Below are 45,096 nucleotides of genomic sequence, written 5' to 3'. Positions count from 1 at the left end.
TTTCATACCAGGTGTTTTACTCGCAAAGTGTGGAAATCAAAGAAGGAATAATATCACTCTTGGAACCGCCATACTAAGCAGCATGAATATATCCCGCTTACTGAAAGGATGGGTAAAGCATGTCGCATCAACAAGGACAACCCCATATGGAAGAATCGCCGGCAATGCCGGACGAACAGCAGCCTGAAAACCAAACGAAGGCGGCACTGGATGCGATTCAGCAGCTGGGCCAAATGAATGTGCCCGCAGCGAATGAATCCAACATTTTTTGTATGACGATTGTGGGACAAATCGAGGGACATATGGTCCTTCCTCCGCAAAATAAAACGACAAAGTATGAGCATCTCATTCCGACCCTGGTGGCGGCGGAGCAAAATAAAAATATTGACGGAATCCTCATTATTTTGAATACGGTTGGCGGGGATGTGGAGGCGGGACTGGCCATTGCCGAAATGATCGCTTCCTTGACGAAGCCGACCGTAACCGTGGTCGTTGGCGGCGGACATAGCATCGGCGTCCCCATCGCGGTGTCCTCTACCTACTCGATTATCGCGGAAAGCGCGACGATGACCATACATCCGATCCGGCTGAACGGCCTCGTCATCGGGGTGCCGCAAACCTTTGAGTATATGGAGAAAATGCAGGAGCGCGTTGTGCGGTTCGTGACTTCTCATTCACGCATCACGGAAAGCAAGTTTAAAGAATTGATGTTCCGGACAGGGGAGCTGAATCGCGATGTGGGCACACCCGTGGGTGGGCTGGATGCCGTCAAATACGGGCTGATGGACGAAGTGGGAGGCATCGGACAGGCACTGGCGAAGCTGAACCGGCTGATCGACGACGGCAAGAGATCGCTGGAAGCGGAGGGGATCAAACAATGACCCTGCATACGATCATGCCGCTTGAAGACGTGTGGGAGCACCGGGGGGAAGAGGATCCATCGGCCGAGGTGCGGGTAAAAGGCGTTTTGATGGAGGTTCGTCCTTTGGATTTCAATCGGGCGCAGATCATACGGCTGCTGGACGGTCCGCTAGACAATTACCTCAATCCGGCCTTTGCCCCGGGTCAGATTATACAGTACGTTCCCTCCAGTTAAAAACTAGCTCGTTTCGAAAAACAGAACATAGGTGCCCACGGTATTATATGGTATAATGGGATTCCGGGGGTGACAAGTTTTGGCCAAACGCAAAAAAAGGAAAAAGGCTTTGCTGACCAATGTTCTGAAATACGAAATCTACGGTATTATTCTGATCACCCTTTCTGTCATCGCCTTATCCGGCGAAGCGGCGGTAGGGTGGTCTTTATCCAAAATGTTCGGACTTCTCCTTGGCCGATTCTATTTTGTAATTCCTCTTATAGGCATTTATCTGGGACTCGCCGTGATGATTCAACGGAAGTGGCCCAGTCGCTGGAGCACGCGAAAAAGCGGGATCGTGCTGTTGATCCTGGCTTTGACGCTCATGAGCAGCGTTTCATCTTTGGAAAAGAAGCTATCTTCTGTCCCCGGCTTAAGCGCAGGACATATTATATCTCAAGTACATAATGATTTGGATGGCGCTTTAATATCGTCTACGGCTTCCAAAGATCATTCCATGATGAATAAGGATATCAGCGGCGGTTATGCCGGGGCGATTCAGTATGCCATGCTGTTCTGGCTGTTCGGGAACCCGGGAACCAAGCTGCTAATGATCGTCATGTTTATCATCAGTTTTATGCTGATAACGAATCTGTCTTACGTGGACCTGATGCGAATTATACGCAAGCGCGTGGTTCAGGCGGGCAGCAATATGCAAAAGAGAATGGTGGATCAAAAGCGCCATGCGGTCGCTACCGCTCCAAAAACAGCGACCCGCAAACGGCAGCTGCAGCTTCCGGACGAGGATGAAGAGGACGAGCTGGAAGACTTTGTGCCGCCAAAAGCCAAACGTTCGACGCCGGTGTTTTTTCAACTCTTCGGCAGCAAATTCGTGAAGCCAGAGCACGCGCCCCTGCAAGGTGAGGAAGATGAGCTGGATGGCAACGATATCTTGGAGCCGATCGGCAAACATTCCGGAAATGCCGGGGGACATGCTCCCGTGTACAAATACGAGGAAGAACCGGAGGACGACTCGCCGCCCGTGGAGCATTGGCCAAGGGAGGAGGAGGATCATTCGCCATCTCCGATCATCCGGGATTTCTTCGAACAGGTGAAATCAGAAGGGAATGCAGAGGATGAGGATTGGGATGACAATGAACCGATGCTAGATCCCATCCCGTCATCGCATGAGCATGACGGATTTCAGGACGCGATGGAACCCGAATCCGCTTTGGTTGGTACCCATAACGCATCCACAGGGGAAGCGGCTCCCGCGGAAGGGGAAGGCGAGGCGGAATTTATGGCGACCACGCCGCCCGCTCCACCGCCGAAGCCTTACAAGCTTCCTCCGTTCAAGCTTTTGGCTAAACCGCAAAATAGCGGAAAGGCCGGTGATCAGAATGATTACATGCAGACCGCCCGCAAACTTGAGGCGACGCTGGAGAGCTTCGGCGTGCGCGCCAAAGTACTGGAAGTGGTCCGCGGACCAGCCGTAACCAGGTATGAAATTCAACCGGATATCGGGGTTAAGGTAAGCCGGATCGTCAACCTGACGGATGACATTGCGCTTGCGCTTGCAGCCAAGGATATCCGTATGGAAGCGCCGATTCCGGGGAAATCCGCCATCGGGATCGAAGTTCCGAATAACGAAGTATCCCTGGTTACGATGCGCGAAGTCATGGAAACGCCGATTTTCCAGGATGCCCAGTCGAAGCTGTCCATTGCTTTCGGCAGGGACATATCGGGCCAGACCATCGTCGGCAACCTGGCCAAAATGCCCCACTTGCTTGTGGCCGGGGCTACAGGTTCGGGTAAATCGGTGTGCATCAACGGCATTATTACCAGCATTTTGTACAAAGCCAAGCCGGATGAAGTCAAGTTTTTGATGGTCGATCCCAAGATGGTCGAACTGAACGTATACAACGGTATCCCGCATCTGATGGCGCCGGTGGTGACGGATCCCAAGCGCGCTTCTCTGGCGCTCAAAAAGATCGTCGTCGAGATGGAGAAGCGCTATGAGCTGTTCTCCAAATCAGGCACGCGCAACATCGAAGGCTATAACAATCTGATGAAGGACAACCTGCCGGCCGTACTGCCTTACATCGTCGTAATCGTGGACGAGCTGGCGGATTTGATGATGGTCGCCGCCCATGACGTGGAGGAGGCGATTACACGCCTGGCCCAGATGGCGCGTGCCGCAGGCATTCACTTGATCATCGCTACGCAGCGGCCATCGGTTGACGTTATTACCGGCGTCATCAAAGCCAATATTCCATCCCGAATCGCGTTCGGCGTCTCCTCGCAGGTCGATTCCAGAACGATACTGGATATGGCAGGGGCGGAGAAGCTGCTTGGCCGAGGCGATATGCTCTTTATGCCGATGGGATCATCAAAGCCGATACGCGTTCAGGGGGCTTTCATGACCGACCAGGAAGTGGAAACCATCGTGAATTATGTACGCGAGCAAGGCGAAGCGAAATACGATGAATCGCTGGTTCCCGAAGTGGATGAGAGCCAGTCTGGTGGTGACGAGGAACTGGATGAGCTCTACGATCAGGCCGTGCAGATCGTCCTGGAAGCGAAGCAGGCCTCGGTATCACTGCTGCAGAGAAGAATGAGAGTAGGCTATACGCGTGCAGCCAGATTGATTGACTCCATGGAGGCCAGAGGTATCATCGGGCCGTATGAGGGCAGCAAACCGCGTGAAGTACTGGTTTCGCTGGAGCAGTATCAGCAGCAGAACCGGATCAGCTCATAAAGCAAAAAAGCAGCCAAGGATCGTCCTTGGCTGCTTTTTCGTCTTGTTCGCTCTGTTTAGAGACGCAATTAGAAGTCAAAATGGTCAGGGTCTGGACCGACGCGACGATCCTGGTTTAAGGCATGGATCTGCTCCATTTCAGCGCTTGTCAGTTCAAAATCGAACAGAGACGCGTTTTCCATGATCCGATGCGCTTTGGTTGATTTCGGAATCGTGACGACTCCCTTCTGAAGGTCCCAGCGCAGGATCACCTGAGCGACTGATTTTCCATGGTTATCCGCAATGGCCTGAAGAACGGGCTGGTTCAACAGCTCGCCCTGCATGAGGGGAGACCAGGCTTCCATTTGAATCCCTTGCTCTCGGGTATACGAATATAATTCGTTCTGAGTCAGATAGGGATGAAATTCAACTTGATTGACCATCGGTTTGATGCGGGCTTCCAGCAGCAAATCCTTCAAATGATGAACGTGAAAATTGCTTACCCCGATCGCTTTAACACGTCCTTCCTCATAAAGCTTTTCCATAGCTCTCCAGGTGTCTTTGTATTTTCCGGCCACAGGCCAGTGGATCAGGTACAGATCCAGATAATCCAGGCCCAGCTTGGCGAGGCTGGCTTCATAGGCGGCTAAGGTTCCCTCGTAGCCTTGATCGCTGTTCCATACTTTTGACGTAATGAAAAGATCTTCTCTCCGCAGGTTATTTTCGGCCAACGCCTCATGGATGCCTTTGCCAACGCTGTTCTCATTAGCATAGATGGCTGCCGTATCGATACTGCGGTATCCATGTTGAATGGCGGCTTTTACAGCATCAACGAGCTCCGATCCTTCTTCGACCTTAAAAACACCAAGACCTAACCAGGGCATGTCCACTCCGTTGTAAAGTTTGGTCGTGCTTTGCAGATGCAGCTTCATGATGACTTCCTCCTTATGATGAACTTATGTTAATTTGTACAACTTATAAAGCTTCTTTTCTTTGCAATAATTTACTCCAAAGGGTAAGCAAGACAGCGGCAGCCACCATCGCAGCACCGACAGAGCCGGTGTGGATAAGGCCGATCTTATCCGAAACGATCCCGCCTAAATAAGCTCCAAGCGCAATTCCCGCGTTGAACGCGGCAATGTTTACAGCCGAGGCTACATCCACGGCCTGGGGAGCATAACGCGCAGCAAGCATTACGACATACGACTGCAGTCCGGGGACATTCATAAAGGCCAGCAGGCCCATCATGAATATGGTGATCAAAGCCGCCGCTTTGAACGGAGCCGTAAATGAAAGGAGCAGCAATATCAGCGCCTGCAGGATAAACATCACAAGCAGTGCGGATAGCGGATTGCGGTTTGCCGCCTTTCCTCCGATGAAATTTCCGATGGCAATGGCGATTCCGTACAGCAGCAGGATGAAAGCGACGGTTGACTCTTTAAATCCTGTTATATCGTGAAGCAGTGGGGATAAATAAGTAAAGACAACGAACGTCCCGCCATAGCCCAGCGCGGTAATCAGAAAGGCAAGGAGCAGACGGAGGTTCGTGACCAGCTTTACCTGCTCTCTCACGGGTGTTTTCACTCCGCTGCGCAATTGCTTGGGAATCAGGATCATGTTAGCTGCCAGGGCCACGATGCCAATGATGGTTATCGTTACAAACGCCGAGCGCCATCCAACCTGTTGACCGATCCAGGTGCCAAGCGGCACGCCGGTGACGGTAGCGATCGTAAGCCCGGAAAAGAGGATAGCGATCGCCCCCGCTTTACGGTTTTCAGGCACCATATCAGCGGCGATGGTCGTACCTATCGACATAAACACGCCATGCGCCAGCGCCGCAATGATCCGTCCCGCGAGCAGCATCGCTATGCCACCCGCAAAAGCGGCCATGCTGTTCCCGGCTATAAATACAAGCATGATCGCGATCAACAGCTTCTTGCGTGACATGCTCATGGTGAGCGAGGTCAGTACGGGAGCCCCGATGGTAACGCCCAGGGCGTAAAGAGTTACCGTCAGTCCCGCAAGTGTTACCGATATATTCAAATCCCTCGCAATGAGGGGGAGCAGTCCCACACTAATGAATTCGGTGGTTCCGATTGCAAATGCACTGATGGCTAATGCCAGAAGCGCAAAGATGCTTTTTTTATTGTTTTGATGCATTTTCTGTTCACTCCTGTCTGGTCATCCCGGCCGGTGAATGCTATTATGAAGCCCGGTAGCCGAAATGAACAGTACGCACTTTTAAGTACTATAGGTACCAAAAGGTTCCCATACATCGATCGGAGGTTACAGCATGAAAAAATACAATATATCCGTGGAAGCGACGTTAGAGGTCATCGGGGGGAAATGGAAATGCGTCATCCTCTGCCATTTGACGTATGGCAAAAAACGGACCAGCGACTTACGCCGTCTGATGCCGAACATTACCCAGAAAATGCTGACGCAGCAGCTGCGCGAGTTGGAGAACGACGGAATTGTAAACCGGATCGTATATAGCGAGGTGCCGCCCAAAGTCGAGTACGAGCTCAGCGACTATGGATGGAGCCTGAAGTCCATTCTTGATTCCTTGTGCGCATGGGGGGAGAAGCATATTATCCGGGAATACGGCGATAAATTCACGGTGCTCGAAGACAACATTTTGAACAAGCCGGGCGAGCCGGTTATCGAGTCATAACGATGTAATTATTTTATAGAGGAAACATCAATGAATCTAAAATCATGAATGGGCGGCCCGTTGTACAAGCCATTGTACTTCAGGCCGTTGTTTGTCTTCTGATCACTTGGCGCAAATAGGCGCATTTACCGGCATGTCTCAGGCCATTTCCAACCTTTCTTTTGCAATGTGTATAGATCATGGTTGCTCTTGTCATAATAACCGTAGCCATCCTAGTCACACTCACAAGAGAAAGGTAGAGCTGCCAAATGAGAAAAGCAAAATTGGGGATGATCTTTGGACTTCTGGTCCTTTTGTCAGCTGCGGTATTCGCGGGTGTTCAACCTCGAACGCAGGATAAGGCTGCATCCGCTCAACAGCCTGTTACAGAAGAAGCAATTCCGACATTCGGAACGACCGTTTTGAAGTATGGGTCTTCCGGACAGGACATCTACGAGCTTCAGGGACGCTTGAAATTTCTTGGCTTCTATAGCGGCAAAATCGATGGTCAATACGGCTGGACGACATTGAAGTCGGTCAAATGGTTTCAGTCCGAATTCGGCATGAAAGTGGACGGGACGGTAGGGGCCAAAACAAAGCTGAAGCTGTATAACGCCACGAAAAATTGGAAGCCTTCCGAAAACACTGCAGCCAAGGAGCCAGCAGCCGGAAACAATAATAATGCCGGAGGCGACAAAAGCGAGCCGATGGCTTCCGCGAATACGATGGGCTTATCGGAAAATGACCTGAAAATTATGGCTAACGCGGTCTACGGGGAATCTCGGGGCGAGCCTTTCGAGGGACAGGTCGCGGTGGCTGCCGTAATCCTGAACCGCGTCAAATCGCCAAGTTTTCCGAATACGGTACACGGCGTCATTTTCCAGCCGGGCGCGTTTACGGCCGTAGCCGACGGACAGATTTGGCTTGAACCGAATGAAGTAGCCCGCAAGGCGGTACAGCAGGCCTTGAACGGCTGGGATCCATCCGGTGGCTGCCTGTATTATTTCAACCCTAAAACGGCGACCTCGAAGTGGATTTGGTCCCGGCCGCAGGTCAAAACCATCGGTCAGCATATCTTTTGCATGTAGGGCTTTTTTTGGCCCGGAAACAGCAACCGGAGGGTTTGTCTTCGGTTGCTTCTTGACTTTGTATTGGTATAGAATGGAACATATTCATAAGGCAATTGCAAGACAAATTCATGGCTAAAGGAGTTATGGACCTTGAATAAAACAGCATTTCAACATGGAAACGCGGGGCGCATGCGGATTCACGTGCTGCCCACGAAGCGCTTCAAAACATTTGCCATATCGCTTTATACCGGCATTCCGCTCGCGGAGGATACGGTTACGGCAACGGCCCTGACTCCATTCGTATTAAGACGCGGAACCGAATCCTACCCGGAGACGAGACAGTTCCGCGAGCAGCTGGAGCAAATGTACGGAGCGGGATTCGGCTTTGATGTATATAAAAGAGGCAATTATCAAATGGTTCAGTTCCGCATGGACACCATCAATGATTCTTTTGTCAAAAGTGAAGGCAGTCTGCTGGAGGCGTCCTTCGCTTTTCTCGGAGAAGTGGTCACGCGGCCGGCGCTCGAAGACGGGCATTTCCGCAGCAGCTACGTTACGGCCGAGAAAGAAAATGTGCGTAAAAAGCTCGATGCCATCGTTAACGATAAAATCCGGTATGCCTCCGAGCGCTGCATTGAGGAAATGTGCCGCAATGAGCCTTATCGCCTGCATCCGCTAGGCCAGCGCAAGGATTTGGAGGGGATTACGCCTGAAAGTCTGTACGGAGCTTACAAGCACTGGCTTGAAAACGCCAGCATGGATCTGTACGTGGTAGGCGATACGACCCTTGAGGAGGTCGCCGGGCTTGTGAATAAACACTTTTCGTTTGATACGGCTTCCAATGACGTGTCCTACAAGCAGGAAACTTCCGTCCGAAAAGCGGATGAGGTCCGCACGGTCGTGGAGAAAATGGAAGTAAGCCAAGGCAAGCTGAATCTGGGACTGCGCACATCCATTACATATGCCGATGAGCAGTATGCCGCAGTCCTTATGTATAACGGCATTTTAGGAGGCTATCCGCATTCGAAGCTCTTCATGAACGTCCGCGAAAAGGCCAGTCTAGCTTATTATGCGTCCTCGCGCTATGACGGGCATAAAGGCATCGGAACGATCCAATCCGGGATCGAGGTTCAGAACTATGAAAAAGCGCTAGAGATCATCAAAAAGCAGCTGGAAGAAATGCGCGCCGGCAACATTACCGAGCTCGAAATGTCACAGACGAAGGCGATGATTCGCAATCTGCTGCTGGAAATCGATGATTCCGCCTTTGAAATGATCGCGTATGATTTCAACCGCCAATTTTCCGGAAAGGACCGCCCGCGAGCCGAGCTGCTGCAGCAGGTGGAAGCCATTCGGATCGAGGATGTCAAGGCTGCCGCGGCAACCTTTGAATTGGATACGATCTATTTCCTGAAGGGGCAGAAGGAGGAATAACCGGTGGAGAAACTTCAGTTCGACAACTTACAGGAAACCCTGTACAAGGAAGTCATGGATAACGGGCTGCATGTGTATGTGCTGCCTAAGCCGGGCTTTCAAAAAATGTACGCCACATTCGCGACCAAATACGGGTCGGTAGATAACCATTTCCGCGTGGAAGGGCAGGAGGAAATCTCTGTGCCGGACGGCATCGCCCACTTCTTGGAGCACAAAATGTTCGAAGAGCCGGAGGGCGATATTTTCGCAACATTTGCTACCAACGGAGCCTCGGCCAATGCGTTTACAAGCTTTGACCAAACAGTATATTTGTTCTCGGCTACAGAAAATATCGATAAGAACCTGGAAACCTTGATCAATTTTGTGCAGCATCCGTATTTTACCGATCAGAACGTGGAGAAGGAAAAGGGGATCATCGGCCAGGAAATCAACATGTATCTCGACAATGCCGACTGGCGGGTATACTTCGGTTTGATCGAGGCGATGTACAAAATTCATCCGGTTCACATCGACATTGCGGGGACCGTGGAATCCATCAGCACCATTACCAAGGAAACACTGTACACGTGCTACAACGCTTTTTATCATCCGAGCAACATGCTGCTGTTTGTGGTGGGGGGCGTCAAGCCCGAAGAAATCTTCGCGCTGGTTCGTGCCAACCAGGAAGCCAAAGATTACAAGCCGCAGGGGGATATCGAGCGTATTTTCGATCCGGAGACGATCGAGGTGGCCGAGAAGCGCCGCGTTGCCAAATTGACGGTATCCATGCCTAAATGTCTGTTTGGATTTAAGGAAAAGCATGTGGGAGCTACCGGCAGCGAGCTGCTCCGCCGCGATTTGACGAGCAAGCTTATGCTGGATCTGCTGTTCGGTTCAAGCACCGAGCTGTATCAGAAGCTGTATGACGAGGAGCTCATTTCCGACAGCTTCTCCCATGAATACAACAGCTCGCCTCAGTATGCTTTCTCCGCGGTAGGAGGGGATACGCCGGATCCGGATAAGCTGCTGGCCAGACTACGGGAGGAAGTCGACAAGATCCTTCAGAACGGCTTCAAGGAGGCTGATTTCGAACGGGCCCGCAAAAAGAAAATCGGGGGATATTTGCGGATGCTGAATTCACCGGAAAATATCGCCCATGAATTCACCCGCTACCAGTTCCGCGACAGCGATTTCTTCTCCGTGGTTCAGGCATATGAATCGATTACACTGCAAGAAGTCAACGACCGCCTACATGAGCATATCGATTGGAATCAGCTCGCGGTGTCAATTGTGGTGAACCCGTAATGAGCGGCATGGGAGAAGAGAAGTTTACGAAAGCACTGAACGAGACCACGGTCTTGGTCACAGGCGCGAGCAGGGGAATCGGCGCAGCGATCGCTGAGCGCTTTGCGCAGGTTGGCATGAATGTCGTGATCCATTACGGCGCATCACATGAGGCTGCCAACGATGTGGCCAGACGCTGCATGCAGCATGGGGCAAAAGTTTTGACGGTTTCCGCGGACCTGAAGGATCTCCAGCAGATTCTCCGCATGCGCGACAAGCTGGAAAGCCATGGCCTGCTGCCGGATATCCTGATCAATAACGCCGGCATCTCGCATTACGGGATGCTTGCGGATGTGACGGAAGAGCAGTGGGATGAAGTGATGGCGGTGAATTTAAAGGGATTGTTTTTGTGTACGCAGGCTTTTATGCCTCATATGATTTCCCAGCGGTACGGCCGGATCATTAACATGTCCTCGGTATGGGGCATCTCCGGGGCTTCCTGCGAGGTGCTGTATTCAACCACCAAGGGAGGCATCAATGCCTTCACCAAAGCGCTTGCGAAGGAGCTAGCCCCTTCGGGGGTTACTGTGAATGCGGTTGCGCCCGGCGCCGTCAACACGGAAATGCTCGGTCATCTCGATGCGGATGAGAAACGCATGCTCGAGGAGGAGATTCCTGCCGGGAGATTGGCTACCCCGGATGAAATTTCATCGCTCGTGTACTTTTTGGCGCTCCCGGAATCGGGGTATATTAATGGCCAGGTCATCAGCCCCAACGGGGGCTGGATCACCTGATGCCGGCCGGCTTCTGGTTCCAAGCCACTTGGAAGGTTCTTCTTGTATAGGCCCGGTTCTTTGAGGTTATATTACAATTGTTGATTTTAAATCTCAATGCGCCACAGCCAAGGGAGGACTTATCAATGACCGTACTCAAGAATTTTGATACCTGGAAAAAATTTCTCGGGGAACGTATCGTTCAAGCCGAAAAAATGGGAATGAGCGAAGATACGATCGCCAGCCTTGCCTACGAAATCGGTGATTTCCTGGACGAGAAGGTCGATCCGCAGAACGCTTCCAACCGCGCTCTGAAAGAGTTATGGGAAGTCGGCAACAAAGAGGAAAGACACACGATTGCCCGGCTGATGGTCAAGCTGGCCAAGAGAAATGCATAGGTAGAAGATGGAGCCGGATTCGCCGATCTAGCGCTGCATTTTAGGAAAAAGCCCCCGTTTGGGGGCTTTTCTCTAATGGTTACAGTATTGAACTTGTTTTTCAGTATTATTTTATATATCATTAACGTGACCCAACATTATGGCATGGAATTGAGAGCCTCTCCCGTAAGGGCAGCAGGTTTATTTTGTCGAAATACATGGGAAAAGTTCAGATGGGGTGTCAAGGTGGAAGCTAATCAAATGAAACAAACGAAACAATGGTACATGGAATACAGGATACATAAAAACCGTCCGGGTCTACTCGGGGATATCGCATCCCTGCTTGGTATGCTTGAGGTTAACATATTAACGATCAACGGCGTGGAAGGCAAAACTCGGGGGATGCTTCTTGAAACCGATGATGACGAGAAGATTTCCCTGATGGGAGCCATGTTGAAAAAGGTCGACAACATTACGGTCTGCGCGCTGCGCGAGCCCAAGCTTGTCGATATTCTGGCCGTGCGCCACGGCCGCTACATTGACCGGGATTCCGACGACCGCAAAACTTTCCGTTTCACCCGGGACGAGCTCGGATTACTCGTCGACTTTTTGGGTGAATTATTCAAGAAGAGCGGTAATCAGGTCATCGGTCTTCGCGGCATGCCGCGGGTCGGCAAGACGGAGTCCATTATAGCCGGCAGTGTCTGCGCTATGAAACGCTGGACATTCGTGTCCTCGACGCTGCTTCGCCAAACGGTTCGAAGCCAGCTGTCCGAAGACGAGATGAACCCGAACAACGTGTTTATCATCGATGGTATCGTAAGCACGATCCGTTCCAATGAACGTCATTATAATTTGCTGCAGGATATTATGGGGATGCCCTGCACCAAAGTGATCGAGCATCCTGATGTTTTTGTACAGGAATCCGAATATACGTATGATGATTTTGACATTATCGTTGAGCTGCGCAACAATCCGACGGAAGAAATCATTTATGATACTTTTACCAGCTCTTACAATGACGACATTTAATACACACTTAGGATGAGGAGGTGATGGCATGTCCGAACTGGGACAACAGTTAAGGGAGGCCAGACTGCAGAAAGGCATGAGTCTGGATGATGTTCAGGAAATGACGAAAATTCGCAAAAGATATTTGGAGGCCATCGAAGCAGGGGACTACAAGGTGCTCCCCGGCAGTTTTTACGTGAGGGCTTTTATTAAAACCTATGCGGAGACCGTGGGACTCGATCCGGATCTGCTGCTGGAGGGCCATAAGCAAGAGGCGCCTGCAGAGCCTGAACCGACGATGGAGCCCGTGATTCAGAAGCGGAGCAGCACCCGTTCCTCGGAACGCAACGTCAAGTGGCTGTCTACGACATTGATGTGGATTTTTCCGATTCTGATTATCGTCGTCATTTATATTTATGCAAGCCAGGCAAGCCATACGAAATCAAATAATGTTGATCCGTCCAAAGTGACGGATAGCCAGCAGGATCCTTCCAAGAAACCGGCGGACACGACGCCACCTGCGACCGATCCGGGCAAAACGGCAGAGGGTACGGATAAAACAAATCCGGATCAGACGACGCCTGGAGGTGGCACTGCTGGCGGCACTGGCGGCGACCAGACGACGACTCCCCCTGCGGACGGCGGTACGGATACGACGACACCGGACAACGGTGCAACGGCGCCTCCGAGCGGGACTGTGACGGTACAGCAGGACGGCAAAAAGGGCAAAGACACGATATTCAAAGTTGCCGCTGCCCAAGGGACGCCGGTAACTGTGGAAATCAAAGCAACCGGTGAGAGCTGGCTTGAGGTTTATAACGGCCAGAACAGTCATGGCAAAAAGCTTTCCTACGGAAAAACCAAAGACGGGGATTCCTTATCCTTCCCGCTCGATTCTTCGGGGATGTATATTAAATCCGGATATTCGCCAGCGACGACTATTACAGTTGCCGGGCAGACCGTTACGGACGGGAAATCGACTTCTCGAATCGTGCTGCAGGTCGTGGATCCGAGCAGCTTGAATACAACCCAAGATCAGTCTGCGGGGAGCTCGAACAGCACGGACAGTAGTTCCGGCCAATAGCAGGCTCAACAGATTCGATCATATTGCAGCTGCCAGGGTACAGCGAATAAGCGTGCACCTTCCCGGAGACAATAGGACTAGCTTCAATTTGATTCCTGTCTTATGATCTCCAAGGGAAATGAGGTGTATGGACTATGACAGTCAGCTGGATCGTGACCGGTTTAGGCATCATTGTCAGCCTCCTCGGTTATTATCTGACTCCCAATGCATGGGGTTACGGCATTTTGGGCTTCGGACTTGCGCATATCGTGCTGGGGATTTTGGACATGTTCAGACAGCCTGCACGGAGCCGCTAAGGCCGAGCCTTTGCCCATAAGAGACATTCCTGATGATCCGTTATTCCCGGGCAGGAATGTCTCTTTGCTGTGATTAAAAGCATGACGCATAGTTTAAAATAGACTTGTCCGCCACATTTTCATATAATATGACATGAAGTTTTATGAAAGGACGTGTGAACATGAGTTCAGAAAGTTCATTTGATATCATTTCCAAATTCGATTTGCAGGAAATGAATAATGCCATTAACCAGGCAGAGAGGGAGATCGAGACCCGTTTTGATTTTAAAGGAAGCAAAAGCAGCCTGAAGCTGGAAAAAGAAGCTTTGGTCATCGTTTCGGATGATGAATACAAGCTGAATTCCGTCATCGATATTTTGCAGACAAAAATGATCAAGCGAGGTCTTTCGTTGAAAAATGTGGACTACAGCAAAATTGAGCCTGCATCCATGGGGACGGTTCGTCAGCGCATTACTTTGAAGCAGGGCATTGATCAGGAAAATGCTAAAAAGATCAACGTGCTTATTCGGGACTCGAAGCTGAAGGTCAAAAGCCAGATTCAAGGAGACCAGATCCGGGTGACCGGCAAAAGCAAGGATGATCTCCAGGCCGTGATGCAGCTGCTGCGCAAGGCGGATTTGCCTCTGGATCTGCAGTTCACGAATTTCAAATAAAAGGGTTCTGAAGAACCCGAAGCCTGGCTGCGGCAGCGGCGGGAAAGCCGCCTGCATCTTTTTGACAGGTGATAAAACGTTATATTATACTTGTGAAGATAAGTGTAGTGAGGGACGTTTTTACATAGTTAGTTCCGGTACATTTTGTGCTGATCATGTGAATTTATACTTCTAGTTTGTTTTATCCGGGGAGGGTGTACATTGAATTTGCCCAACCGTATTACCATTGCAAGAATATGTTTGATTCCGATCATGATGGTGTTTCTCCTGGTGGATTTCAGCTTCTATCCGGAACCGCTGGTCTGGAATTCTTACGAGCTGCCCCTGAATCAGTTGATCGCGGCATTCATTTTTATTGTGGCAGCCAGCACGGACGGTATAGACGGTTATTTGGCACGCAAGAACAACATGGTTACAAATCTAGGCAAGCTGCTTGACCCATTGGCGGATAAACTGCTTGTGGCGGCGGTACTCATTTCGCTTGTGGAGATGGGCAAATGTGATTCCTGGATCGCCGTCGTGATTATCAGCCGCGAATTTGCTGTGACCGGCCTTCGCCAGATTGCGCTCCTGGACGGCTCCGTCGTTGCGGCAAGCAAGTGGGGCAAAGCCAAGACAGTGGTTCAGATCGTCGCCATTGTATTGATGCTTATCAACAACTTCCCATTCGAGCTGATCGGCGTTCCGCTGGATGTCATTATGACGTGGGCGGCCGCGCTTATCACGATTTACTCCGGGATCGATTATTTCGTCAAAAACAAACATTTGCTTCGGCTTACCAATGCATAAACGGCAATAGGGAGATCCTATTGCTTTTTCTTTCCAATACGGACATTGATAGTATCCGGCTTGTATTGTGTTAAATATAGGTGTGAGGATACGCATCAGGTAGGAGGAATGACAGCATGAAAGCAGAAATCATTGCAGTAGGAACCGAGCTGCTGCTTGGTCAAATTTTGAATACCAATGCGCAGTTTCTGTCTCAGGAGCTGGCCGGGATGGGAATCGACGTTTATTACCAGACGGTCGTCGGCGATAACATGCAGCGGCTGCAGCATGCCATCGAGCACGCTGCACAGCGCGCGGATATCGTGCTCTTAACCGGAGGGATTGGTCCGACCCAGGACGATCTGACCAAGGATGCTCTTGCCGCCGTGCTGGGCCGCTCCCTTCATATCGACCGGCTGGCCATGGACCAGGTGGAGAAGTTCTTCGTCAACCGTGGGATCGATATGACCGAGAACAATCGCCGCCAGGCGCTTGTCATTGACGGCAGCACGCCGCTTCCGAATGAGACGGGTCTGGCGGTTGGAATCGCGATCGCAGAGGGCGAGAAGTTCTATATCGTGATGCCGGGCCCGCCGAAAGAAATGAAACCGATGTTCGAGAGCCAGGTCAAACCGTGGCTCTTGCAGCATGCTTTGACGGACGAGATGCCGATTTACTCCAAGATGCTGAAATTCGCCGGTATCGGCGAATCGCTGCTTGAGGATAAGCTGCTGGATCTGATTCAGGCCCAAAGCGATCCGACGATCGCGCCTTACGCCAAGGAGGGCGAAGTTTCGGTCCGCATCTCGACCAAAGCGGCCGGCGAGCTCGAGGCGATGAAAAAGCTGGAGGCGCTAGAGGCTCAAATTCAAAAGCGCCTGCCCAAGCATATGTATGCAAGCTCGGACGTGCCGATTGAGAAGATGATCGTGGACATCATGGCGGACCGCGGGCTCACGCTGAGCGCGGCCGAGAGCTGCACAGGCGGCTTGCTGATGGAGAGCATTACGTCGATTCCGGGCAGCGCAACGATGTTTCTTGGAGGGATCGTGTGCTACTCCAACGCGATGAAGGAGAAGCTTCTGCATGTTCCGCATGCGCTGCTTGAAGGAGAAGAGGCTCCGGGAGCGGTAAGCCATGAAGTGGCGGAAGTGCTTGCGGAGCATGTGCGGATGATTCCGGACAGCGATTTCGGACTTTCGGTCACAGGGGTTGCCGGGCCGGGTTACTCCGAGCGGAAGCCGGTCGGGCTGGTCTATGTCGGGCTTGCGGAGAAGGGGAAGAAAACGGAGGTTTTCGAGCTGAGATTCAGCGGCAACCGTGAGACGATCCGGATCCGTACGGTCAAGACCCTGCTTCATCATTTGTGGCTGAGACTCGTGACGCATAAACCGGAATCGGCATCGGATGAAGTTGTACAATAGACCGTGAACGAGTTATAATGTTGTTATACGGAAGAACCGTGCAAAAATGGATTTTGCTGCGGTTCTTTTCTGTTCCCGGGGCCGTGGCGAACTGCCGGAAGGAGAATGACCGGGGCAAAAAAAAACGAATGTATGTTCGAAAAAATGCTTGGCAAACGTTCCAAAACAAGGTATGATAGGTTTATAAACGGTGAAGGATGTGAGTTTATTGTCAGATCGTCGTGCTGCGCTGGAAGTCGCGCTTCGTCAGATAGAGAAACAATTTGGTAAAGGTTCAATCATGAAGCTGGGTGAGTCAACTCACATGCAAGTGGAAGTCGTTCCCAGCGGTTCCTTGGCTTTAGATATAGCATTGGGTATTGGCGGTCTTCCGAGAGGCCGCGTCATTGAAATATACGGACCGGAATCATCCGGTAAGACAACGGTGGCTTTACATGCCATTGCGGAAGTTCAGAAGACTGGCGGACAAGCCGCATTTATCGATGCGGAGCATGCGCTTGATCCTCTTTATGCAAGCAAGCTTGGCGTTAACATCGATGAACTGCTGCTTTCCCAGCCCGATACAGGCGAACAGGCGCTTGAGATTGCCGAAGCCCTTGTGCGCAGCGGCGCAGTAGATATTGTCGTTGTGGACTCGGTAGCTGCCCTCGTACCGAAGGCGGAAATCGAAGGTGAAATGGGCGATTCCCATGTGGGTCTGCAGGCTCGTCTGATGTCTCAGGCGCTGCGGAAGCTGTCCGGTGCGATCGCCAAGTCGAAGACGATTGCCATCTTCATTAATCAGCTTCGCGAAAAGGTTGGCGTGATGTTCGGTAACCCAGAAACAACGCCTGGCGGCCGCGCCCTGAAATTCTATTCTTCCGTACGCCTGGATGTGCGTCGGATCGAGAGCATTAAGATGGGCAATGATGTCGTGGGTAACCGGACGCGGATCAAGGTTGTGAAGAATAAAGTGGCCCCTCCGTTCAAACAAGCGGAGATCGATATCATGTACGGAGAAGGCATTTCCAAGGAAGGCAGCATTATCGATATCGGTACGGAACTGGATATCGTGAACAAGAGCGGCGCTTGGTACTCCTATGAAGGCGAACGACTCGGCCAAGGCCGTGAGAATGCGAAGCAGTTCTTGAAAGAGAACACGCCAATTTCCGATGCCATCGAGAACAAGATTCGGGAAGCAAGCAATCTTACGACGGTGGTTCCAGCTCCTACGTCCAGCGAACTGGAAGATGAGCAGAAGGAAGAACAGGAATTGCTGGAGCTTGAATAGACGTTAGCCTATAAAGCCTTTATAGAAGGCGCCCTGGTGAACCTGACCGGGGCGCCTTTTCCATAGGAGGCAATGTTCAGGGGGGGAGATCATGCAGCTAGAAGAAGATATGCAAGGGCAGCAGGAAGAGACGGATGTGTCTCATTTTCCGGATGATCAGGAGCTGGTGATCACGGCAGTGGAGCGGCAGCCGAAGCAAAAGGGACGATATTTGATTTCATTCGGTGAATACAAGCTGTCCATTCATGAGGATGTCATGATCAAGTACCGGATGCTGAGAGGAAACCAGTTCACGAAACAGGAACTTGAAGATATCGTGCTGGCGGATGAGAAGCAGCGGGCTTATGTACAAGCACTCAAATATCTCGAACGGAAGCAGCGAACCCGAAAGGAACTGGCGGATCGGCTGAAGGAAAAAGAAATTTCGCAGTCGGTCATTGAGCAAGCTCTTCAGCGCTTGGAGCAGGAAGGCTTGATTGACGACGAGCTGTATGCGAAGCAGTGGGCCTCCCAGCGCATTTCGAGCCAGCGGAAGGGTAGAGCCTGGGTCAGGCAGGAGCTTCGCCAGAAGGGCGTGGACAAGTCTCTGATCAGCGAGGCGCTTGATGAGGTGAGCCAGGAGCAGGAATTCGAGAGCTGTCTGATTGTGGGAAGAAAAAAATGGAATCAAACGCGCGGCGAAGTGATGGACAAGAAGCGGAAAACCGGATCTTTTTTAATGAGAAGGGGCTTTTCAGGCGAACATGTCCGGAGGGCAATCAATCAATTCATTCAGGAAAATGGGGATGCTGATGAGGAATTGGAGGATTTTTCATTTGATTGAGGCAGAAGCTGACATATTATGAAATGCACTCTCTTGACAATATCTTTTCACAAATACTAAAATGAATATGAATCTTGTACCGTAATGAAACCCTTTTTCCTTCCAAAAAAGGCTTGTTTCTGTAAGATTCATGAGCGCCAATTCATATGGATAATGCCCGTATTCGCGGGAGATAAGAATCGTTGATTTACGATTTGTGTATGATGATGAACGTGTTGATTGAACGACTGTACAAAAAATCCCAAGGAATACCTTGGAGGAACCAACGAGGGGGTGAAATTATGCCTACGTGGCTATTATCGATCATTCTCGTTGTTGCCGGATTGTTCTTGGGGTTCGTGATTGGATATTTTATTCGCAAATCTCTTGCAGAAGCTAAAATTTCTAGTGCTGAACAAGCTGCATTGAATATTGTTGAAAATGCGAAGAAGGAAGCTGAAGCACTGAAAAAGGAAACGGTACTGGAAGCGAAGGACGAAGTCCATAAAATCCGTACTGAAGCTGAAAAAGACACTCGTGAGCGTCGGAATGAAATTCAACGGCAGGAAAGACGATTGTTGCAGAAAGAAGAGTCGCTGGATAAAAAGATTGAATCGCTGGAACGCAAAGAAGAACAAGTGGCTAACAAAGAGAAGCGTATTGAAGAGACACAACAGCAGATTGATCTGATTTATAAAAGCCAGGTCACTGAATTGGAACGCATCTCCAATCTGACGATTGAGGATGCAAGAAGCATCATCTTGAGCAATGTGGAACAGGAAGTACGGCATGAGACCGCTCAAATGATCAAAGACATCGAGCAGCAGGCCAAGGAGGAAGCGGACAAGAAGGCACGAGAAATCGTGACGCTAGCCATCCAGCGCTGCGCTGCAGACCATGTGGCTGAGACGACGGTATCTGTCGTGACATTGCCGAATGAGGAAATGAAAGGCCGGATCATCGGTCGCGAAGGCCGTAATATCCGCGCACTGGAAACCCTTACTGGTATTGATCTCATTATCGATGATACGCCTGAAGCTGTTATTCTGTCAGGATTCGATCCGATCCGTCGGGAAATCGCCCGTACCGCTTTGGAAAAACTGGTATCTGATGGCCGAATTCATCCGGCGCGGATTGAAGAAATGGTGGAAAAGTCACGCAAAGAGGTCGACGAACGCATTCGCGAATACGGCGAACAGGCGACCTTCGAGGTGGGAGTTCACGGGCTGCATCCAGATCTGATCAAGATCCTGGGCCGCCTGAAATTCCGTACCAGCTATGGTCAGAACGTGCTGAAGCACTCCATGGAGGTTGCTTATCTCACAGGTCTGATGGCCGGAGAGCTTGGAGAGGATATCGTTCTTGCCAAACGGGCCGGTTTGTTGCATGACATCGGTAAAGCGCTGGATCATGAAGTGGAAGGATCACACGTTGAAATCGGCGTGGAGCTGGCGAAGAAATACAAGGAACATCCGGTGGTTATCAACAGCATTGCATCACACCATGGTGATGTCGAAGCAACTTCAGTCATCGCCATGCTGGTCGGAGCAGCGGATGCATTGTCCGCGGCAAGACCGGGAGCACGTCGTGAAACACTCGAAACGTATATTAAACGTCTGGAAAAGCTGGAGGAAATCTCCGAGTCCTTCGAGGGTGTAGAAAAATCGTTCGCGATTCAAGCCGGACGCGAGGTTCGCGTCATGGTACAGCCTGAGAAGATTGATGATGCGGAAGCTTTCCGCTTGGCAAGGGATATCACGAAAACGATCGAAAATGAACTGGATTATCCGGGGCATATTAAAGTTACCGTTATTCGTGAGACCCGGGCGGTTGAATACGCTAAATAATCGCTATTTGAAAAGTGGCCGCCGCTCTGTGGGGCCACTTTTCACTTTTTCGTAAATTTTCATCTAATCAAGGAGGGAAACGTTATTAACGTTTTATTTATTGGAGACATCGTCGGAAGCGTAGGGAGAAAGGCGTTAAAGAATACGCTGCCTTCCCTGAAATCAAAGTATAACCCGCATATCATAATCGTGAACGGTGAAAATGCCGCATCCGGCAGAGGGATCACCGAGTCGATCGCCAAGGATTTTTTCGAGTGGGGTGTTCATGGGATTACGATGGGCAACCATACATGGGACAACAAGGAGATTTTCGATTTTATCGATGATGAGCCGCGGATGATTCGTCCGGCGAATTTCCCTCCCGGTACGCCAGGGCTGGGCTCAACGGTAATCAAAGCGAACGGTAAGGAACTCGCGATCGTGAATTTGCAGGGCCGCACCTTTTTGCCGGCGATTGATTGCCCTTTCCGCGTCAGCGATGAAATCGTGGACCAGCTGCGCAAGAAGCATAAATACATTCTGGTGGATTTCCATGCGGAAGCGACATCAGAAAAGATTGCCATGGGATGGCATCTGGATGGCCGCGCCTCGATCGTCGTAGGTACACATACTCATGTGCAGAGCAATGACGATACGATTTTACCGGGCGGAACAGCCTATTTGACCGATGCCGGCATGGTGGGTCCTAAGGAAGGGATCCTGGGCATGGAACGGGAGGCGGTACTGCGCAAATTCAAAACGCAGCTGCCGGTGCGATTCCGGGTAGACAACGGGAAGTGGCAGTTCCACGGCTTATTCGTCCAGTTGGATGATGCGACAGGAAAAGCCAAAAAAATGGAGAAAATTCGTTTACTGGAAGATGATTGGATTATGGATTAAGGAACTTTCCGAGCGGGAACGAAATCGGCGGCTAAGACTATGGATGTGTTTTTCCAGGTAAAATTGACAAAAAGAAGGAATTATTTTACCACTCACGAATAACATCTAGTATGTGGAAGCTAACCATCATCATTCCCAGGGGAGGTACTTACCATGGAAGTATTAAAAGTTTCAGCAAAGTCCAATCCAAATTCTGTTGCCGGTGCTCTAGCTGGCGTGCTTCGTGAACGTGGTGCTGCTGAACTGCAGGCAATCGGAGCGGGGGCGCTAAATCAAGCCATTAAAGCGGTTGCCATTGCCCGGGGATTCGTCGCGCCAAGCGGAGTTGATCTGATCTGCATTCCAGCATTTACGGATATTGTGATTGATGGGGAAGACCGGACCGCAATCAAGCTGATTGTGGAGCCTAGATGAGTTGAACTGTGTATATCGTTGTTGTTGAAACCTGTTTATTGATATAAGCTGAATGAAGTCGGGCTTTTCGAGGGGATTTCCCTGTGGCTTCCATTCAGTTTATATGGGATAGACAGGTTTTTTTGCATTTTCGGCCGGGTGCCGATCCATGAACATTTTACGAGGGGCGTGACTTAAAAATGAAGTTACCCATCATTGACTTTCACTGCGACGTGCTGAGCAAAATGAGGGAGGATGCAGGAATATCCTTCCAGAACGATCGGAAGCTGGATGTCACCTACGACAGGCTGATCCAGGGCGGCGTCTCGATGCAGTGCTTTGCCATCTATTTATCGGAAAAATGGGGCATTCCGAAATACGAATATATTCTGGATCAGATAGATGCGTTCAAAAACCGAGTCATGAAGACCGGCGGCGGCGTGCGTTGGCTTCGCTGGAAAGAGGACGCTGACGAGCTGGCCCAAACGATTCAACATCCGGCCGCGGCCAAAGGTGGTCAAGGACCGGTCCCCTGGGGTCTTCTGTCGGTTGAAGGAGCGGACGGATTTGAGGGCAGCTTGTTTTATGTGCGGATGTGTTATGAGATGGGCGTGCGGTTTCTCGGAATTACATGGAACTACGCCAACTGGGCAGCGGACGGGGTGCTTGAAGAGCGGAATGGAGGCTTTACCGAAAAAGGGCGGAAGCTGATCGACCTGAGCAACGAGATCGGATTGCTGCTTGATGTGTCCCATCTGTCCCAGGCCGGATTCTGGGAGCTTACGGAACGGACCAACAGGCCGTTCATCGCATCGCACTCCAACGCCAAGGGGGTTTGTCCGCATCCGCGTAACCTGACCGATGAGCAGGTCCGGGCAATCGTGGCGATGGACGGCCGTATCGGGATGACCTTCGTGCCTTGGTTCGTGCGATCAGGCGGAGAAGGGCCGGTGCGACCGCAGGAGCTGCTGCCCCATATCGAGCATTTTTGCGAGTTGGGCGCGGAGAAGCATTTGATGGTAGGCTCGGATTTTGACGGCATCGATTCGTGGATCGAAGGGCTGGAGCATCCGGGGCAATATCCAGCGTTTGCGGAGCTTTTGTGCAAGCATTATTCCGAGGATTTGGTCCGCAATTGGCTTTCGGGCAATGCCTTGTCCTATCTAGGCACCCATTTGCCTTCTAAGGGAACAGGCGCAGCTCACTAGAATCATGAACCGGAGCGGCTCACGGTGAAAAATGTCACACAAAAAATCCTTGATATTTGCTCCGGTTCGACCTAAACTTTTTTAAGATATTAGAAAGTGTACACTTTGGGGTGTATACGGGCTGATATCCCCGGAATAACATTCTCTATAAGCGGTTAAACCGTTATTTTCAAATTACTTGCCATGGGGAACTCGCAAACATAGATGGCACATTGCAGCGGGGAGAAGGAGTGGGCTTTTTTGATTAGTCAATTGTCTTGGAAAATAGGCGGACAACAGGGCGAAGGCGTGGAGAGCACGGACCGGATTTTTTCGACGGCTCTGAACCGCCTCGGCTATTATTTGTACGGCTATCGGCATTTTTCGTCACGTATCAAAGGTGGACACACCAACAATAAAATACGCATCAGCACGCAGCCGATCCGCGCGATCGCGGACGATCTGGATATCCTGGTCGCCTTCGACCAGGAGAGCATCGATTTGAACGCGCATGAGCTTCGCCCGGGTGGCGTGGTTATCGCGGATGCCAAGTTTGGACCGACGCTGCCTGAAGGGACGGACGCACGTCTGTTTCCTGTGCCGATCACTTCCATTGCGGAAGATCTCGGAACTTCCCTGATGAAGAACATGGTTGCCTCCGGCGCGTCCTGGGCGCTGCTCGGGCTTCCGATGGACGTGTTCAACAAAGCGGTGGAGGAAGAATTCGGGCGCAAGGGCCCGGCGGTTGTCGAAAAAAATGTCGCGGCCGTGCAGCACGGCGCAGACTATGTGCTTGAGCTGGCGGGAGGACCGCTGGAGGACTTCAGGCTGGAGCCTGCCGACGGCAAGCAAAAGCTGTTCATGATCGGCAATGACGCGATCGGGCTGGGTGCCTTGGCCGCAGGCTGCCGCATCATGAGTGCTTATCCGATTACGCCGGCTTCGGAAATCATGGAATATCTGATTAAGAAGCTGCCGAAGTTTGGCGGCACGGTCGTTCAAACGGAAGATGAAATCGCCGCGATTACGATGGCCATTGGCTCGAGCTATGCAGGAGTGCGTTCGATGACGGCGTCTGCCGGACCGGGCTTGTCGCTGATGATGGAGGCCATCGGTTTATCAGGGATGACCGAAACCCCTGTCGTCATTGTGGACACGCAGCGCGGCGGACCGAGCACGGGGCTTCCGACGAAACAGGAGCAAAGCGATATTAACGCGCTCATTCACGGCACGCATGGGGAAATTCCTAAAGTCGTGCTGGCGCCAAGCTCGATTGAAGAGTGCTTTTACGATATGATAGAAGCTTTTAATCTGGCAGACAAGTATCAGCTGCCCGTCATCGTTGTCACGGATCTGCAGCTGTCTCTCGGGAAGCAGTCCTGCGAGCAGCTCGATTACGACCGCATTTCGATTGATCGCGGCAAGCTGGTGCAGGAGGCGCCGGAGCTTCCTGCAGGCTCTTTGTTCAAGCGCTACGAGCTCTCCGAGGACGGGGTATCCCCACGGGTGCTCCCGGGCCAGAAGCACGGCATTCACCATGTGACCGGCGTGGAGCATGACGAAAGCGGACGTCCATCGGAAAGTGCGGTAAACCGCAAGCAAATGATGGATAAACGTCTCGGCAAAATGGACCGGATTACCGTGGAGCATCCGATTCATGTGGATGCCGCCTATGAGAATCCGGAGCTGCTGATTATCGGTATGGGATCTACGGGCGGCACGATCAAGCAAGCGCGCGAGTCGCTTGAAAATGAAGGCATCACGACGAACCAGATGATGATCCGGCTGCTGCATCCGTTCCCGGCGGAAGCTGTCAAATCCTATGTGGAGCAGGCGAAAAAAGTGATCGTGCTCGAGCACAACGCGACGGGTCAGCTCGCGGATCTGATCAAGCTGCATGCCGGTGGCGGAGACAAAATAACGAGCGTGCTGAAATATGACGGTAATCCGTTCCTTCCGTCCATTGTGGCCGAAGAGTGCAGAAAAGTCAGTCAGGCAAGTAAGGAGCTGGTATAACCATGGCGACATTCAAAGAGTTTCGCAATAACGTCAAACCAAACTGGTGCCCGGGCTGCGGGGATTTCTCCATCCAGGCTGCGATTCAGCGGGCCGCGGCGAACTCGGGCCTTGAGCCGGAGCAGCTGGCCGTCATTTCCGGCATCGGCTGCTCGGGGCGGATTTCGGGTTACATTCATGCTTACGGGTTCCACGGCATTCACGGCCGTTCGCTGCCTATTGCGCAGGGCGTCAAGCTGGCGAACCGGGATCTGACGGTCATCGCGACGGGCGGTGACGGCGACGGCTTCGCGATTGGTATGGGGCATACGATTCATGCCATCCGCAGAAACATTAACATGACCTATATCGTCATGGACAACCAAATCTACGGATTGACGAAGGGACAAACCTCGCCGCGCAGCGCGGAAGGATTCGTGACGAAAAGCACGCCGCAGGGATCGGTCGAAACGACGCTGTCTCCGCTGGAGCTGGCTTTATCCGCAGGTGCCACCTTCGTCGCACAGTCGTTTTCCAGCGACATCAAGCAGCTGACGGCGCTGGTAGAGGAAGCGATCAAGCATGAGGGCTTTTCGATCATCAACGTCTTCAGCCCTTGCGTCACCTTCAATAAGGTGAATACGTATGAGTGGTTCAAGGACAACATCGTTCCGCTGGACACGATTCCGGACTATGATCCATCCAGCCGGATCGCGGCGATGACCACCTTGATGGAAACCAGCGGCATGGTCACGGGCCTCATCTATCAGGACAAGAACAAGAAAGCCTACGAAAATCTGGTACCCGGCTTCCGTGAAGAGCCGCTTGCCCAGCAGGAATCACTTCTATCCCGCGAACAATTTGACAATCTTGTAGCGGAATTCAAATAAAAGCTGAAAAGGCGCCCGCGTATGCGGTAGCGCCTTTTTATTTTCGGGTAAAAGGATGTATAATGAGTCTGCGTACAGATCATAGAGAAAATATAAGGAGTGATCCACGTGAGTAAAACTGTACCTGTAGGAGTATCCGCAAGACATATTCATCTTACCCAAGAACATATTGAGGCTTTATTTGGAGAAGGCTATCAGCTGACCGAATTTAAACCGCTGTCCCAGCCGGGCCAATTTGCCGCCAATGAAACGGTAGCTGTGATTGGTCCGAAGGGGCAATTCGATAAGGTAAGAATCCTGGGCCCAGCCCGCAAAGCAAGCCAGGTGGAAATTTCCCGTACGGATTCCTTTGCCATCGGCGTAAAGGCGCCGGTTCGCGAATCCGGTAAGATCGAGGGAACGCCGGGCGTCAAAGTTAAAGGCCCGAAAGGCGAGGTGGAGCTGGAGCAGGGCGTCATCGTTGCTGCGCGCCATATCCATTTTCATACCTCGGATGCGGCTAATTGGGGAATTGCCGATCAGCAATTGCTGAAGGTTCGCGTCGGAGGAGAACGCGGCGTCGTATTCGAAAACGTCATCGCCCGCGTATCGGACAGCTTTGCGCTGGACATGCACATCGATACCGACGAAGGCAATGCAGCCGGCGTCAACACCGGAGATACGGCCGAAATTATCGATTAATAAGGCGTACTACAAACGGATACAGGCTTCATGAAACGGGAGAGAATTCTCCCGTTTTTTGCTGCAATCTGAATGCTGGAAAGTAGATAACCCAAGAGGTTCATGTTATAATTTACTGGAATGCCTTTTTAGGCGAAGGGGGCTGCCCCCAAGGGGATTGAAGGAGTGATCAGCAAGCATGGCCAAGGAACCAAAGGATTACTCCAAATATTTTGATTTTTCCGATGCCAAGGTCCTGTCTGAAGACGAACACGGCAAGACCATCCGCATTAAAGGCCGGGAGATTCATATTATTTCGGAGCCTAACCATAGACAAAGCAAGAAGCGCCGCCGGGAAGACGTGCAGGTGCTGTATGACACGGCGATTCCCGAAGATCTTCGGGAGATCGGCAAAGGCAAGCACTACATCGTGTATACATTCGGCTGCCAGATGAACGAGCATGATTCGGAGACGATCAAGGGTATGCTGGAAGAGATGGGATACACGCCAACCGAGGAGCGCAAGGAAGCGGATATTATTCTGCTGAATACCTGCGCCATTCGTGAGAATGCGGAAGATAAAGTGTTTGGCGAGCTCGGACATCTCAGCCATTTGAAGCGGGAAAAGCCCGAGATGCTGCTTGGCGTTTGCGGATGCATGGCCCAGGAAGAAAATGTGGTCAATCGCATCATGCAGAAGCATGGATTCGTGGACTTGATCTTCGGCACGCATAATGTGCACAGACTTCCCCATTTGATCCGTGAAGCGCTGCTCAGCAAGGAAATGGTCGTTGAGGTGTGGTCCAAAGAGGGCGACATCGTGGAAAACCTGCCGAAGAAGCGGGAAGGACTGCGTGCCTGGGTCAACATTATGTACGGCTGCGACAAGTTCTGTACATACTGTATCGTACCGATGACCCGCGGGAAGGAACGCAGCCGCCGTCCGGAGGACGTTATTGCCGAGGTGCGCGAGCTTGCCCGCCAGGGCTTCAAGGAAGTTACGCTGCTCGGGCAAAACGTCAACGCGTACGGCAAGGATTTTACCGATATCAGCTACAGCTTCGGGGACTTGATGGATGATATCCGCAAGATCGACATTCCTCGAATCCGGTTTACGACTTCCCATCCGCGGGATTTTGATGATCATTTGGTCGAGGTGCTCAGCAAAGGCGGCAATCTGGTTGAGCATATTCACCTGCCCGTCCAATCGGGAAGCACCGAAGTCCTGAAAATTATGGGACGCAAATATTCGAGGGAAGTCTACCTGGAGCTTGTTGGCAAGATTAAGGCTGCCATCCCGGGCGCCGTACTGACCACAGACATTATCGTCGGGTTCCCTGGCGAGACGGAGGAGCAGTTCCAGGATACGCTCTCGCTCGTCGATGAGGTGGGATTTGACTCCGCCTATACGTTCATTTATTCGCCGCGTGAAGGTACGCCAGCCGCCGTCATGGAAGACAACGTGCCGATGGATGTCAAAAAGCAGCGCCTGCAGCGCCTGAACCGTGCTATCGAGCTCCACAGCCGCAAGAGCCATGAAAACCTCCGTGGTCAAATCGTTGAAGTGCTGGTTGAGGGCGAAAGCAAAAATAACGCCTCTGTGCTGGCCGGACGGACACGCACCAACAAGCTCGTTCATTTTGAAGGGGATCCGGACTTGATCGGAAGCTTTGTCCATGTCAAAATTACGGATGCGATGACCTGGTACATCAAAGGTGAAATCGTTCCGGAAATGAGTTCAGCTCCTGCATTAACCTAATAGAGTCAATTAAACGGAATAGGGGTAATAGAAGATGATTGAAAAGGGCCATCGCAACAGTTTGGGTATGATGTCTTACGATACGAAGGATTTGATCATCCGCGACGATATCATGGCAAAAGCCAAGGAACTGGCGGAACTGATCTCGAGCAGCGAAGAAGTGCAGCAATACCAAAAGGCGGAAGAAAAAATCCGCAACCATGAGCATGTGCAGGGTCTGATCGCCACGCTGAAGAAACGCCAGAAAGAAATCGTGGCCTTCGAATCTTTTCAAAACCCGCAAATGGTAGCGAAAATCGAAAAGGAAATGGAAACGCTGCAGGACGAGATCGACGCGATTCCGGTTGTTGTCGAGTTCCAGCAGAGCCAAAGCGATATCAATTACCTTTTGCAGCTGGTGATGTCTGTCATCCGCGATACGGTTTCCGAGAAGATCAACGTAGAAGCGGGAACGGATGCGCCACCTTCCAACTGCGGTTAAGCGACGACGAATTAAGGCTGGATCCTGTATCCAAGCCTTTTTTTTGACATCAACGAATGTCGTGTTTCTCAGGCGTACGCAAAATACTTGACTGTACTATGGATCTGAGCATGGCCCCACGCTTGTGGGGTTATTTGCGGATACCGGATTGGGCCGGGCGCCAGTGACAGTTAGATAAGAGAAAGGACTGCATGCGGATGGAGACAGAGATTACGATTCGCCAGGCCTTGCCGGGAGAAGTGCTTCCGAAGCAGCTACTGCTGTTGGCGGATCCCGATTGGTCTCAAGTGGAGAAATATTTGCATCAGACCGACTGGACCGTTGCGGACCAGAATGGAAGAATCATCGGCGTATGCGGGCTCCTGCGTTTAAGCTCATCGGAAGCGGAAATCGTGAATGCAGCGGTGGAAGAGAGGTATCAGGGCAGAGGTTACGGGAAGAGGCTGATTTTGCAGGCCTTAAACGAGGCTGGAGCCAAGGAATACGGCAAGGTGATCGTCCGGACCGGAAATTCGAGCCTGGATCAGCTAGGATTGTATCAGAAATGCGGATTCCGCATGGTCCGGATAGAGCGGGACTATTTTGTGAACAACTATCCTGAACCGATTTATGAAAACGGCATTTGGTGCCGGGATCAGGTCATTTTGGAAATGAACACCCGAGAGAAATAATGGGCATAATGAATTTAGACAACAATGGGGGACTACCAATGAATGCACTTCAAGAAATGATTGCGCGCGGCGAAAACACATTTTGGTCTTATCTGGGCTGTGAATTCGTGTCGGCCGATGAAGAAAAAATCGTCATTGCTTTGGATGCTAAGGAGCATCATACCAATTCAATGGGAATCATCCATGGAGGCGTGCTGACGTCCCTGATGGATCAGGCGATGGGAATGGTGGCGACGGCTGCGAAGAACGATGACAGCTGCGTGACGACCAACATTAACGTTCATTTCATGTCCGCCATGACCACCGGAAGACTGACAGTGACAGCGCGTGTGCTGCATATGGCCGGCCGGTCGCTCACGACGGAAGCGCGCATATATGACAGTGAAGGCACATTTGGCTGTATGGCGACCGCAACGTTCCGGGTGGTGCACCGGAAGTAGCAGCAGTTCCTGCCGTCGTTTCCCTAAAAACACTTGACATTTTCTTTTAATAATTCATAATGAAAGTATCAAAAAGAAATTTTTATGTGGTGATAAATATGAACGAACATGGGAAACAAGGTGATACCTCACCTGAAGCACTGGCTTATTCTGCTAAAAAATATCGTACGCCGGACGGCGTTCCGGCAGATATCGTCATGTTTACGTTAACCAAAAAAGAAAGAAAAACAGTGACCAAGACGCTTCCCATCCGGGAATTGAAAGTCATGTTGATTCGCCGTAAATCCTGGCCTTTTGCCGGTATGTGGGCCCTCCCCGGCGGCTTCTGCCGCGAAAGTGAATCGATCTACGATGCCGCGACACGAGAGCTTAAGGAAGAAACGGGAGTGGACGGCGGCCATCTGGAATATCTGGGCGTATACAGCACGCCGGGAAGAGATCCGCGCGGCTGGATTATCAGCCATGCATTTTTCGCCCTTGTGGAGGAATGGATGCTGGAAAGCAGGCAGGCGGCGGATGATGCCGGGGAAGTCGGACTTTTTGGCATCGAAGAGGTACTGAACGGCCTGGAACTCGCCTTCGACCACCGGGAGATCATCCGTGACGCCTACCTGCGGATTCAGCAGCAGATGCTGCATTCGACCATCGCCCGTCAGTTCCTTCCGGAGCAGTTCACGCTCAGCGAGCTGTATCAGGTCATTCAGACCGTTGTGCCCGAATTCAGCGAACCGAATTTTATTCGTAAAATTACGTCAACCCGCAGCAGGCAGGGCATCCTGGAAGAGGTTCGGGACGAGGACGGCAAGCCGATGAGCTCCAATCAATACTCCCAGCGTCCGGCGCAATTATATCGATTTACGGATTATGCGCCGCTGCTGTCCATTTACACCTGATACGCGCACAGAAGCCGTTGGAACGTATCTTTTTTATTGTATTTTACAGCGGTTCCGCTGCCGTCAGCTTCAGCAATTGACGCGCGGGACTGGCGTATAAAGGAGGAAGCCTGCTATGCAAACCGCAGGACTGGCTTTACATACGGATAAATATCAGATCAACATGATGTATGCGCACTGGGTCAACCGTTCCCATCAGCAGAAGGCGGTATTTGAAGCATACTTCCGGAAGCTTCCTTTCGGAAACGGCTACGCCGTATTTGCCGGACTGGAGCGGATCGTCCATTATATTGCCAACCTTCGGTTCACGGACGAGGATATCAAGTATTTGTCCGAACAGGAGGAAAATTATGATTCGGCATTCCTGGAAGAATTGAAGCAGTTCCGTTTTTGCGGAAATTTGTATTCGATGAAAGAAGGGGCGCTGGTATTCCCGAACGAGCCGCTGGTTCGCGTGGAAGGAACCATAATGGAGGCGCAGTTGGTGGAAACCGCGCTGCTGAACTTCATGAATTTCCAAACCTTGATCGCTACCAAAGCTTCCCGCGTCAAGCAGGTTGCCGGCAAGGATATTTTGCTGGAGTTCGGCACGCGCCGCGCCCAGGAAGCCGATGCCGCCGTCTGGGGGGCTCGGGCTGCCTATATTGCGGGCTTTGACGCAACATCCAATATGCTGGCCGGTCAAAAGTTCGGCATCCCGACGAAGGGAACACATGCCCATTCATGGGTACAAAGCTTTCCTTCTGAGCAGGAGGCGTTCGACACCTACGCCAGAGTCATGCCGGATGATGTTACGCTGCTTGTGGATACCTTCGATACGCTGAAAAGCGGTGTGCCTCATGCCATTGAAACGGCCAAGAAGCTGGAGGCTCAGGGCAAGAAAATGTCCGCCATCCGTCTTGACAGCGGCGACCTGGCTTATCTGTCCATTAAAGCCCGGGAAATGCTCGACAATGCCGGACTTCCCTACGTCAAAATCGTCGCTTCCAATGATCTCGACGAAAACACGATTTTGAACTTGAAGGCCCAGGGCGCCCGCATCGATACTTGGGGAGTCGGAACCCAGCTCATCACGGCTGCAGATCAGCCGGCGCTCGGCGGGGTGTATAAGCTCGTAGAGCGTGAAGTGAAGGGTGAAATGATTCCGACCATCAAAATCTCCGGGAACCCTGAAAAAGTGTCCACGCCAGGCAAAAAAGATGTCTACCGCATTGTGGATCGCGTCAGCGGCAAGGCCACGGCAGACTATATGGCATTTCCCGAGGAGGAAAAGCCTCGGGACGGCCTGCGCTTAAAGCTCTTTAATCCGCAGCATCCTTATCTGCATAAATACGTCAAGAATTATGATGCCATTCCGATGCTGCAGGAGGTATTCAAACAGGGATTGCAGAAGTATACGTTGCCTTCGCTGGATGAAATCCGCCAATACCACCGGGAGCAGATGGAGCTGTTCTGGCCCGAGTATCTGCGTAAGCTGAATCCGGAAATTTACCGGATTAACATGAGCGAAAAGGCCTGGGAGCTGAAACAGAAATTGATGGCTGAATATTTGCAGGTGGAAGAATAGAACAGGAAGATCCGGCACGAGCAATTTGCCGGGTCTTTTTCTTTTGAAGACATAGGGTTCAATCTCTCAAAAGGGTATGCGAAGCCGTATCATTATTTCTCGGGAAAGCGCATAAACCGCCAAATCCTGCGTAGGGAGCCTACCGTCCGACAAGATCGGACGCCAGCGTCACATGTGTTACCCGTCATATGTGTTACCGTCCGGCGTGGTGTTATAATGAAGTCAAATGTCAGGGAAGGAGCAATGCACATGGAAGCATTTCAAGCATACGTCATTCGGGAGGAAACGGATGGCCTCAAGGGGCGCATCGAGGAGTTGACCCTGGACCAGCTGCCTGAGGGGGATGTTCTCGTCAAGGTGCATTATTCTGGCGTGAATTTCAAAGACGGGCTTGCCAGCACGCCGGAAGGGAAAGTCGTTCCCGAATATCCGATCATCCCGGGCATTGATCTAGCGGGTGAGGTCGTTGAATCCGGGCATCCGGATTATAACGTGGGCGACCTTGTCGTATGTACGGGCTACGGACTCGGAACACACCATGATGGAGGATTCAGCAGATATGCGCGCTTATCGGGTGATTGGCTGGTTCCGCTGCCGGAAGGCTTATCCCTGCGGGAAGCCATGGGAATCGGCACAGCAGGCTTTACGGCTGCCTTGTCAGTCGACCGGCTGCTGCACTCCGGGGTGACACCTGGAATGGGACCGGTTCTCGTTACCGGCGCAACGGGCGGTGTCGGCAGCTTTGCCGTGGACATGTTGTCGAAGGCAGGATTTAGTGTGACGGCAAGCACGCGCAAGCTCGGGGAGCAGAGCGATTGGCTGAAAAGCCTGGGGGCTTCGGAGGTGATCGCACGGGAGGATACGATGGCTTCAGGTCCGCTTGCCAAGCAGCGCTGGGCGGGCGCGGTCGATCCGGTTGGAGGGGCGCAGCTTGCTGGCCTGCTCAAAAGCATCCGGTATGGCGGAGCGGTTGCTCTTTCCGGTCTAACAGGCGGAACCTCCTTTGAAGGCACGGTATATCCGTTTATTTTGCGCGGCGTTCAGCTGCTTGGCATCGATTCGGTGTTTTGCCCGATGGATTGGAGAAAACGGGTTTGGAGCAAGCTAAGCGCCGAATGGAAGCCGGAAAGGGCGCTGCAGGACGGTATTAAAGAATGCTCGCTCCAAGAGCTGCCTGGCGTGCTCCAATCCATTTTACAGGGGAAGGCCGTCGGACGAACGATCGTCCGTCTGGAATAAAGCAGCAGGAACCATCGCATCCCACCAGCGCATAATGTGTTTGAAATGTTGGCATTCTAAGCCCATAACAGGCTGTCTTCCGCTTCAAGCGGCAGCAGGGAATCTGGAAGGGATGAACCGACATGAACAAACCGTTTGCATTGCTGCTTGCCTGTGTGCTGCTAATTGCCGCGGTTGGCTGCGACACGCATAACGTCATCAAAAAAGAAACCAAATTGTATAATTTCGATTCTTATTCCGAAGGAAATATCAGGGCTCAGTCTCAGGGGAAGGGGTTGAACGGTCAGCTGCTCAATGAGCTGCAGCTGACGTTCGGAGCCAAGAAAATTCCCTTGACGCATGAAATGTACGCCGAAGACGGCAGGGGAAATATTAGCTATATGTTTTATATCCGGGGCAACCCGCAGCAGTATATTAACCTGCATGTGTTCACGGATGAACAGGAGCGGATCAAACGGATCCATAATTGGTATGGAGACCAGAATCGGATTGATTCGCAAAACATGCATACGGTGATCTACAGCCATAATCGGGCGTCTCTGATTTATACCTCATCGGGAAAAGATAAAGGGATTTACGACAAGCAGGTGCATGAGGTGTTTAATTCCTTGCTGAACCGAATGGATTTTAACCAGTAAACAAACGAAATGCCGGACAGCGATCGAAGCTTTCCGGCATCTTTTCTTGTGCGATTATTCTTTTTTATAAATTTCTCTCATGACATGGCCCAGCTCCGGTAGGATAATGCGCTCCATAGCCAGTTTAACGGCTCCGGTGGAGCCGGGAATAGAGAATACGGCTGTGCTGCCTGCAGTTCCGGCAATGGCGCGGCTGAGAATCGCTGCGGCTCCGATATCCTCGGTAAAGCTGAGATACCTGAAAATTTCCCCGAAGCCCGGAAGCTGCTTGTCCAGCAAGGAAGAAACGGCTTCGTACGTCGTATCGCGGGGGGATATCCCCGTGCCTCCGGTTAAAATAACAGCTTCCACCTCAGGACTGCTTGAAGCTTCATGAATCAATTCGCGAATGCCTTCATAGTTGTCCTTAACAATTTTATAAACCGCAATCCGGTGTCCTGCTTGTTCCAAAAGGGATTTTATCAGTTGTCCACCAGTATCGGTTTCCGGAGTACGCGTATCGGACACGGTAATGATCATGCAGGATACGGTATCCGGGGCTTCGCTGCGGTGTTGGTCTGCGGATTTCATTTCTCTTCTCTCTCCTCTCCCTTTTAGAGTGTCTTTATAGGATATCCCTTTGAGCGCAAACATGCAAATTCGCTTCTTTGGCGTGCCGGGTAAGTCAGAAGGTTGCGGTACATACAAGGGTGTAGTACACTTTGCTAAAAAACAGCATCACTAAGGGATGGAAGAGGAGAAGAGAACGTTATGACCAAACAAACGATGACGCCCATTTACATATTGTCCGGTTTCTTGGGAAGCGGTAAAACAACGCTGCTGCAAAAGCTTATAGCTTACTGGCAGGAACAGGGATTGCTGCCGGCCGTAATTATGAACGAGGTCGGAGACGTGAATCTGGACGGGCTGCTTGTGCAGGAGCAGGTGCCTATGACGGAAATGCTGGGAGGCTGCATCTGCTGCTCGATCCGCGGCGATCTCAGCATGGAGATCGCCGGACTCATCCAGCGGGACGCGCCGGATGTGATTGTGGTCGAAGCGACGGGGGTCGCGAATCCGATGGAGATTTTGGACGGGGTTACGGAGGCAGCCCTATACCAGAAAATCGAGCTTAAGGGGGTCATTACCGTCGTAGATGCCGCCCACCTGCTTGAGCTTTACCACAACCAGAAGGGGAAAACCTTCCGGTTAATGCAGGAGCAAATCCGTACGGCTTCATGCCTGATTCTCAACAAGACGGACCGGGTTCGTGCCGACGAACAAGAGCTGCTCACCTCGGTGGTTACACGCTGGAATGAATATGCTCCCGTACTTCCCGCGATCCGCTGCGATTTGGATATGTCCCGCGTACTGGAAAGCATGGGGAATGTTCAAGCCCTACCGACAAGCCTGGCAGAAGGTAACGAACGATTCGACATCGCTGAAGAAGATCATGAGGGTGATGCTACATCCCACGCCGGGACGCATCATCATACGCATGAGCATGTCATGGTATACACCCATTATTTGAATGGTCCCGTGGACAGCGCGGAATTCGAAAGCTTCATCGCCAATCTTCCGCGGGAGGTATACCGAGCCAAAGGCGTGCTGACTTTCAGTGATACGGCAAGTCGGTTCTTGTTCCAGTATGCCTTCCGCGAGCCCGATTTTCTGCGGATTCGCCCTCAGGGCGAGGTGCCGGATGTCGTTGTCTTCATCGGGGAACATTTCTCGAAGGGGCTGATCGAAGCAGGCATGAGAGCACTGGAACGCAGCTGATCTACACGCGGCATACTGATTTTTCCTGGTTTCCCCTCCCGCGGTTGTGGTTAATAGAGAAACAGAGCCAATACTAACCGGGAGGTTTTGAAATCATGATGAACCAGGAATTGTTGTACAAGGATTGTATCGAAGCTTGCTTGCAGTGTATGAACGCTTGTAATGTCTGCTACGTCTCCAGCCTGAAAGAATATGAACTGGCGATGCTGCGGGAGTGCATCCGCCTGGACCGGGAATGCGCGGATATTTGCGATTTCGCCGCACAATCCATGATTCGTCAAAGTCCGTTTGTCCATGAAATTTGCGAACTATGCCTCAAAGCCTGCGAAGCTTGCGCCGAAGAATGCGGAAAGCATCAGCATGAGCACTGCAAGGAATGTGCCGCTGCTTGCCGTCGCTGCGCGGATGCGTGTCGTCAAATGCTCACTGCAGCATGAAGCTCATAGAACATCGTTTACATAAGCCTGAAGCTTCCTGGCGAGATCGCCAAGACAGCCTTCAGGCTTATTTTGCCTTCAGGCTTATTTATGCTTCCCATGTTCCTGAGCACTTGGGTTTGAATTCCACTGGATTAGGGTACTATATGGTTGTTTATCATGTAGCTTTACACATCCATGGAAGGAGAGACATTCGTGAGCGCACAAGAACACAAGGAATCGGATTCTTTCGTACCGTACATACCCGCATCGAAATCATTGCCGGAATTAACGCTTCTAGCCGTTATTTTGGGGGTAATCCTGGCTGTGGTTTTTGCGGCAGCCAATGCTTATCTCGGTCTCAAAATCGGGCTGACCGTCAGCGCTTCCATTCCTGCGGCCGTTATTTCCCTTGGCGTGCTGCGCGGCATATTCAAACGCAAATCGATACTTGAAAACAACATCGTCCAAACGATGACAACCGCGGGTGAAGCCGTGGCGGCCGGGGCTATTTTTACGATTCCGGCGCTGTATATGTGGAAGCAGGTCCCGCATATGAGCACCGTCAGCTTCATCGTTTTGGTCGGAGGCTTTTTGGGGGTCGCGATGATGATCCCGCTTCGTCGCCTCCTGATCGTTAATGAACATGAAACGCTGCCATATCCCGAAGGCACCGCCTGTGCGGAGGTACTGATCTCTGGGGAAACCGGCGGCAAAAGCGCCAAAATGGTCGTATTCGGCTTTCTTGCCGGCGGCTTGGTCAAGGCGCTTGGAGACGGCTTCAAATTTTTCAAGACCGAAATTGAGACGGGCATTTACAAGTTCAAAAATTCGCTGATCGGCATGGACACTTACCCTGCATTGCTTGGCGTAGGCTATATTATCGGCCCGAGAATATCGGGACAAATGCTCGCAGGCGGGATTCTGGCCTGGCTGGTGCTCATTCCGATGATCGGCTTTTTTGGAGCGGGGGATCCGAATGTGCTGCCTCCGGGCGAGAAACCGATACCGGGACTTGACGCTTGGGGGATCTGGGAGGGATATATCCGGTATATCGGTGCCGGAGCCGTGGCGGCCGGCGGCATCATTACGCTGGTTAAATCGCTGCCGATGCTGTTCAGTTCTTTGACGGCGACGCTTACGGGCTTAAGGAAGAAAGACCATGCGAAGGTGACGCTGGACCGGACCCATTTCGATATTCCTGGCTTTTGGGTCACGATCATGATCGCGCTGCTCGTGATTATCATCGCGTTTGCGCCGTTAACGGACGTAGGGATCATCGGTGCGATCGCGATTGCCATCTTCGGCTTCCTGTTCGTCACCGTGGCATCGCGGATTGTCGGCCTGATCGGAAGCTCGTCCTCGCCGGTATCGGGCATGACCATTGCTACGCTGCTGATCGTGACGATTATATTCAAGCTCACGGGACTAACCGGGATGACCGGCATGATCGCTTCGTTAACCGTTGGTGCGATTGTATGCGTAGCCTTGGCCGTTGCAGGGGATATCTCCCAGGACTTGAAAACGGGCTATCTTGTCGGAGGCACGCCATGGAAGCAGCAGGTCGCCATGATGATCGGGGTTCTGGTCAGCGGTTTGGTCATCGGATTTATTTTGTCCGTGCTGAACGAGAGCTACGGGCTGGGTTCCGAGGATCTGCCTGCTCCGAAAGCGGTGCTGATGCGGCTGATCGTAGAAGGAATCATGTCCGGCAACCTGCCTTGGGATTTGATCTTCATCGGGGTCGCGGCAGCTGTCGTCTTCGAATTTTTGGGTTTGAATTCCCTAACTGTGGCCGTGGGTATTTATCTGCCGATTCACGTCAGCACCCCGATCATGGTTGGAGGAATCGTACGTTGGTTCGTGGAATGGCGCTCGCGCAAAAATGAAGCTCTGCTGAAAAGCCGGGTGGAAACCGGCACGCTGCTTGCATCCGGCCTCATTGCAGGGGAATCCTTGATCGGCGTCATCATCGCGATTCTGATTTGGCTGAATGTTCCTATCCCTGGCGATGTGCTGATCAAAAATAACTGGCTGCCGTTCATCGTCTTCATGCTGGTTGTGGTCATGCTGACCTGGATGACAATGGGACGCAAAAATAGATCCGTCGTTTCCAAACGGGAGGGGTAAGAGAGATGCTCGGGCTTACATTCAAAAAAAAGGCAATGAAAACCATTGAAGCTCAAAATCTGCTGAGCATGGTACCGGTGCTCACCGACCGAATATCGTCCGTACAAAAGGATGAAGGGCGCGTAACGCTAATCCTTCCAAGAAAAAGCTGGCTGGAACGCCAATCCGTCAAGTGGCTGAAGCAGCCGGAGGACATCCGGATTCATCTGGATGATCTGGGCAGTGCGGTCGTTTCCCGATGCCGCGGTCATTTATCCGTTGCTCAAATCGCGGACGAACTACATCTGCAATTCGGCGAAAAGGCAGAGCCGCTGCTGCCCCGGCTCGCGAAATTTCTGGAGGTGCTAGAAGCAAATGCTTTGCTTGCCTGGCAGCCCTCAGCAGCCGATCAGAATGAAAAATCAGCGGTTAATGTTTGAAAGACCGCTTGCTTCCCGATCTTGCGGTGTGTATAATGTTGTAAAATTGAACGTCAGCGATCGGGAGAGTAACGAAAAGCCAGCATGGACAGCGAGCCGGAGTGGGTGAAAGCCGGCACATGCTTCTTTCGCGAAGCGCACCCGTGAGACGGCTGTTCGAAGGCTTCTTGAATGTCATGAAGCAAGGAGAACAGTCCGGTTAACCCCGTTAACGGTTGTCAAGGGAAGCGGAATCGAAGGGCATGACTGATATTTCGTTTACTTAGAGTGGTACCGCGGGAATTCAGCTCTCGTCTCTATTATAGAGACGAGGGCTTTTTTGATTTGACCGACAAAATGAACTGATATAAGGAGATGGCGGGTATGATGTTATTTCAGTGGGCGGCGGAAGCGCTCAAGAATTACGTACAGTTGGAGGAAAGACAGATCATGGGGCTGCTGGAAGTACCGCCGTCAGCGAGTATGGGAGATGTCGCTTTTCCCTGCTTTATTCTGGCGAAGCAGTTCAGAAAGGCTCCGCAGGCAGCGGCCAAGGATATTGCCGATGCCTTCAATGAATCTTATCTTAACGCCGAAGCTGCGGGACCGTATGTGAACCTGAAATTTGATCGTGGGTACTTCGGAAAAGTGATGATGGAGGAGCTTGAAGCCGGGCATGTACCGAAAACGGGGGAAGGGATCAAGGTTGTCATCGATATGTCCTCCCCCAATATCGCCAAGCCTATCGGTATCGGTCACCTGCGTTCAACGATGATTGGAGCGGCCCTCTATAACATGCATAAGCTCGCAGGCTTTGACGTCGTCAGCGTCAATCATCTTGGGGATTATGGAACCCAGTTTGGTAAGCAGATCGCCGCTTACAAAAGATGGGGCGATGACAAGGCGATCGCGGAAAATCCGATTGCGGAATCGCTTCAGCTGTATGTCCGTTTTCACGAGGAAGCGGAGCGGGATGATACGTTGGAGCCGGAAGCCAGAGCGTGGTTTCGCAAGCTGGAAGCCGGCGATGAAGAAGCGCGGAAGCTGTGGAGTTATTTTGTAGACGTGAGCCTGGAGGAGTTCAACCGGATGTACGATCGTCTTCACGTTCACTTCGATTACACGCTGGGAGAGAGCTTCTATAATGATAAAATGCAGTCTGTGGTTACGGAGCTGCAATCGGAGGGCTTGCTCGAGGAAAGCGACGGGGCGCTGGTGGTCCGCCTGGATGATGAAGGGATGCCGCCTTGTCTGATCATCAAAAATGACGGAACGACGATCTATCCTACACGCGATTTGGCTACAGCCATCTACAGACATGATGTCATGAAGGCGGACCGCATTTTATACGTGGTGGGCGGCGAGCAAGCGCTGCATTTCAAGCAGGTATTCTCGGTTCTCCGGCGTATGGGGAAAACATGGGCTGACAGCTGTATCCATGTACCCTTCGGCTTAATGAGATTCGAAGGCAAAAAAATGTCCACGCGCCGCGGCAAAATCGTCATGCTGGAAAAGGTGCTGGATGAGGTGGTTGACCGCGCCATGGCGATTATCAACGAGAAGAATCCGGAGCTTGCAAACAAAGAGCAGGTGGCGAACGCGGTAGGCATCGGGGCGGTCATATTCGGGGATCTCAAAAATAACCGCATGAACGAAGTGGATTTTTCGCTTGAGGAGGCACTGAACTTTGATGGAGAGACCGGTCCCTATGTCCAGTACACTTATGCCAGAACGCAAAGCATACTTGCCAAGGGTGCAGCTATGGACCAATCAGAGCCCGAAGTCTCAAGTGAAACAGCCGGCAATCCGGATGAACTGGGAGACTCAGGCTGGGAGCTTCTGAAGCTGCTCACAGGTTTTCCTGATAAGCTGCAGCGCGGCATCCGTCTCCAAGAGCCATCGGTGCTTGCGCGGTATGCGCTGGATGTGGCACAATCCTTCAATCAATTTTATAATAAGGAAAGGATTGTCATCCATGATCTGGAAAAACGGACGGCCAGACTGCAGTTGACACGCCTCGCCGCTTCATCCTTGTCGCGCACCATGAAGCTGCTGGGTGTCGAAACTCCGGATCGGATGTAACCATGGGGCTATGCCGGAGAGGGGAATAAACGCTTGGGATTATCACGATTCAATGATCGGGAGCTAGGCTCCAATGAGCTTATATGCTTGGAGGATGCCGGAAAAGCATACGGCCGAAGCCGTGTCTTGAATGGGATTTCGCTTCAGGTGCAGAGAGGGAAGTGCACGGCTCTGGTGGGAAGGAACGGCTCCGGAAAAAGCACGCTGCTCCGGCTGATTGCCGGCCTGACCCGTCCAACGGACGGAATGAGGAAAGTACGTGCGGGCCGGCTTGTTACGGGGTACGTCCCGGAGCGGTTTCCTCCGCTTCCCTTCACGCCGTCCGAGTATTTACTCAGCTCAGCGGAGGTGCGGGGCATCGACAAGCTGTCGGGGAGACGGGAAATGGAGGAATACCTGCAGCTGCTGGGCATGGAAGGATATGCGCATGCCCGAATGAATCAATTTTCCAAGGGGATGCTGCAAAAAATCAATCTCATTCAAGCGATGATGGGCAGCCCTGACTTGCTGCTGCTGGACGAGCCGCTGTCCGGTCTGGATACCAAGGCTCAGGAAAGCCTGCTTCATCTTTTGACCGATTTGAAGAACGGCGGGACGGCGATCGTCATGTCGGTTCACGAATCCACGCTGATTGAGGGCATCGCTGACCGCGTCCTGCTGATGAAAAACGGGGCGATCGTCGAGGAGTCAGATGGAGGGCTTCAGGATTCCCTGAAGATGACTCGAATCGTCGTACGGGGCCTGAATGAGGACGCAATCAGGCAGTTGGCCGAGCATCCGTCAGTCCTGTTTGCCTCGGAACGAACGGAGGCATGGGAGCTGGACGTGCTGACCGGCAGCACGGACCTGCTTCTGCGGCAAATGCTGGACCGCGGCGGATCGATCGTGTCGGTCATTCCTGCGGATAGAATGAATTTGCATTTGGGAGCACAGGCTATAGGAGCCGCGGAGCCGAAGGGGGATGCCAGGACATGATCGCGTTAGCCCGCTTTATGCTGAGAAGCTATACAAGAAGGCATACCTATTTCGCGCCTCTCGCGGCCACATTGATTGCCATGTTCATCCTGTATTCCTACAAGCCGAACCCGGTTATGGACAGCTATTCCGTCACGTCGGTATTCTTGTTTCTTGGAGCCGCATGGATGGGGCGCACCTTTTTGAACCACGTCAGTCCGCAGCAGGAGCAGCTGCATGTGACGCAAATCGGAAGCATGAAAAAATATCTTTTATCCCAGATGATGGCTCTGTTTGTGCCGATTGTTCTTTTCACGGTCTTATTTATCCTTTTTCCCATTGTGACGAAGATGTTTGTCAGGCCTGTTCATGCGGACGAGCTGTGGCTTGCAGCCTTTGGCCATCTGGTGATGGGCATGCTCGGCGCAGCACTTTCCCTGTTTTTTCAAACGGCCTTGATGCCAAACGGAGCGCGGGCAACGGCGATGCTTTTGATCGTGGTCATCGTATCCATCGGAGCCAAATCGATCACGGCTCATCTTCCGTCGCCTTTGGCCTGGCTGCGCTGGCTGCTGCCGCCGGTCTCTTCTCTGATGGATGGCCTGCTGAACACCGGGACAACCGTTTCTCCGCATGAAGTGTGGGGGATGGTGGGCTACGGCCTTGCGTATTCTCTTGCACTGGTTCTGGTATATATGTACGTTTCGGTTCGCAGGGATGCACGTACCTGAGTCTCTGGATGCGAAAAAAAGCGAGCGAGCGCCTGCCTTCATATTGCTGGTTGATGATTGAATGTACATCCTTTAACATGGAAGTATACGATGTCATCGCGAAACGATGGGTAGGAGGGTATGATGAAACAGACACGGCTCTTGGATAGCGAACATTCCAAAGAATTATTTGCCTATTTCGGACTCGCGGTATATTATTCTCAGGCACTGGAGCAGCAGCTCGTCAACCTGTTAATGCTGATGAAGATCTCCCAGGGAAAAGTCCCGACCGAGGAGGATCTTGCCGATCTGTACCATCAAAAGCTGAGCAACTCGCTTGGCCAGCTGGTGAATGAGATTCAGCATCATTTCCCCTTCTCGGAGGAAGAGACGGCGAAATTAAAAGAAGTATGGAAGCAGCGGAATTATATCGTTCACGACTATTTTAAGGAGCGTATCCAGGAAACGTTCAGCCCCGCGGGCCGCTCCAGAATGATTCGAGAGTTGACCAGCTTCAAGGAGCAGGCACAGGAGCTCGAACGCAAATTGCAAAAATATACAAGTGAACTATATACGAAGCTCGGATTGGATAATGAAATGGAGAAGGCCCGGACATAGATGTCGCCCATCGATGTTCAATCATGGATGAGAATAAGACGCCGCTTTTTTCCAATGATATGAAACCTTTGCCGGAAGAATCCCGTCTGAAAAAGTGGAGGTGATCGCGATGCGTTTCAATGCAAAAATGGCTGCGGCCTGGATGGTGATCTGCTCATTCGCAGTTTCGTCATCCGCGTCCGCATTTTCGGATATCAAGGATCCCCGGCAGAACAAAATCGTAGATACCCTGCAAAGCCAAGGGATCATTCACGGGGTGTCGGCGGAAAGGTTCGCGCCTTCGGATAACATTACGGCTGCTCAGGCGGTTTCCATGCTTGTCAAAGCCATGGATCTAAAAGCAGTGAACGGAGCTGCCGAAGCCCCCGGTATACCGCCGAACGCATGGTTTGCCCAGGCTGCGAACATTGCGGCAGGGCATGGCCTGCTTAGCGAGGGCATCAAGGATTGGAACGGCGGTCTGACGAAAGAACAATTTGCCGTCATGCTGCATAAAGCAATCACAGAAACGATCGGTACAAATCCATCCATACAAATCGTAATCCCCATAGCGGACATGAATCTATTGCATTCCTGGTCCGGAGAGGCTGTACACGATTTATTGTTGTCAGGCATTACCGAATTGGACGGAGAGAAGCGTTTCCATCCTCAGTCGATAATTTCCCGTATGGAGGCAGCCGAAATGACATTTAATGCGCTGAAGTACATCGACACCGTGAAGGGTCCGCAGGACGCCGGCGAGTCGGATGACGAGGTTGCGGTTCAAGTGGTGAAAGTCAATGATCAAGTGAATGAGATCATCCTCTCCAAATCCGATATGCCCAATCCAGGCTACGGCATTTTGGTCGACCGAATTGAATTCTCGGGTCAAAAGGCCGTCATATCCTATCATTTCACCACACCGGAGCCGGGACAGATGTATCCGCAGGTGATTTCAACCGCTAAAACTTCCGTATATGTCGACAGCAAATATAAAGTCAGCGTCAAACGAAGCCCCGGAGAGGCCGGACTACCTTTTAAGGCTCCCGGGACGGATCCAAAGACACTCAAATAGCGGCAAGAGCAAAAGCCCTTTCTCCGGTAATATGGGAAGAGGGCTTTTTTGCATGATCAACAGCAACAGTTAAAAGTATCATATTTCGTTGACGAGGCAAATAGTTTCCCCTTCTGCAAGCGATTACAATAATAGCTAAGGGGGGAAGCATACATGGCGCAGCTCGCAACCATAACGAAAGTTGGGAACAAGAAGAAGAAGCGGGGAGTCGCTTACCGGATGATCAAGCAGTGGGATATTCAGCTGATGGTCATACCGGCGCTCATATTGATTTTTGTTTTTTCCTACATACCGATGTACGGCGTTTTAATGGCTTTTCAGGATTACAGTATTTTCGACGGCTTCTGGGCAAGCCCATGGGTCGGCTTTAAGCATTTCAGCATGTTTTTTCATTCTCCGGAGTTCTGGACGATCATTCGCAACACTCTCATCATTGCCCTCTTGAAATTCTGCGTCGGATTTCCGGCACCGATTTTTCTAGCTCTGATGCTGAACGAGGTACGTCATATGGCGTTCAAACGGGTGATTCAGACGGTCAGTTATCTTCCGCATTTCTTATCCTGGGTCATTGTCGCCGGACTTGCGATGTCGATCCTGTCTACCGATAACGGAAGCCTGAACATGCTGCTGCAGAAGCTTCATATCATCAAGGAGCCTATCGGATTTTTAGGGGAATCAGAATACTTCTGGGGAATCCTCGTGTCCACCAACGTATGGAAGGAAATCGGCTTCGGTTCCATCGTCTAC

At 51.7% G+C, this 45,096-nt stretch carries 45 protein-coding genes and 1 other annotated feature (1 of these 46 cut by a window edge); of the genes, 42 read left to right on the top strand and 3 right to left on the bottom strand.

Translation table 11 applies throughout. The features are described from left to right. Window positions 1-164 precede the first annotated feature (164 nt). The 3 genes from PCH05_RS21480 to PCH05_RS21470 all read left to right on the top strand — a co-directional run bounded on the left by PCH05_RS21480 (window position 165) and on the right by PCH05_RS21470 (window position 3,833). The gene (locus PCH05_RS21480) at window positions 165-881 is read left to right on the top strand and encodes a ClpP family protease (protein ID WP_246049856.1); all 717 of its coding nucleotides are present in this window, start codon (window positions 165-167) and stop codon (window positions 879-881) included. Then, window positions 878-1,096, top strand: a complete 219-nt coding sequence (locus PCH05_RS21475) for a YlzJ-like family protein (RefSeq protein ID WP_127605716.1) — start codon at window positions 878-880, stop codon at window positions 1,094-1,096. The genes PCH05_RS21480 and PCH05_RS21475 overlap by 4 nt, the downstream gene beginning before the upstream one ends. Window positions 1,097-1,175: 79 nt before the next feature. Then, complete coding sequence (locus tag PCH05_RS21470) at window positions 1,176-3,833, top strand: DNA translocase FtsK (RefSeq protein WP_127605714.1); 2,658 nt, start codon at window positions 1,176-1,178, stop codon at window positions 3,831-3,833. A 68-nt stretch (window positions 3,834-3,901) separates the two neighbouring features. Here the strand turns inward: PCH05_RS21470 and PCH05_RS21465 are convergent, their stop codons facing one another. Then, window positions 3,902-4,744, bottom strand: coding sequence for an aldo/keto reductase (locus tag PCH05_RS21465; RefSeq protein WP_127605712.1), 843 nt, complete (start codon window positions 4,742-4,744; stop codon window positions 3,902-3,904). Between the two features lie 43 nt (window positions 4,745-4,787). Then, entirely contained in the window at window positions 4,788-5,972 is a 1,185-nt protein-coding gene (locus PCH05_RS21460; protein ID WP_127605710.1) for an MFS transporter, read from the bottom strand. 133 nt (window positions 5,973-6,105) lie between these two features. Between PCH05_RS21460 and PCH05_RS21455 the strand changes: the two genes are divergently transcribed. From PCH05_RS21455 to PCH05_RS21320, 29 genes are all read left to right on the top strand, one after another. Then, a complete protein-coding gene (locus PCH05_RS21455) occupies window positions 6,106-6,486 on the top strand; it encodes a winged helix-turn-helix transcriptional regulator (RefSeq protein WP_127605708.1) in 381 nt (126 codons plus the stop codon). 248 nt (window positions 6,487-6,734) lie between these two features. After that, complete coding sequence (gene sleB / locus PCH05_RS21450; protein WP_127605706.1) at window positions 6,735-7,553, top strand: spore cortex-lytic enzyme; 819 nt, start codon at window positions 6,735-6,737, stop codon at window positions 7,551-7,553. Between the two features lie 132 nt (window positions 7,554-7,685). Continuing rightward, on the top strand, window positions 7,686-8,969 hold the full coding sequence (yfmF, locus tag PCH05_RS21445) for an EF-P 5-aminopentanol modification-associated protein YfmF (protein ID WP_127605704.1): 1,284 nt from the start codon (window positions 7,686-7,688) through the stop codon (window positions 8,967-8,969). A 3-nt stretch (window positions 8,970-8,972) separates the two neighbouring features. After that, window positions 8,973-10,253: an EF-P 5-aminopentanol modification-associated protein YfmH gene (yfmH, locus tag PCH05_RS21440; RefSeq protein WP_127605702.1), complete on the top strand. Its 1,281-nt coding sequence runs from the start codon at window positions 8,973-8,975 to the stop codon at window positions 10,251-10,253. Beyond that, on the top strand, window positions 10,253-11,026 hold the full coding sequence (ymfI, locus tag PCH05_RS21435) for an elongation factor P 5-aminopentanone reductase (protein ID WP_127605700.1): 774 nt from the start codon (window positions 10,253-10,255) through the stop codon (window positions 11,024-11,026). Before yfmH ends, ymfI begins: the two co-directional genes overlap by 1 nt. 125 nt (window positions 11,027-11,151) lie before the next feature. Beyond that, window positions 11,152-11,403, top strand: coding sequence for a DUF3243 domain-containing protein (locus PCH05_RS21430; RefSeq protein WP_127605698.1), 252 nt, complete (start codon window positions 11,152-11,154; stop codon window positions 11,401-11,403). 240 nt (window positions 11,404-11,643) lie between these two features. Then, window positions 11,644-12,414, top strand: a complete 771-nt coding sequence (locus tag PCH05_RS21425) for a DUF3388 domain-containing protein (RefSeq protein ID WP_127605696.1) — start codon at window positions 11,644-11,646, stop codon at window positions 12,412-12,414. A gap of 28 nt (window positions 12,415-12,442) precedes the next feature. After that, window positions 12,443-13,477, top strand: a complete 1,035-nt coding sequence (locus PCH05_RS21420) for a RodZ domain-containing protein (RefSeq protein WP_127605694.1) — start codon at window positions 12,443-12,445, stop codon at window positions 13,475-13,477. 134 nt (window positions 13,478-13,611) lie between these two features. Further along, window positions 13,612-13,773 carry a hypothetical protein gene (locus PCH05_RS27405; RefSeq protein ID WP_164766748.1) on the top strand — a complete coding sequence of 54 codons (162 nt, stop codon included), beginning with the start codon at window positions 13,612-13,614 and terminating at the stop codon, window positions 13,771-13,773. A gap of 161 nt (window positions 13,774-13,934) precedes the next feature. Further along, on the top strand, window positions 13,935-14,426 hold the full coding sequence (locus PCH05_RS21415) for a YajQ family cyclic di-GMP-binding protein (protein ID WP_127605692.1): 492 nt from the start codon (window positions 13,935-13,937) through the stop codon (window positions 14,424-14,426). A 201-nt stretch (window positions 14,427-14,627) separates the two neighbouring features. Further along, window positions 14,628-15,215 (top strand): CDP-diacylglycerol--glycerol-3-phosphate 3-phosphatidyltransferase, encoded by a 588-nt coding sequence (pgsA, locus tag PCH05_RS21410; protein ID WP_127605690.1) that lies wholly within the window; start codon window positions 14,628-14,630, stop codon window positions 15,213-15,215. Between the two features lie 116 nt (window positions 15,216-15,331). Further along, window positions 15,332-16,618 carry a competence/damage-inducible protein A gene (locus tag PCH05_RS21405; RefSeq protein WP_127605688.1) on the top strand — a complete coding sequence of 429 codons (1,287 nt, stop codon included), beginning with the start codon at window positions 15,332-15,334 and terminating at the stop codon, window positions 16,616-16,618. A gap of 208 nt (window positions 16,619-16,826) precedes the next feature. Further along, entirely contained in the window at window positions 16,827-17,888 is a 1,062-nt protein-coding gene (recA, locus tag PCH05_RS21400; RefSeq protein WP_127605686.1) for a recombinase RecA, read from the top strand. A gap of 91 nt (window positions 17,889-17,979) precedes the next feature. After that, window positions 17,980-18,711, top strand: coding sequence for a regulatory protein RecX (locus PCH05_RS21395; protein WP_127605684.1), 732 nt, complete (start codon window positions 17,980-17,982; stop codon window positions 18,709-18,711). A 281-nt stretch (window positions 18,712-18,992) separates the two neighbouring features. Beyond that, entirely contained in the window at window positions 18,993-20,537 is a 1,545-nt protein-coding gene (rny, locus tag PCH05_RS21390; protein WP_127605730.1) for a ribonuclease Y, read from the top strand. An 84-nt stretch (window positions 20,538-20,621) separates the two neighbouring features. Next, a complete protein-coding gene (locus PCH05_RS21385; RefSeq protein ID WP_127605681.1) occupies window positions 20,622-21,416 on the top strand; it encodes a TIGR00282 family metallophosphoesterase in 795 nt (264 codons plus the stop codon). A 153-nt stretch (window positions 21,417-21,569) separates the two neighbouring features. Then, on the top strand, window positions 21,570-21,830 hold the full coding sequence (locus PCH05_RS21380) for a stage V sporulation protein S (protein ID WP_006286829.1): 261 nt from the start codon (window positions 21,570-21,572) through the stop codon (window positions 21,828-21,830). 179 nt (window positions 21,831-22,009) lie between these two features. Then, entirely contained in the window at window positions 22,010-23,017 is a 1,008-nt protein-coding gene (locus tag PCH05_RS21375; RefSeq protein ID WP_127605679.1) for a dipeptidase, read from the top strand. Between the two features lie 240 nt (window positions 23,018-23,257). Then, a complete protein-coding gene (locus PCH05_RS21370) occupies window positions 23,258-25,012 on the top strand; it encodes a 2-oxoacid:acceptor oxidoreductase subunit alpha (protein WP_127605677.1) in 1,755 nt (584 codons plus the stop codon). Window positions 25,013-25,014: 2 nt separating this feature from the next. Beyond that, on the top strand, window positions 25,015-25,881 hold the full coding sequence (locus PCH05_RS21365) for a 2-oxoacid:ferredoxin oxidoreductase subunit beta (protein ID WP_127605675.1): 867 nt from the start codon (window positions 25,015-25,017) through the stop codon (window positions 25,879-25,881). Between the two features lie 108 nt (window positions 25,882-25,989). Further along, the gene (pduL, locus tag PCH05_RS21360) at window positions 25,990-26,562 is read left to right on the top strand and encodes a phosphate propanoyltransferase (RefSeq protein WP_127605673.1); all 573 of its coding nucleotides are present in this window, start codon (window positions 25,990-25,992) and stop codon (window positions 26,560-26,562) included. Window positions 26,563-26,740: 178 nt separating this feature from the next. Continuing rightward, window positions 26,741-28,300, top strand: coding sequence for a tRNA (N6-isopentenyl adenosine(37)-C2)-methylthiotransferase MiaB (gene miaB, locus PCH05_RS21355; RefSeq protein ID WP_127605671.1), 1,560 nt, complete (start codon window positions 26,741-26,743; stop codon window positions 28,298-28,300). 34 nt (window positions 28,301-28,334) lie between these two features. Continuing rightward, complete coding sequence (locus PCH05_RS21350; RefSeq protein ID WP_127605669.1) at window positions 28,335-28,781, top strand: YlbF/YmcA family competence regulator; 447 nt, start codon at window positions 28,335-28,337, stop codon at window positions 28,779-28,781. A 191-nt stretch (window positions 28,782-28,972) separates the two neighbouring features. Further along, window positions 28,973-29,452 carry a GNAT family N-acetyltransferase gene (locus PCH05_RS21345; protein ID WP_246049851.1) on the top strand — a complete coding sequence of 160 codons (480 nt, stop codon included), beginning with the start codon at window positions 28,973-28,975 and terminating at the stop codon, window positions 29,450-29,452. A 38-nt stretch (window positions 29,453-29,490) separates the two neighbouring features. Then, the gene (locus PCH05_RS21340; RefSeq protein WP_127605666.1) at window positions 29,491-29,892 is read left to right on the top strand and encodes a PaaI family thioesterase; all 402 of its coding nucleotides are present in this window, start codon (window positions 29,491-29,493) and stop codon (window positions 29,890-29,892) included. A gap of 98 nt (window positions 29,893-29,990) precedes the next feature. Further along, window positions 29,991-30,785, top strand: a complete 795-nt coding sequence (locus tag PCH05_RS21335) for an NUDIX domain-containing protein (RefSeq protein ID WP_127605664.1) — start codon at window positions 29,991-29,993, stop codon at window positions 30,783-30,785. A 115-nt stretch (window positions 30,786-30,900) separates the two neighbouring features. Further along, window positions 30,901-32,352 carry a nicotinate phosphoribosyltransferase gene (locus PCH05_RS21330; RefSeq protein ID WP_127605662.1) on the top strand — a complete coding sequence of 484 codons (1,452 nt, stop codon included), beginning with the start codon at window positions 30,901-30,903 and terminating at the stop codon, window positions 32,350-32,352. Window positions 32,353-32,601: 249 nt separating this feature from the next. Then, complete coding sequence (locus tag PCH05_RS21325) at window positions 32,602-33,591, top strand: acrylyl-CoA reductase family protein (protein WP_127605660.1); 990 nt, start codon at window positions 32,602-32,604, stop codon at window positions 33,589-33,591. A gap of 122 nt (window positions 33,592-33,713) precedes the next feature. Next, a complete protein-coding gene (locus PCH05_RS21320; protein WP_127605658.1) occupies window positions 33,714-34,229 on the top strand; it encodes a hypothetical protein in 516 nt (171 codons plus the stop codon). A gap of 54 nt (window positions 34,230-34,283) precedes the next feature. Here the strand turns inward: PCH05_RS21320 and PCH05_RS21315 are convergent, their stop codons facing one another. Beyond that, window positions 34,284-34,799: a MogA/MoaB family molybdenum cofactor biosynthesis protein gene (locus PCH05_RS21315; RefSeq protein ID WP_127605655.1), complete on the bottom strand. Its 516-nt coding sequence runs from the start codon at window positions 34,797-34,799 to the stop codon at window positions 34,284-34,286. Window positions 34,800-34,979: 180 nt separating this feature from the next. Between PCH05_RS21315 and PCH05_RS21310 the strand changes: the two genes are divergently transcribed. From PCH05_RS21310 to PCH05_RS21265, 10 genes are all read left to right on the top strand, one after another. Then, complete coding sequence (locus tag PCH05_RS21310; protein ID WP_127605653.1) at window positions 34,980-35,987, top strand: CobW family GTP-binding protein; 1,008 nt, start codon at window positions 34,980-34,982, stop codon at window positions 35,985-35,987. A gap of 98 nt (window positions 35,988-36,085) precedes the next feature. Continuing rightward, window positions 36,086-36,424 (top strand): four-helix bundle copper-binding protein, encoded by a 339-nt coding sequence (locus PCH05_RS21305; protein WP_127605726.1) that lies wholly within the window; start codon window positions 36,086-36,088, stop codon window positions 36,422-36,424. A gap of 195 nt (window positions 36,425-36,619) precedes the next feature. Continuing rightward, the gene (locus PCH05_RS21300) at window positions 36,620-38,533 is read left to right on the top strand and encodes an OPT family oligopeptide transporter (RefSeq protein WP_246049849.1); all 1,914 of its coding nucleotides are present in this window, start codon (window positions 36,620-36,622) and stop codon (window positions 38,531-38,533) included. A 35-nt stretch (window positions 38,534-38,568) separates the two neighbouring features. Then, the gene (locus PCH05_RS21295) at window positions 38,569-38,952 is read left to right on the top strand and encodes a PqqD family peptide modification chaperone (protein ID WP_127605649.1); all 384 of its coding nucleotides are present in this window, start codon (window positions 38,569-38,571) and stop codon (window positions 38,950-38,952) included. 47 nt (window positions 38,953-38,999) lie between these two features. Beyond that, window positions 39,000-39,253, top strand: a binding site (T-box leader). A 65-nt stretch (window positions 39,254-39,318) separates the two neighbouring features. Continuing rightward, window positions 39,319-41,013, top strand: a complete 1,695-nt coding sequence (gene argS / locus PCH05_RS21290) for an arginine--tRNA ligase (protein WP_127605724.1) — start codon at window positions 39,319-39,321, stop codon at window positions 41,011-41,013. Window positions 41,014-41,046: 33 nt separating this feature from the next. After that, the gene (locus PCH05_RS21285; protein WP_127605647.1) at window positions 41,047-41,988 is read left to right on the top strand and encodes an ATP-binding cassette domain-containing protein; all 942 of its coding nucleotides are present in this window, start codon (window positions 41,047-41,049) and stop codon (window positions 41,986-41,988) included. Continuing rightward, window positions 41,985-42,698 carry an ABC transporter permease gene (locus tag PCH05_RS21280; RefSeq protein WP_127605645.1) on the top strand — a complete coding sequence of 238 codons (714 nt, stop codon included), beginning with the start codon at window positions 41,985-41,987 and terminating at the stop codon, window positions 42,696-42,698. Before PCH05_RS21285 ends, PCH05_RS21280 begins: the two co-directional genes overlap by 4 nt. A gap of 123 nt (window positions 42,699-42,821) precedes the next feature. After that, a complete protein-coding gene (locus tag PCH05_RS21275; RefSeq protein WP_127605642.1) occupies window positions 42,822-43,295 on the top strand; it encodes a hypothetical protein in 474 nt (157 codons plus the stop codon). 109 nt (window positions 43,296-43,404) lie between these two features. Beyond that, window positions 43,405-44,349, top strand: coding sequence for a protease complex subunit PrcB family protein (locus PCH05_RS21270; protein ID WP_127605640.1), 945 nt, complete (start codon window positions 43,405-43,407; stop codon window positions 44,347-44,349). Between the two features lie 153 nt (window positions 44,350-44,502). Continuing rightward, window positions 44,503-45,096, top strand: partial view of an ABC transporter permease gene (locus PCH05_RS21265; protein WP_127605638.1) — the 5' portion only. Its footprint extends 363 nt past the window's final position; only the first 594 of its 957 coding nucleotides appear in the window; it begins with the start codon at window positions 44,503-44,505; its stop codon lies off the right edge, out of view.

Origin of the sequence: Paenibacillus chibensis (assembly GCF_004001045.1) — a bacterium.
Lineage (GTDB): Bacteria > Bacillota > Bacilli > Paenibacillales > Paenibacillaceae > Paenibacillus_AQ > Paenibacillus_AQ chibensis.
This window is presented reverse-complemented; position numbering and strand designations above follow the sequence as displayed.

Coding starts and splice junctions, on each gene's coding strand:
- PCH05_RS21280 (WP_127605645.1), top strand. CDS start 41,985: ATGATCGCGTTAGCCCGCTTTATGCTGAGAAGCTATACAAGAAGGCAT.
- PCH05_RS21270 (WP_127605640.1), top strand. CDS start 43,405: ATGCGTTTCAATGCAAAAATGGCTGCGGCCTGGATGGTGATCTGCTCA.
- rny (WP_127605730.1), top strand. CDS start 18,993: ATGCCTACGTGGCTATTATCGATCATTCTCGTTGTTGCCGGATTGTTC.
- PCH05_RS21315 (WP_127605655.1), bottom strand. CDS start 34,799: ATGAAATCCGCAGACCAACACCGCAGCGAAGCCCCGGATACCGTATCC.
- PCH05_RS21340 (WP_127605666.1), top strand. CDS start 29,491: ATGAATGCACTTCAAGAAATGATTGCGCGCGGCGAAAACACATTTTGG.
- PCH05_RS21425 (WP_127605696.1), top strand. CDS start 11,644: ATGAAACAAACGAAACAATGGTACATGGAATACAGGATACATAAAAAC.
- sleB (WP_127605706.1), top strand. CDS start 6,735: ATGAGAAAAGCAAAATTGGGGATGATCTTTGGACTTCTGGTCCTTTTG.
- PCH05_RS21310 (WP_127605653.1), top strand. CDS start 34,980: ATGACCAAACAAACGATGACGCCCATTTACATATTGTCCGGTTTCTTG.
- PCH05_RS21335 (WP_127605664.1), top strand. CDS start 29,991: ATGAACGAACATGGGAAACAAGGTGATACCTCACCTGAAGCACTGGCT.
- PCH05_RS21430 (WP_127605698.1), top strand. CDS start 11,152: ATGACCGTACTCAAGAATTTTGATACCTGGAAAAAATTTCTCGGGGAA.
- PCH05_RS21320 (WP_127605658.1), top strand. CDS start 33,714: ATGAACAAACCGTTTGCATTGCTGCTTGCCTGTGTGCTGCTAATTGCC.
- PCH05_RS21395 (WP_127605684.1), top strand. CDS start 17,980: ATGCAGCTAGAAGAAGATATGCAAGGGCAGCAGGAAGAGACGGATGTG.
- PCH05_RS21365 (WP_127605675.1), top strand. CDS start 25,015: ATGGCGACATTCAAAGAGTTTCGCAATAACGTCAAACCAAACTGGTGC.
- PCH05_RS21305 (WP_127605726.1), top strand. CDS start 36,086: ATGAACCAGGAATTGTTGTACAAGGATTGTATCGAAGCTTGCTTGCAG.
- PCH05_RS21415 (WP_127605692.1), top strand. CDS start 13,935: ATGAGTTCAGAAAGTTCATTTGATATCATTTCCAAATTCGATTTGCAG.
- PCH05_RS21345 (WP_246049851.1), top strand. CDS start 28,973: ATGCGGATGGAGACAGAGATTACGATTCGCCAGGCCTTGCCGGGAGAA.
- PCH05_RS21455 (WP_127605708.1), top strand. CDS start 6,106: ATGAAAAAATACAATATATCCGTGGAAGCGACGTTAGAGGTCATCGGG.
- PCH05_RS21375 (WP_127605679.1), top strand. CDS start 22,010: ATGAAGTTACCCATCATTGACTTTCACTGCGACGTGCTGAGCAAAATG.
- PCH05_RS21325 (WP_127605660.1), top strand. CDS start 32,602: ATGGAAGCATTTCAAGCATACGTCATTCGGGAGGAAACGGATGGCCTC.
- PCH05_RS21475 (WP_127605716.1), top strand. CDS start 878: ATGACCCTGCATACGATCATGCCGCTTGAAGACGTGTGGGAGCACCGG.
- PCH05_RS21350 (WP_127605669.1), top strand. CDS start 28,335: ATGATTGAAAAGGGCCATCGCAACAGTTTGGGTATGATGTCTTACGAT.
- ymfI (WP_127605700.1), top strand. CDS start 10,253: ATGAGCGGCATGGGAGAAGAGAAGTTTACGAAAGCACTGAACGAGACC.
- PCH05_RS27405 (WP_164766748.1), top strand. CDS start 13,612: ATGACAGTCAGCTGGATCGTGACCGGTTTAGGCATCATTGTCAGCCTC.
- PCH05_RS21420 (WP_127605694.1), top strand. CDS start 12,443: ATGTCCGAACTGGGACAACAGTTAAGGGAGGCCAGACTGCAGAAAGGC.
- argS (WP_127605724.1), top strand. CDS start 39,319: ATGTTATTTCAGTGGGCGGCGGAAGCGCTCAAGAATTACGTACAGTTG.
- PCH05_RS21380 (WP_006286829.1), top strand. CDS start 21,570: ATGGAAGTATTAAAAGTTTCAGCAAAGTCCAATCCAAATTCTGTTGCC.
- PCH05_RS21480 (WP_246049856.1), top strand. CDS start 165: ATGCCGGACGAACAGCAGCCTGAAAACCAAACGAAGGCGGCACTGGAT.
- PCH05_RS21330 (WP_127605662.1), top strand. CDS start 30,901: ATGCAAACCGCAGGACTGGCTTTACATACGGATAAATATCAGATCAAC.
- miaB (WP_127605671.1), top strand. CDS start 26,741: ATGGCCAAGGAACCAAAGGATTACTCCAAATATTTTGATTTTTCCGAT.
- PCH05_RS21275 (WP_127605642.1), top strand. CDS start 42,822: ATGAAACAGACACGGCTCTTGGATAGCGAACATTCCAAAGAATTATTT.
- PCH05_RS21465 (WP_127605712.1), bottom strand. CDS start 4,744: ATGAAGCTGCATCTGCAAAGCACGACCAAACTTTACAACGGAGTGGAC.
- PCH05_RS21295 (WP_127605649.1), top strand. CDS start 38,569: ATGAAAACCATTGAAGCTCAAAATCTGCTGAGCATGGTACCGGTGCTC.
- PCH05_RS21460 (WP_127605710.1), bottom strand. CDS start 5,972: ATGCATCAAAACAATAAAAAAAGCATCTTTGCGCTTCTGGCATTAGCC.
- PCH05_RS21405 (WP_127605688.1), top strand. CDS start 15,332: ATGAAAGCAGAAATCATTGCAGTAGGAACCGAGCTGCTGCTTGGTCAA.